The organism is Paenibacillus sp. UNC217MF (assembly GCF_000686865.1).
GTDB classification, from domain to species: domain Bacteria; phylum Bacillota; class Bacilli; order Paenibacillales; family Paenibacillaceae; genus Paenibacillus_B; species Paenibacillus_B suaedae.
In genome coordinates this window covers 434,536-492,206 of the sequence record NZ_KK366029.1, presented here as the reverse complement: position 1 = coordinate 492,206, position 57,671 = coordinate 434,536, and the positions used below count along the sequence as shown (strand labels likewise).

Here is a 57,671-nt window from a genome sequence, read left to right as displayed (position 1 = left end):
AAAAGAACCTATAGAGAGCGTGATTTGGTAAAGCTGCAGCAAATTCTTTTTTATAAAAGCTTAGGCTTTAACCTAAAAGAAATTCAAGAACAATGCCTTGCGTATGAAGATAAAGGAGATCTAAAGCGGATACTGCAGCGCCAAAGCAGCCTTCTATTCACAAAAGAAATGGAATTCCGCTCAGACCGGTCTTTCATAGATGCGATGGTATCGTGCATGGAGAACAGTGACTCGATCAATGTGGAAACGATCATGAAGCTGACTTTGAATAAACGGAAACATCTTCTCTTGGACTATATCGACATGAATCTTCCTACGGAAGCCAAGGCAATATTCGAACTGAATATTATAAATGATCAAGCCGCGATCCAGGTATATTGGCAGTGGAAGGGACTGACTTTGGAAGCTTACATGCTCATGATTAATGGCATTCATCCCGTCAGCGACGCCGGCTACTCCCTTGGAAAGAGGTGGGATTCCTTTGTTCGGTATGCTACGAAGGAGAAGCAAGAAATGCGGGAGGCATACCGGATAAGCTATGAGGAGAAGGAACACTGGCCAGAGGAAGATAGGTTCCTAACCGAATACTGCGAACACTTTATTGAAGAAGCTCATCGACATTTCTTAGGGAGCGGAGAGAGAAAGAATGAAGAGGAGAAATGACCGTTCAAAAATCGGACGATATGTTTCAGAAATGGGGAAGGCGAACTTTGAAGCAGCTTATTGGGAAGCGATGAAGCTGCTCCCTGAGCCGCAGGAAACGTTGGATATCGAGACCTCCTTTGGAAGCGTAAGAAGCTATTTGTTCACAAAGCCAGAAAATCAGGGGAAGGAGCCCCTCCTGCTGCTGCCAGGGCGCTCGGCATCTACGCCGATGTGGGCACCGAATCTTCACGGCCTCATGAAGGAAAGGCCTGTCTATACACTCGATCTGCTTGGAGAGCCGGGAATGAGCAGGCAGAGTAAACCGATTCGCAGCTCCGTAGATCAAGCCAACTGGCTTATTGAAGCATTGACTGGCTTAGGAGTACGGGCTATACACCTCGTAGGCGTATCGATAGGAGGCTGGTCAGCGATGAATCTCGCAAGGCATGCCCCTTCGCAATTGGCCTCCATCAGTCTATTAGATCCAGTCTTTGTATTCGCTCCCCTATCGCTGAAGATGATTGCAGCTTCCATTCCGGCAGCGGTTCCAATCGTACCCAGGTTTATACGTCAGAAAATGTTGAGCTACATCTCTGGAGGAGCCAAAGCGGATGAGAGTCAACCAATTGCCAAACTAATCGAGCTCGGCATGCGAAATTATAAGATCAGCCTGCCTGCGCCGGTTTTGTTCAGCAAGGAGCAATTACGGACAATCGATGTGCCTATTCTAGCACTCATGGCCAAGAACAGCGCGATGCATGATTCAGAGAAGGCGGTGCGGCAAACTTCTTCTTATGCCCCTCATATTCAAATCGAATGCTGGCCCAATGCATCCCATGCAATCAACGGGGAGTTCCCGGAAGAAGTAAATAATCGCATATTGGCTTTTATTAATCAGCTATGAGGGCCTGAGGTACATGGACCTCTGCAAATCGCGCAAACACAAAGAAACCGTTCCTTCACCCAATGACTGATCGTGCATCCATTTAGCCAAGAACGGTTTCTTTTTATTTTTCCAGGGGAACGCTCCCTAGGTTCTCTATTTCAATGCTTGTACCGCAAGTGCAAGCGCGCCTGTAATACCCGCACGATCTTGCAATGCTGGAGGCACGATGTAATCCTCGTTCACTTCCAAGATGGCAGGATGTTGAACATATCCGTTCAACAATGTCTTCACTTGCTCGCGAATGCGCGGGAACAAGTGCAATTGCTTGGAAACGCCGCCACCAAGAATGATTTTCTCCGGAGAAATCGTCAAAATGTAGTTCATGAGCGCTTGTGCCAAATAGAAGGTCTGAAGCTCCCAAGCCTTATGGTCTTCGCCTAACTCGTACGCTTTCACACCCCAGCGCGCTTCGATTGCCGGACCTGCAGCAAGACCCTCAAGGCAATCCTTGTGGTATGGGCACTTGCCCTCATACGTATCTTCTGGATGGCGCTTCACCATAATATGTCCCATCTCTGGATGAAGCAGACCGTGAACCAGCTTGCCTTCCACGACAGCACCAGCCCCAATGCCTGTACCTACCGTGATGTACAAGCAGCTGTTCAATCCTTTAGCCGCGCCGAATGTCGCTTCACCGAGTGCCGCTCCATTTACATCCGTGTCGAAGCCGACAGGGACATTAAGATGGCGCTTCAAATGTCCGACTACATCATATCCGCTCCAATGCGGCTTAGGTGTCTTTGCAATATGTCCGTATGTGGGACTGTTCGGATTCAAATCAACCGGTCCAAAAGAACCGAAGCCAATACTACTAATCCCTTTATCTTTAAAGAACGCAACCGTACGATCCATTGTTTCTTCCGGTGTCGTCGTCGGGAACGATTCAATTTGCTGAATTTGTCCATCTTCGGTACCGACAGCAACGACAAACTTCGTGCCTCCACCTTCAATAGCGCCTAACAATTTCATGTTTCTCCCTCACCTTCTCAAGCCTGACTTTATCTGTCTCGTTCAGAGGAGATCCCCCATATGCCAACTTATGATCGCGCTTACGCAAATCGAAAACGCAAATCGAAAGACAACGTTTTCATCATATTGATTATATCATTAGGTCATTCATGTTCCAATAATATGACGCACATCATCTAAGATTCGGACACACCTCCTGAACTTTATACCCTTTTTCATCTCTATAAGGAGCTGATGCACCAGAAATAATGTTAGACTTTAACCCGATAGTGCGCTAAAATATGGACAAATTATTGCTAATCATTGGAACCGAGGGGGTAATTCACATGACCGTATCAACAGAGCAAGGCATGTTCGGGCAGTTCGGAGGAAGCTATGTACCGCCCCAATTGCAAGGAGTATTGGAGCGTCTCGCAGAATCTTTCTACAAATACAAGGACGATCCGGAATTTATCCAAGAATACAATATGTACGCACGCGAATACGTAGGTCGTGATAATCCGCTCACCTATGCGAAGCATCTGACAGAGAAGCTCGGCGGCGCCAAGATTTATTTGAAGCGCGAGGATTTGAATCACACCGGTTCCCATAAAATCAACAACGTACTCGGGCAGATTCTGCTTGCTAAGCGCATGGGCGCACAACGCATCATCGCGGAAACAGGGGCAGGCCAGCACGGTGTTGCGACAGCAACGGTATGTGCCATGTTCGGCATGGAGTGCATCATTTACATGGGAGCAGAAGATATTCGCCGTCAGGCATTGAATGTATTCCGGATGGAATTGCTTGGAGCCAAGGTCGTGTCGGTCTCGAAGGGGCAAGGACGTCTGAAGGATGCGGTGGACGTAGCACTGGATGATCTGGTGGAAAACTATGCGTCTACGTTCTATCTGTTAGGTTCTGCCGTCGGTCCACACCCATTCCCGTCTATCGTGAAGCATTTCCAATCGATTATTAGCGAAGAATCGAAGCGTCAAATTGTGGAAAAAGAAGGCCGTCTCCCTGATGCCGTTATCGCCTGTGTTGGTGGCGGCAGTAATGCAATCGGCGCTTTCGCCCATTATATTGAGGAGCGATCTGTACGTCTAATCGGTGTTGAGCCGGATCAAGCGCCATCCTTAACTAAGGGAGTTCCTGGTGTACTGCACGGCTTCAAATGTCTTGTTCTCTTGGACGAGGAAGGTAATCCTGCTCCAACCTACTCCATCGCAGCAGGCTTGGATTACCCGGGTATCGGACCGGAGCACAGCCACTTGAAAGAGTCCGGCCGCGCGGAATATGTGACGGTAACGAATGAAGAAGTGCTTGAAGCCTTCCAAGTGCTGTCGAAGACAGAAGGCATTATTCCTGCACTTGAGAGCGCACACGCGATTGCTCATACCTTGAAGCTCGCTCCAATGCTTGGAGAAGAGCAGATCATCATCGTCAACATCTCCGGTCGTGGGGATAAGGACGTCGAGCAAGTATTCCAGATGCTGAATAAATAAAAATAAGGTAAGACACCTATCCTGGAACAAACAGCCATAGTCCGTTCGCTACGGCTATGGCTGTTTATTGCTTTATTTGTCCTTGCGGGCAAGATCCAGCTTCGCTTGCGCCTGCTGCTCCAGATCCGCAATCGCCTGTTCCAATGTCATCTTATCTCCGGCCACCGCATGCAGCGCTTCATTCAGCAGCGGCTCATACACCTGATAGAAGCTGTCTGGAATGTTCTTCTTCCACTGCTCGTTCGTATGATGCTTCGATGGCTTCAGCATATAAATGGATTCAGCGCCTCTTTCCAAGCTTCTTGGGATATATCCCGTCCGCGCTGGTAAATCACTTCTTCCTGAACGGGATATGACCTTCGCAATCCCTGTGCCGTTCATGAACTTGACGAGCTCCCAAGCATCATGTTTATTTGCCGAATCGGCGGCAATGGCGAATATTTGCGTGGCAGAGATTCTGTCGGACTCATCTGCGTGCGCCGGATTGATAGGGACGGTTACCATGCCCCAATTTATCTTGGAAGAAGACCCGCCAATGTGTGCTGCAAAGGACGAATCATTGAGAATCATCGGGGATTCCCCATTAACGAATTTGTTCATGGCTAAAATATAACGCGATCCCGGATCGCCGCTCTGCTCCGGCGAACGAACGGATACCGCCTTTTTCCGGATCGCATCAACCGTTAACTGAAATGCTTGCTTCCAGCCTTCGGACTGCAGCAGCACCTTCTTGCCTTCCGTATCGAACAGCTGCAAATCCATCGTATCCGCGACTTCCCGCAATACATCAGAAGCTTGATTATTGATCAATCCATAGGAAGCATCTTCATCCGTCCTGCCGTTATGAAATCTTGCAGACAATTCAAAAAGATCCTTCCACTGCATTTTGTTCACCGGCAGATCAATACGTTTCTCCTGGAACATATCCGCATTGTAGTATAAATACCGAGCCCAGATCGTGGGAGCAAGCCCAAGTAGAGAACCGTTACCCTTCTCGCGCAGCATGTCGATCAAACCGGGCGCAAAACCGTCCAAGTCAAATTGATCCTGTTTGATCACCGATTCCAAATCATACAGCTTGCCCATGCTGGATAAATGCTCGTACTCATCCAGATTGAGAACAAGGACGTCCGGCTTCTGCTGCTCCATCATGCGCTGCAGCTTTTCCTGTGGGCTTACTTTGTCCGATGCGTCTTCTCCTTCATTCCCCGACTTGATGATCTCGATTTCAATGTCCGGGTACTGACTGGTAAATAACTGGCCGTACTTGTTATGGAAGTCCTCCACATAGGGATAATACACCTTCAGCTTCCCGTTGCCTTCACCGCCAAGCCCATCTGGTACGGACTTACTCCCGAAGCATCCGCTTATGACCAGGACGATGCTGAGCAGAATCAGTACAGCCGCCTTTCGTTTTCCGGTTCGCCTCATTTCTCCACTTCACTTCTCCTTTACACGCCTATTCAACGATCTCTTTTATTTCACTTTGTCTTGGCGCACCTTCTGAAGCGCTGCCTGCGCCTTCTGCTGTAGTTCTGTCAAGGCCTCATCCACGGTTTTCTCTTTGTCAATGATGGCCTTCAATGCTTCCTCCTGCAAAGGAGCATATGCACTGTAGAATTCATTAGGAACCCGCTTTATCGCCGACTCGTATTTCATATTTTTTATTTGCAAGGCATAGAAAGCTTCTGTACTCTTGCCCTGAATCGACTTGACGAATCCGGTTCGCGTCGGCAGCTTATAGTAGATGGCAGAGCTTGCCTTCGCCATCTCCGGTCCGTTGACGTACTTTACAAATTCCCAGGCGGCCCGCTTATTGCTCGAATGCTCGTTAATGGCAAAATACTCATAGAGCCTTGCACTAGTCGTTTCATTTGGGTGGGAGGGATCAATAGGGACAGGAACCATGCCCCAATCCATCTTGCTTGCCTTCTTGTTCTGCGGATCGCTAAACTCGCTAATAAAGCCTGAGCTGCCGAAGGTCATGGCCGCGTTGCCTTGCAGGAAGAGATTGTTGGACGAAGGAAGAAACATCGCATCCGATTTCTGAACCTGCAGTGCGCGGGTACGTATTGCATCCGTCACCATCTGATAGGCCTGCTTCCAACTCTCGGATTCGAGCAGAATATGCTCCCCCTTGGCATCGAATTCCTGCAGGCCCCATGTGTCCGCTATTCGTTTCAGCATCCCAACCGCGTTCTCATAGCCAGCATATAGCCCCGGCATTCCCGCATCTTCGAAGCGCGCAGCCAGATCAAACAGTTCTTTCCAGGTCATGCCGCCTTTGGGCAGATCTATCGCATTCGCTTTGAATAAATCGGCATTATAGTAGAGTACATCCGTATAGAAAAACGGCGGCAGGCCAAATAGCGCGCCTCCTCCCTGCTCTCTCACCATATCGATCAAGCCTGGCATGAACCCTTCCAGATCGAATTGCTCCTGCTTGATGATCGAATCTAGATTATATAATTTGCCGTCCAATGCGTACTCTTCATAGCTTGGAGCTGATAGAGTCAACACATCTGGCTGCTGTTCATCGATCAGCTTCGTTAATAGCGTCCCATAATCAACACCTTTTTGGATTTGCATCTGCTGGTATAATCCCTTGGTCTCGACCACTTCGATGTCGATATTCGGAAATTTGAGCGTAAATACATTTCCGTATTCTCGAAAAAAATCGCCCTCATTAGAGTAAAGCACCTTTAATTTGCCGCGGCCATCCTTACCAAGCTCCTCCAGCACAGGCTTCGTTCCGAAGCATCCACTCACCAGAGCCATAATGCTTACCAGAATCGTGCCTTGCTTCAACCACGAACCCCATCGCATCTCGCCTATCATTCTCCTTTGCTTCCGTATCCAAAGCCGCAGGCAACCCTAACCTGCAGCTTCTGTCGGCCTTATTCCCTATCATTTCTTGATCATCGTTTTCGCGAGCTCGATCAGCTCTTCCTTCGCCAATGGATTACCGGGATTCGTGGCAATGGTGAATCTTACCCCTTTCTCCGTCCATGACACCGAATTTCTAACGAATTGAGGATACTTCTTCTTTGTTTCTGCATCATATTCGTCAGCAGATTTGTACTCGAACCCTTTGTCTTTAGCATTCTTATCTGTCTCTAGCGTGTAGAGTTCCATGAACAACTTATCATTTCCTTTGGCGTACTCCAGCTTGATCTCTCCCACCTCTGGCGCTTCTACCTTTTTGGAATACACCACTTTGCCTTTAGCTTCTGCCTTCACTTGTGCCTCCAATATCTTACGACCGATTGAATTCTGGATTTCTCCTTTGACAAAGGTATATCCCTCCGGCATGCCCTCTGGCTCCTGTATGATAGGCCCTTTTAATGTAGAACTATATTTTTCGTAGTCTTCATATTTGGTGAATGTCGGGAAATTTGTATAGTATAGAAACTCACTTCCGCCATTCAGCTTCTTATCGCTGACATACACGAGATAAATATCCCCAGGATTTTTTTTGATCTGTACTATCCTTGCCTTCTCCGCTTCGATCATTTTCTTTTTCTCTGTATCAGTCGGAGCTTTGGCTGCTGCCGTCTTGAGCGTAATGCTGTTGAATGATTGCGACGATGCTGCCTGTACAGCAGCACTCATGGAACCTAGCAGCAGAATGCTGCAAAGTGTAGCGATTGTTACTTTCTTTGTGTTTTTCATGGGTAATGCTCCTCTCTAATTCAAACGATATTGGATGTTAGTCAGGCCACACTATAGTGTTTTGGGATCCCTTAGGCGCAAGCCTCTATCCTAATTAACACAACCGCCCTCATTTAGGTTCACTAATTTGGAAGGAATGAAAAAAATGCTGCCTCACGTCATATCATGACGTGGACAGCATCGTTCATCCTATTGCAGTTTAATTTTCAAATTCCGATCCCAATGTCGAATATCGAAACTAAACAAGCAAAGCTCCGTTTCGGTTCCCTTAAATCCGCGATAGATGTTCATGAATTTGTTGGAGTTCCTCCAATCTACCCAGTTATTCTCCCATTGGTAAAATAGGACTTTCCCGTATATCCTCTCATTCCCCTGTTTTATGTATGTCTGAGAAGCGCCGCTGTACTCTAGATTCTCGCTCTCGTTCTCGACATACAGGTCACCGTCTTTCATATAGTAGGTCACTTTTACCGGATAACCCTCTACGTTCACAATCGTTTCTTTCTTTTGCTCTGTAATGTGAGTCAACTTGATCGGCTTGTTGTAGTCTCTTATCTCCTCAAACTCATGTTCCAGAAGCAATTCTATCGGCACGTCTACGGTCAGCCGCAAATCAAGGGGTGTCGAGAATGTATACACTTTCCTGTAAGCACCTAACGGAGAATTGGCATAATCCCATGTTTCTTCTCCTTCCAGCTTATGACCGTTCACCAGCAACGAAACCGAGTTGTACGGAAGTCCGCTAAATCCGTTCTTATTATCCACTTCTAATTTCATGGCTGTCGGTCTGATGATCAGCTTGCGGAGGATCGATCCCCCTTGTGCCGAGCGGATCGGAATGTTCATTTCCCGGGTCACTGATGCCTGCAGCGCCTTCTCCTTGTTCAAGGTGAACATGCCGATATCCCATTCTCCCTCAATATAGCTTCCCTTCACGCCATACACAAATTCGAATGAGTTGCTGCCCTGCAGTAGTTCACCCAGGTTATAGCCTTCTTGCGCGCCCCATTCCGGATGCCCTTCAATCTCAATATATTCAGTCATCTTATAGCCCGTTCGATCTACCTTCTTCCCACCCTTTTTTACTACGATTTGAGGGCCAACGATGTTAAAATTCGAATCATTCGTATACGACACGGAGTATTTGAGCAGTACTTGCTCTTTCCTGCCTTTCACGAACTGCACCTTCAATTCCTTGATCCCGCCGCCGTGAATCGGAAAGGTCTGTACTTCTGTCTTGCTCGGATCCAGAGCAATCGGAACGTGAACGTAGTCATATGCCTGCAGCCCGCGCACAGACAATTGCATATCCGTCTCATTGCCGGGCACCGTCCAAGGCGTTTCGAAAAAGCCGTTGTAGGTCTGGGTTTCTTCATCCCATGCATGCGAATAGTAGCCTTTTCCCCAGTGCATTTGCATCTTCTGCACATCATCCAGGTGTGCAATGAAGTTTCCTTTACTGTCTTTGAAATCGAATTGATCGAATATCCACTTTCGTTCCTGCCTATCCCCTGTATTCAGGCTGTATAACAGCGTGGTACCATTATCGTCGGATACCGCCGTATCAATGGCGAATGTGACGCTGCTATTCGTAACCTTCTTATTTATCGGCTGCCCGAATCCATGTTGGATCGCTGATTCCACACCTTGATGATTATTAAAATCCCACTTCTCGGTAATATAGGCGAGCACCGGAGTAGCCAACAACACAAACACAGCCACTGACAACACGGCCAACCGGCGTCCGTGGAACAACGGCCTCATCTGTAACGAAGCGGCAGAGATCCTTCGATCGCCCTGCTCGTTCCTAGCCGCCTCGATCCACATCCACATCGCCTCGAAGTCCGGGTAGGAATGGTTGCCTTCATCGCCCAACTGCTGGAAAAGTTTTGTTATTCCGTTTATTCTTTTTTCCAGATCCCCCACCTTCCTTTCCTCCCAAGTTCTTCTGTTTTAAATGCTCTTCTGGCCCCTTCAAGTCGTCGTCCAGCGGAGACAAGAACCTCGAGCAAGTATTCCATATGCTGAATAAACAAGATTAAGATATCTAACCTAAGCAAACAAACAGCCATAGCCGGGGGGAAACGACTATGGCTGTTTCTGTTTTATTTGTCTTTGCGGGCAAAATTCCAGCTTCACTTGCGCCTTCTTCACTGCTCGTCCGTATAATGCTTTGCCGGATTCAGCATAGTATCATTTTTTAATCATCGTTTTCGCAAGCTCCATTAAATCTTCCTCCGTCAATGGATTCTCGGGATTCACAGAGAGGAAAAATATCTTTCCGTTCTCCGACCAGGTAACTTGATTTCGATCCGTATGCTGGCTATCTGCGGCGGATTCGTATGTGTATCCTTTAGCTTCCTTTTCTTCGGTATGAACCGTTTGCATTTGGAGAATGATATTATCTTTTCCTTTTTTGTACTCCAGTTTGATCTCTCCCGCTTCCGTCCATTCCATCTTTTTGGAATATACTACTTTGCCTTTGGCTTCAGCCTTCACTTGTGCCTCGAATTTTTTGCTGAACGGACTTTGGATTACTCCTTTAACAAAGGTATATCCTTCTGGCATCCCTTCTGGCTCCTGCACGATTGCTCCCTTCAATTTAGAAGTCCATTTCTCGTAGTCTTCGTATTTCTGAAATGTTGGGAATTCCACATAGTATAAAAACTCACTATCGCCATTCAGCTTCTTATCGCTGACATACACGAGATAAACATCACCAGGATTTTTTTTGAGCTTTACTATCCTTGCCTTCTCCGCTTCGATCATTTGCTTTTTCTCTGCATCAGTCGGAGCTTTGCCAGCCGCCGTTTTGAGCGCAATGCTATTGCTTGATTGCGATGATGCTGCCTGTACAGCAGCGCTCATGGAACCTAGCAGCAGAATGCTGCAAAGGGTAGCGATTGTTACTTTCTTTGTGTTTTTCATGGGTAATGCTCCTCTCCAGAACTATTTTTTAATCATCGTTTTCGCAAGCTTGATCATCTCTTCCTTCGTCAAAGGATTCTCGGGATTTGTGGAAATCGTGCAGCTTACTCCTTTTTCTGTCCATGACAGTGAATTATTGATGTCTGGAAGGATTTCATTCTTTGGCTGTTTAGCATTTTCTTTGGCCTTCTCGTCAGCGGACTCATACTGGAATCCTTCTTTAGCTTTCTTTTCCACTCCGTTTTCTATCTTTCTCAGACTCAGCACCAATTTGTTTTTGCCATTGGCATATTCCAGCCTGATCATTCCCGCTTCATCCCATTCTATCTTTTTGGAATACACCACTTTGCCTTTGGCTTCAGCCTTCACTTGCGCATTGAACTGTGTATACGGATTTTGGATTACTCCATTTACGAATTTATATCCTTCTGGCATCCCTTCTGGCTCCTGAATAACTGCTCCCTTCAATTTAGCTGTCCAGTTCTTGTAGTCTTCATATTTTGTGAATTTGGGGAACTCCGAAGAATATAAAAACTCACTTCCGCCATTCAGTTTTTTATCACTGACATATAGAACATAGAAATCCCCCGGATTTTTTTTGATTTGAAATATCTTTTTCTTCTCCGCTTCGAACATTTTCTTTTTTTCTGCATCAGTCGGCGCTTTGGCTGCTGCCGTCTTGAGCGTGATGCTATTGATTGATTGCGACGATGCTGCCTGTACAGCAGCGCTCATGGAACCTAGCAGCAGAATGCTGCAAAGTGTAGCGATTGTTACTTTCATCTTATTTTTCATAGGTTATTCTCCCCTCTTATTCAAGCGATATTGGTTGTTATTCAGGCCGCACGATAGCGTTTTATGGGATCCCCTAAGCGCAAGCCTCTATGCTAATTAACACAGCCGCTCTCATTTAGGTTCACTAATTTGGAAGGAATGCAAAAAAATGCTGCCCTCACGTCATATCCTGACGAGGACAGCATCGTTCATCCTATTGCAGCTTTATTTTCATATTCCGATCCCAATGTCGAATGAAGAACTCGAAAAAGTAAATCTCTGTTTCATGTCCCTTAAATCCGCGATAGACGTTTACGTACTTGTTGGATTTCTCCCAATCGAGCCAGTTCTCCTCCCATTTGAAAAACAGGGCTTCCCCGAATTTTCGCTCGTCTCCCTGTTTCATATACGTCTGAGAAACGCCGCTGAACTTTAGATCCTCGCTCTCGTTCTCGACATACAGGTCACCGTTTTTGGTATAGTAGGTTACTTTGACCGGATAACCCTCTACGTTCACAAGCGTTTCTTTCTTTTCATCTGAAATAGCTGTCAACTTGATTGGCTTCTTATAGTCCTTTATCTTCTCGATCTCACGTTCCAACAACAATTCTACCGGCGTGTCCGCGGTCAAACGTAAGTCGGGCCTTGCCGGAAACGTGAAGGCTTGCCGATATCCATAGAGCGAAGTATTGGCATATTCCAGTATCATCTCCCAGCCTTCAAGCTTACGTCCGTTCACGAGCAACGAAACTTCTCGGTATGGAATGTACTCGAATACTTTCTTATTCTCTACCTCCAATTTTATCGCTGTCGGTCTGATAATCAGCTTGCGGAGGATCGAATCTCCTTGCGACGTGTGGAGCGGAATATTTAATTCCCGGGTCACTGATGCCTGCAGCGCCTTCTCCTTGTTCAAGGTGAACATGTCGATATCCCATTCTCCCTCGATATGGCTTCCCTTCACGCCATACACAAATTCGAATGAATTGCCGCCCTGAAGCAGTTCGTCCGAGCTATAGCCTTCTTGTACACCCCATTCTAGATGCCCCTCAATCTGGATCATTCTATTCGCCCTATCACCTGATCGAATTACCATTCCCCCTTCCTTTTTCACCACAATTTGAGGGCCAACGATGTTGAAATTCGAATCATCCGTGTAAGAAACAGAATATTTGAGGAGTGCTTGCCCTTGTCCGTCTTTCACGAACTGTACCTTCAATTCCTCAATCCCACCATCATGAATCGGAAAAGTCTGCACCTCTGCCTTGCGCGGATCCAAATCGATTGGTACACGAACGTAGTCGAACGCCTGCAGCCCGCGCGCTGACAATTGCACATTCGCTTCCTTGCCGGGAACCGTCCAGGACGTATCGAAGAAGCCGTTGTAGGTTCGGCTTTCTTCATTCCAATTATGCCAATAGAGGCCATTATCCCATTTCATCTTCATCATCTGTACAAGATCCATACGCGCTATGGAATTTCCTTTATCGTCTTTGAATTCAAATTGGTCGAACATCCATTTGCGCTCCTGCTTATCCCCTGTATTCAAGCTGTATAACAGCGTGGTTCCATTATCGTCGGACACCGCTGTATCGATAGTGAATGTGACGCCGCTATTCGTAATCTTCTTATTGATCGGCTGCCCGTATCCCTGTTGGATCGCTGATTCCACACCTTTAAGATTTTTAAAATCCCACTTCCCGGTAATATAAGCGAGCACTGGAGTAGCCAATAGCACAAACACAGCCACTGACAGCACAGCCAACCTGCGCCCGCGGAATACCGGTTTCGTCTGTAACGGGGCCGCATAAGTTCCTTGTTCGTCCTGCTCATTTCTGGTCGCCTCGATCCGTATCCACATCGCCTCGAAGTCCGGGTAGGAATGGCTGCCATCATCGCCCAGCTGCTGAGAAAGATTCGTTACTTCGTTTGTTTTTTTCTCCAAGTTCCTCACCTTCCTTTCTTCCCAAGCTGCTGTTCCGCTTGGGTGATTTCTCATCCGGCAGCTTCAAGTCGTCGTCCAGTTCGTCCAATATGACCCTCATCATCTTCAATCCCCGGTTCAACCGAGATTTCACGGTTCCCACCGGAATATCCAGAATCTCCGCGATGTCGGCAAGCGGCAGATCGTTCGTATACCTCAGGGTGATGACGATGCGGATTTTGTCAGGCAGCTTCGCGAGGCGCCGCTTCCACTCGTCCTCCGATTCCTTTTGTTCGACTACAGTTAGGACTGAAGGCTCCACCTGCTCCCGTTGGAACAAGAGCAGCATCTTCTCCTTCATCCATCTCGACTTACTCCTGCGCAAGTGATTCAGGCAATGATTGACCGTAATTCGCATGAGCCACGTCTTGAGAAACTCCACCTGCTCCCATCCCGACGTGAGCGCCTTCATAAACACCTCCTGGCAGACGTCTTCCGCATCCGAGGCATTGCGCAGCATATAGTAGCAGGTCCTGTATACATCTCTGTTGTATCGTTCGAAAAATTCCCTGTCCGTCAACAGGTTCTCCACCTTTCCTACACATCGCTAGTTGCTGCTCCCCTTGAACATGCACTACTAGATTAACAACTATCTTCTATAAAAGGTTCATTTATTGGATAAATGGGGTAAAAAATTTAGTACCTAATGAAACCTCGGTACATTGCCGATATAAGAAGGGAGTATGTCTGAGGAGGGTATAAACTTTGCCGCGAATCGTCAGGCAGCTGAATCGATGGCTGCTGTTTCTTATATTGCTAGCTTTATGTGCATTTCCCTTTCAAAATTTTATTCTCTCTAAGCTCAAGGAAGGTTCCCTATCCTTCTCCTTCGGGCCGCCTTCGGATGACATTGTTCTGTTGCTGTACAGCAACACTGCAAGGGTAGGCCGCTATCTGGTGCCGCTTGCAGAGTCCGAGCCGAAGGCTGCTCCTTATCAAGAGAAGGGAGAGACACTTGTACCTGCCCGCTTCTTGGCGGACAAGCTTGACGCAGAGCTGGCTGTCGATAAGAGTGGCCGAACTCTTACGTTATCAAGAGACGACGCGAAGATTACGTATTCGCTCGAGGCAGGCAAGGTTAGTATCGCGACCCCATCCGGCAGCAAATCCGCAGTCTCTGTCAACACATTGCCCGTCCAGAAGGACGGAGTTACCTACGTCCCGCTTCGACCGGCTAGTAAAGCGTTTGGTCGGCATATTTACAGCAGCGACGGCGTTATCGCGCTGACCACGACACCGAAGGCGCCTAAACAAGAGAAGTGGAACGAGTGGAGAGAGGAATTGTCCTCCTATCTAGCCTACGATGCCTTCGGCTCGTATGCGGTCAAGATGGGAACAAGCTATACCGCACTGTTCCACCGCTGGGAAGACGCCGTTAACTACGCGAAGCAGGTTCCTGGACGCAGAGTCACCTACCGCGGTCAGCATGTGATGTGGGATCCGAAGAAGCCTGCGCCGAAGTCGATCCGCTTGAATGGAGCACCGCTTATTTTGCAGCTCCCTGAGCTGCCGCGCGGCTGTGAAGTGACTGCGCTTGCTATGCTCTTGCAATCCGCAGGTCAGAAGGTAGACAAGATGGAGCTTGCGAAGAATATCCGTAAAGATACAACGCCTTATGAGAAGAAGAATGGCGGCATTTATTTCGGCAATCCGCATCGCGGATTCGTCGGTGATATGTACACGTTCGCCAATCCTGGTCTCGGGGTGTATCATGAGCCGATAGCAGAGGTCGCGGAGAAGTATTTACCGGGACGAATCATTGATATGACCGGTACTTCCTTTGATCATCTGTTATGGACGGTTGGACAAGGAACGCCAGTATGGGTAATCCATACGACACTGTACGATTCTGTTCCCGCTAACGCTTGGGTCACTTGGAATACTGCTGATGGGCCAATCCAAGTGACCTACTATGAGCACTCCTTGCTCGTGATCGGCTATGACGAGCAATATGTATACGTGCATGATCCGCTTGGTCGCCGCGATCGTATCACGCGCGCCGCCTTCAAGCGCGGATGGGAGCAAATGGGCAGCCAAGCTATCACCTATACGAAGGCAGCGCCAACTGCACAAGCAACCTAGGCGCACCGTTAGCACAAAAGGAACTGTCCTCCCTGCATCCAGTTATGCAGAGAGTCAGTTCCTTTTTTTTCTGGCCGTATTCAAACTTTGCCCCAATGATTCTTAGATAAAAGATAAACTCTCCCTAATCATAGTTGCGCAAAATGAGATAGAGAATAATCCCTACTGGACCAAGCAGGAAGACAACAAGCGCCCATAAACAACCAATATGCTTCCCCTTGCGCGCTGATGCCTCGCCCCATATCCAGAACAGGCACACCCAGCTTAACACCCATATCAGAAAGCCAATCAACCGCATCCCCCCGCTCCAACTAAGAAACCTGGCCGTAATAGCTCATGTCGGCTGTACCTAAACACCACCTTTTTGATATGTACGCAGGGAGCTCTACAATTAGGATTTCTTTTTCTACAGCCTGACTACCCCTATGAACACAGAAAGCTGACCCACAAAGCGAATTCTGCTTCGCGGGTCAGCTTTTCTAACCTTTTTTTCTCTTGTCTAATTTAAATTTATATCGTTATTAGTATCAATATCCAGGCGGTAGAACTTCGAATAACGATTCATTTGCCCTTCAATCGTCAGACTGCCTTCTCTTTTGAGGATATACCAGTTTTGACCGTTATATCGCTCAACCGAATACCCGTTCAGATCAATGCCGAACAGCCTTTTCACGTCAGGTGCCGCTGCGTCAAGCACCTGCTTATTCGAGAATTTGTCGAAGAGGGCCTCGGTTGCATTCGTTCCCGTTTCTAAAATGTCGGAATCATAAACGGACAGTATGCGTCCAGTGTTATAGCCAACCTGAATGGACAAATCACGCTCCTGATCCTCTAAATCGTAATAATCCTTCGCAATTCCGATACGGCTGTCATAGCGATACGTACGGCTTGCAAGCGCCATCGGGGTTTCTTTCCCTCTAACGGTGAGGGAAGCTTTCTTAGCCGACTCAAGCGCCTTAGCACTTACTTGATCCATCGGAATGTCATAAGACATGCTAAGGACTCGCTCTCCCTCCATCTCGATGTCGATATCTTTTCCTGTAATCCAGGTATGCACATCCCGATCGACCCTTGTCTTTGCCCGAGTAATGTCCTGAATACGGGCAGCCAGCTGATTTTCGTCCAGTCCTGTTTGTGCTTCAACAATCCGCTTCATCTTATCTGGCAGCTCAGCGTAGTTCATAGAGATGTTCACATCGAAAGTTCCCCGCTTCACATCAAGAGCGGCATAGCTCTTGTTATCCTTACTATAGACGGTAACATCATGATAAGTTGATCCACGGTATTCCTCGACTCCATGCAGATCAATGTCACGACCAGCAACTTCTCGTACTGCCTGCTTGATGCGCTCTAACAAGGGAGAATCGAGGTCGTTCACCGTCTTGCCATGCTTCGCCTCCGTCAAGCTGCCTACTTGATCGTGTTCTCCTGCGAGCGGCGGGATTGTAAACTCAATCTTCTGATTAACCTCAACCGGCTCATTGTATCTTCGTAGCGATATTTCATATTCGTCCAGCTTCGGGGCCATAATCGCAATATCATAAACATCTTGCTTGACCTTCTCCTGCCCCCACTTATCCTTATCCTCAAAAATCGTTCCCAATACCCAATTGAACGTAATATTTCTTTCATATTTTTCGTTTAATTGCTTGCCAGTCATTGGGATAGCTCTCGTCTCTGGTGTATCCAGCTTCAAGTCATATTGCTTCCAAGTCTCGTTCGATCCTGATCCCTGAAGCTTCAAGTAGTAAGGCTCATACGTCAAGAATGTGCTCTGAAACGGGTTATTTCCCGCTTGATCTGGCTGAACCTTGAGATGGAGGACTCCCTTATTGTCATACTCCGTGCCTAATATCGTTATATCCTTGCCCTGATATTGGATCTTTTTCGGATATTTATCATCCATGCGAAGACGGAACGTATGATTGGGCCGGGCTTGAGTCACATACAATCTCTTCAGTTCCAGGGTCATGCGCTTCGGCTTATTCTCGAAATAAATAGACGGGACGAACTCCCACTGGTTGCGACTGACCCCATTCACCAAATCATTAAATCCTGAAGACTGTCGAATCGGATATACTTTACCGGTCTCGTCTTTCAGAATAAGATTTTCTCGGACAATCTCATCCCAATCGTACCCTGGATGCAGATCTGCCTTTCCTTCATCTTGAATTCGAGTTCGAGTCTCCAGCAGCATACGGGTTGGTGAGATCGTAATATCCTTAAGAGCAAACTGCTGTACAATCGAGTTTGCCTGCTCTGCCGTCCGCTCCAGATTGACCACACGAGTTGGTTTTATATTATTGATACCGAGCGGAACCTGAATATCCTCTGATTCGGAATAAATGTTTTTGTATTCGTCATTGCGTTTAATTTTTGTGAGCCGGATCGTTATTTTCCGATCCTTATCTTCTCGTTTCAGCTGTTCGACGTATTCTGGCAGCAAAGGAATGTCATATGTCCAAGTAACAATACCATCCGCTTTTGCTTTAGCCTGTTTACGCGACTCATCCTCGGATTCAATATGATAGGAAGTCGTATGATTGCTTCCATCCGAGAATCGGTGTTCGTCAAATTCAGGCAGCGTAGCCGTATAATCCTCGAACTCGTCATACAATCGGCGGGAACGCTGCGCCTCGGCAATATCCTCGCCCTTGATTGTAACCGTAACGAACAGACGATCATCTTCCAAATATAAATTATCGACGCTTACTTCCCGCTCTCCCCACTTTGTACGGTAGGTTTGTACCGGAATGTAGCCATGCTCCTTGGCATTGCGGATACCCATAAAGCTGCCCGCCCCCTCCAGCCACTTGACTGCGGCCTCCAGTCCGGGGATTTGCTTCGCATACGCGGCAAAGGAAGGCACAAACATGATCGAGCCAGAGAACAGCAAAACGCCGGCCGCAACCGTTCCTATGCTGCGCTGTACAATCTTCGTCCGATGGCGGCGGCGATCCATATTTTCGATCCGCTCCGCAATCCGTTGAGACAGATTAGGTGGAATAGGCACTTCGGGCAATTTTGCGAACATTGCTTCGATCTCCTCATCCCTAAATTCCATCAGCATCTAGCCTCCTTCATTTCTGGCATCATTTGCTTTTTAAACAACTTAATTGTGTTATATATTTTCGTTTTAACCGTGCCTAGCGGCATATCTGTCATCTCTGCAATTTCTTCTAGTGTGTATCCTTGGACATACTTCAATTGGATGAGCATCCGCGTCATTGGCGGCTGCTGCTCCATAAGAGCCTGAAAATCCAGCATTTCGTCCGTCGGCGGACGCTTTGCGACTCCCATAACCTCTTCGTCCTCTATGTAGACTATCGATTTATTTTTACGCAAATAGGTTTTGCACTGATTGATGACAATCCGAGTGAACCAAGTGTTGAATTTTTCGGGGTCTTTCAATTTCTGTATATGAATAAGGGCCTTCTCCACAGCATCGCATACTGCGTCCATACTGGCGGCCTCATCGTGTAGATAACTATATGCGATTCGGTACGATCGGTCTTGAATTTGCTGTACCGCTAGTGCAAAGCTATGTGTATCGCCCTGCTGCGCGCGGACAATCAGCATCTTCTGATCCATAGTTCCTCCCCCTTCGGTCACCACTATGATGCATGGAGGCCCTAAATAGTTTTGGAAACGGAAAATATGATATTACGTCGTTCCTTTGGATTCCGAGACTGCTTCCAATTCGACTTCCTTGCCTGTTAGTTGTTTTTTATTTGATCTCATGATTATCGTTCCTCCTACTTTTGAAGTCAATTTCGATAATAAGATGCACAACCATTTAAAATAGTTTTTTTATACAGAAATGAAAAAAATAGATAAAAAAACATGCACTCGCGAAAAGCAAGTGCATGTAGAGTAACTGTTCATTGACCCGAAACTTCAAGAGAGTAGAACTCTCCCTTTTCATTAATATTTCCAGAAACCTCCGGCTTCCCATCTTTCTTAAATGTAAAGCGATTGGCCATCTCACCTTTTCCGCGAGTTACGCTGTAGCCTGTCAAATCAATTCCGAACACTTTTTTAGCCAGCGGCTTAACGGCAGCCAGTACATCCTCATTTTTAAATTTGCTGAATTTTTTATCGGTAATGTCAAGCAAGGAGCCTGCCGACTTCCCAGATTGATTGAATTTTGTTGCTTTTCCGGTTTCACCGTTTACATCAATGATAATCCGTTTTTCCTTGCTTTTATACGCCGTGAATTGCCAACTCGATTTATCCTTTGCTTTGTTCAATGTCCCTTCCTTGATCGAGAAGGATTTTGCATCCAGTGCTTGCAACACTTGCTCTGCTCCTTTTTTGACCTTCGCAGGCGCCTTCGAATAGTCATAGGTGAGGTTAATGCTCATTACCTTATCGTTATCAAGCGATACCCAAATATTATTTCCCGTAAATGACGTGAATAAAGTCTCAGTATCCTTCTCGAATGTGCGCTGCACTTTATTAAAAGATACATTCCAAGAAGAATCCAATTCCTTAACCGCCGTGATAGCCGCTGTTCGAAGGGACTCATTTCCTTGATCCGCCTTTGCAAACCAAGTTGCCCTCTGAACTTCACCAGTCTTTTGGTTCACTTGTGCTTGATTCCCATCCTTCCCCATAAAGAAATATAAATTATTCGGGCTTTCAGTAATTCGCTCCCATGTCATTTTCAAATCCGAGTTACCCGATAATTCCTGATACACGGCATCCAGATTTCCAAGGATCTCCTTGTCGATCTGTTCCGGCTTCAGGATTCCGTTCTCCTGTTTAACCTCTTGCTTGGATTGGGCTGCCTCCATACTTATCGGCGACGCAATGATGAGCATGCTGGATACGGATAATACGGCAATCATCTTCTTGTACGACATCATTTCAACAACTTCCTCCCTCAAAATGAATTTCGATAGTAAGATGACTCACTTCAGTCAATGGTTTTGGTACACAAAAAAATCCCGGACTATGTCCGGGATTCTCCATCGCGCTTAGCGCGCTTCATATATTGGTCATAACGGTCGTCTACTTCCTCAGCGATAGAGCGATACCGATTCGTCTCTTCCACGATTGGATCCAGCGTCGTCTGAATACGGATTTCGGTCCGCGGCGTTATCCGCCGTCGCACAGCCTCACTTGGCTCTTCGGACTCCATCTCCCCAGCCGTCAGACGCTCATGCAGCTCCGCTTCCAGTCGTTCTTGTGAATCCTTGTCCCGTTCAGCCACAGGAACACCTCCCTCAAACATATGCTTCCACTAGTATGAGCTTGAATGCTATTCTCTACCCTTGAGCTTTCGCATCTCTTAGCGCTTCAATGAAGGAGCCATGGATATGTCCGTTCGAAGCAACGACATCACGCACGCCCAAATGATAGGGCTTGCCATACGTATCTGTCACCTTGCCACCAGATTCCGTGATCAGCAAGCTTCCTGCCGCCAAATCCCAAGCATTCAGGTTGAGTTCCCAGAACCCTGTCAAGCGGCCTGCCGCTACATAGGCCATATGGAGAGCAGCCGAACCTGCGGTACGGATGTTGCGAACCTGCGGCGCAAGTGCAGTAATTCCCGCCAGATTCGCAGGCAGCGCACGCTCGCGCTCCGTGGGGAATCCGCTTGCAATCAAGCTGGCTCCAAGCTGCTGCTCAGGCGCCACCTGCATTCGGCTTCCGTGCACATAGGCCCCCTTTCCCTTCTCTGCGACGAATAGTTCGTCTCTCATCGGATCGTACACAATCCCAACAATGACTTCTCCCTTATGCGCCAAAGCAATTGAAACGGAGTAGAATGGGAACCCGTGAACATAGTTCGTGGTACCATCAAGCGGATCGATGATCCATACATATTCCTCCTGCAGTGCATTCTCCAACGCCCGCTTGGCTGCATCCTTGCCAGGATCTACTGATTCTTCACCGAAAACGGCATGCTGTGGAAAATGAGTCAACAGCAGACGACGGATCATCTGCTCGGCTCCTTTGTCAATTTCGGTAACGAGATCGTGCATAGATGATTTTATATTGAGCGATATGTACTGCCCTAATTTACTCTTGATCCATTCACCTGTCTTAGCCGCACAGTTGACCGCTACCGCTGTATAACTTTTACTGGTGACCACGTGTGGAGTTTTATCTGAAGTATTCAAGGCTTCACGCTACTTTCTATTAAAAATTGCTTCCTTTTCTTCCAATATACGTAGTAATCAGTTATAAGTTTCGTTCGAATATCCTAGCCTATGTAAAATGTTCATGAGCCTGCAAATCCACTCACAATCATGCGAATTGCCAGTACGAACAGGGTAATTCGGAGGACAAGCAACAGCCCTTTGCCAGACATTCGATTCGCAATTGCAGCCCCTAATCTTCCGCCGATCCAAGCGCTTGGAGCCAATACCGCTACCAGCATCCAATCGACCGATCCATTCCAGGCATGAACCGTAGTTCCGAGAATGGAGGATAGAAAAATGACAAACATGGATGTGGCTGAAGCGACATGCGGCGGATAGCGAAATAACAGCACCATAAGCGGAACGAACAACGAGCCTCCCCCAATCCCGAACAGCCCTGAGATGAAGCCGACTGCAAATCCAATAAACAGCATCGGCACAACGCTGTATCCATATTCGGTCTCTTGACCAGAGAGATCTACATACGTACGTGTGCCTCGCCATGTGATATTCACCGGCTTCAGCCGTTCCTTCACGATCATCAGAATTGCCATCCCGAGCATGAAGAACCCGAACACCAAGTTAAATACATTGTCCTTGAAATACTCCGTTAATGCCGCACCCAGCATAGAAGCAGGCCCGCTCGTTATAAAATAAATCGCACCGCTTCGCCAATCCACCCGCTTCACCTTCATATAGGCAAGTGTGGAGGAAAGCGCTGTAAAAATAAGCACCGCTAATGAAGTTCCCACCGCTGTCTGGGAGGATATCGCTTCTCCTAGCAAATGCGGCCCGAAAAAAATCAGCCCCGGTACGATGATAATACCGCCGCCCAGTCCGACAAGACTGCCGAACGTTGCTGCAATTAGGCCAATAAGAACAAGAAATACAATGGTTGCTGCCATTTGGATGCTCCTACTTTCTCCTCACATAGTAAGCCCCTATTACTGAGCGGTATGAGATTGCCCGCCACCCGGATAAATAAAAATCCGCCCGCAGGCAGCTACCAATTCAGGCGGCTGCCAGGCAAGGCGGATATGGAAGTCGAGTGTTACACGCCGACAATGTGGAAGCCGCTGTCCACGTAGATCACTTCACCTGTAATGCCGCGTGAGAAGTGGCTCATGAGGAACATTGCAGTATCGCCAACTTCCGCCGTGTCTGTCGTGCGGCGCAGTGGAGCCTTCTCTTCAACCTGCTTCAAGATCGAGTTGAAGTCGCTGATGCCCTTCGCAGCAAGCGTACGGATCGGACCTGCGGAGATCGCATTGACGCGAATGTTGAACTGTCCCAGATCTGCCGCCAAGTAGCGAACAGAAGCCTCAAGCGCAGCTTTCGCTACACCCATGACATTGTAGTTCTTCATCGCGCGTTCTGCGCCGAGGTATGTCATCGTCATAATGCTTCCGCCTTCTGTCATGAGCGGATGCAAGCGCTGTGCTACAGCTACGAGAGAGTATGCGCTAATGTCTTGCGCAAGCGCAAAGCCTGCACGGGACGTATCTGCATACAGTCCTGTCAATTCTTCTGTTTTCGCAAATGCGATACTGTGCACAAGACCATGCAGTGTACCGAATTCTTCACGAAGTCTATCTGCCAATTGATCAATCTCTTCATCTACTGTAACGTTGCACGGAAGAATGATGGCGTTTGGAATCGTCTCTGCCAACTTGCGTACACGCGCTTCTACACGTTCGCTCTCGTATGTAAATGCCAGTCTTGCGCCTTGTGCGGCGAGTGATTGCGCGATGGCCCATGCGATGCTGCGATCGTTCGCGACACCCATAACCACGATATTTTTACCTGCTAATAATTGAGACATTGCTAAATTTCCTCCTCTCGCCATTTCGCATCATCAAATTTGGTTTCATGAACTATGCATGTCCCTTTTGGCTGTTGCGGAAAAGCTCTTTTTTCAACGTATCCTATTTTTGCTTGATTTTCAAGTAGCAAGTGGATCTCATCGCTAAGAGCTACGGATCAATTCGCACGCTCGCTTGGTCGAGAATCGTAACCCCTTCCGCCGTATAAGGGACAAGATCCCGCATCAATTGAAATAATGCCCCGTCCTTCTGCTTCGCTTCCAGCATGACATCGATGCGCTCCGTATAGGGAGCAATCGCCCTGAGGAAGGCGAGCAGGGGCTTCACTTCCACATAATCGGCATGGCCACGTATATCGGAAGCGCTCTTCGGACTGGATACATGGATTTTAGGTGGGAGGGGATCGTCCGGCGCTGCGTCCGCCTGCCCAAATGGCGTCTGCCATGTCTTCAATATGCGCGGCCACAGCTCATCCAACGATTCCTCTTCATGATTTACCCACTGATGGTGAATATCCAGTACCATCGGAACACCAAGCTGCTCGCTTATATGAAGTGTCTCTACCGCATTGAAGGTTTTGTCGTCGTTCTCCAGTGTCATGCGCTTCTGTACCTCTTCAGACAATGTCTTGAAGTTCTCTATGAATCGCTCTCCCGCGATCTTCTTATTTCCGTATGCCCCGCCGACATGAATGTTGTTCTTCGCACGAGCATCCACTCCCATGGCCTTGAACATCCGAACATGATGCTCCAGATCCTTTACAGACTTGATGAGCACATCTTCGCGCGGCGTACTCAGGACGGTAAAGTGATCGGGATGGAATGACACGCGCATATGATGCTCGTTAACATATTGTCCAATTGCCTGAAATGCCTCCTGCAAGGCCGGGAATGGATCCCAGTCGCTTAGTTCGGGATGTGTAGCCAGCGGGATTAGCTTCGAAGAGAAGCGGTACAATTGAATGTCATGCGCACGATTATGCTTCAAGAGCCGCAATGTATTATGCAAATTTTCTTCCGCTATGCGTTCCGCCTTGCGCAACGCCGCGGCGCGATCTTCCAGTTTACAAAATGATGTGAATGTCATCGTGCGCGACGGCGAAGCATTCGCCACCGTGACGGACATCGCCACGTATCCGAATCGAACCAGCATACTTCGGACTCCTCTCCACTTCTATCGCCGTATAGGCCCTACTTCTACCCTGCCTGATAGGCATTCTCTCCTTCTAGCATAACCTTACTAACCTACACTTAATCGAACTAGGCTAAGAGATATTCGTAGTTGCGGATGTACCGAGTGCCGTCTCTCCTCATCACTAAATTTGCGCCAACACTCCTAACCTTCTTAACAATGCAAAAACCCCTGACCGATTGGTACAGGGGCTTGCTTTATGAAGTTACCGTTACCTATTACATGGTGTTATATCACCCGGAATGTCGCCAGCGCAAGGGAACCGAGCTTGCCATCTGCATCCGTTACTCGTCCTGTGCACGTAATTGAACGGCGCGTTTCATGCACGATTTCCGCCGTAACTCGAATTTCTCCGGTATGCAGCGGCGCAACGAAGTTGACGTTCAAGTTGGACGTAACGGTATGTTCATCAGGACGAGCCAGCATCGTAGCCAATCCCATAGCGTTATCCAATAGGGAGGACAGTACCCCTCCATGAACGATGCCAATGACGTTCAAATGATGGGGTTCAGCATCAAGTTTCAGAACGACATGCCCCGGCTCTGCCGTAATCGTCTCGCAGCCAAGGTAATCCCAGAAGGTTCCCTTCGCTTGCGCATACAATTGATCAAGTCGCTCACTGGCAATAGCTACTGGGGATGCGGCCTGTTCTGCCATAAAAATCTCCGCCTCCGATCGCTTTCGTATTCAACCTTATGCCTGCTAGTGGTTCTACTGCTTTTCGCTTAATTGCTTATTCGCCTTTTTTGCTTCTTTACTTTTTCACCAGTAATTCTTCCTCTTCCAGAAGCATGCGGCGCAGCACCTTGCCTGCAATCGTCTTCGGCAGCTCACTGCGAAATTCGTATTGGCGCGGTACCTTGAAGGAGGCCATCCGCTCGCGGCACCAGACATTTAACTCCTCTTGGGTCACATGGGTACCTGTGCGAGTCACAATATATGCCTTGACTGTCTCTCCTCGGTAGGAGTCGGGCACACCGACGACGACGGCTTCCTTCACGCAAGGATGCTCGTACAGCACTTCCTCCACTTCCCGCGGATAAATATTGAACCCGCCGGCAATGATCAAATCTTTTTTTCGATCAATAATGGAGAAAAAGCCATCCTCATCCTGCCTGCCCAGATCCCCTGTATACAGCCAGCCATCCCGAAGCGCTGTTACGGTCTCCTCCGGCTTGTTCCAATACCCCTTCATTACTTGTGGTCCGCGGACAACTAGTTCCCCTACCTCGCCCTGTGGCAGCTCTTCTCCCGTGTAGGAATCAACAATCTTCGCCTCCGTATCGGGGAATGGAATGCCAATAGAGCCGTTTTTGCGCTTGCCCCAGAGCAGGTTCGCATGCGTAATCGGCGATGCTTCCGTCAAGCCGTACCCTTCGATAAGCACGCAGCCTGTTATCGCCTCGAACTTCTCCTGCACCTCAAGCGGCAGCGAAGCTGCACCGCTAATGCACGTGTGGATGGAAGATAGGTCATAACGATCCGTGTCAGGATGATTAATGAGCGAAATGTACATCGTCGGTGCCCCTGGGAACACGGTCGGGCGCAGCTTATGAATAATGCGCAGCATCTCAGTGGGCTCGAATTTCGGCACAAGCACGTTCATCCCCCGGCATAACGTACACAGATTCATCAAAATGGTCATTCCAAACACATGGAAAAATGGAAGCGCTCCCAAGAAGATTTCTTCTCCGCGCTTTACCTTATAGAACCATGCAGCCGATTGCATCGTATTGGCAACCAAGTTCTGATGAGTCAGCATCACCCCTTTTGGGGTGCTTGTCGTCCCTCCCGTATACTGCAGCAATGCCAGATCATGTTCTCCATCCACCTCGGCGCACATAAATCTTGGCGGTACGCTTTTGAGCAGCGGTACGAAGGCATGAACATGATCGTTATAGGTGATCCCTGCCGCCTGAACATTTTTCTTCATTTTAAAGGCAAACAGCACGTTTTTCGGAAAGGGCAAGTAATCCTTAATTGAGGTTATGATCGCGTGCCGAAGCGGTGTGCGTGCCTGAGCGGCACGCACACGCGGATATAATACATCAAGAGTTATGATCGCAGCCGCACCGGAATCGGCTAGCTGGATCGCCAGCTCCCGCTCCTTATAAAGCGGATTCGTCAGTACAGCTATGCAACCAGCCATTAACGTACCGTAATACGCAATAACGGTCTGTGGACAGTTGGGCAGCATAATTGCCACTCGTTCTTGCCTGCCAATCCCAAGCCGCACAAGCGCGTTTGCGAATCGGCAGCATTCTTCAAGCAGCCGCTCATAGCTCAGCTGCTTCCCCATGAATTCGAGCGCAGGCCGTGTCGGATATTCCTGGGCTGCATCAATGAGGAATTGGGCGACATTTTGTCGCGGGTAATCATACGTCGGGTCAATTTCCTGCGGGTAATGACGGAGCCATGGCTTCTCCAATGGCATGCCTAACCATCCCTTCCTCGCGGGGAGCTCCCGCGTATTACGAGACCACGTATTTTTCCGCTTGAATCACGCGTTCCGCTATCTCACGCTTGATGCCAACGCCGTCAATCGGCGTGCTCTTCGCCAGCTTCTTCAGAATGGACAGCTGCGTGCGCAAGACATCGCCTGACTCCATTGCCGCCAGCGTTTCCTTGGCTGTTCGTTCAATATCAGCGAATGCCTCATGCATGTATACGGTTGTCATCTGCATCGCAAGTTTTGCTTTCGCTTCGCCGGACTTCGCCATCAGCTTGCGAGTGCGCAGCAGCGTGCTTTCCATTGCATATACAGCAATCATTAAATCAGCAAGGTTGCTCAAGATTTCCTGATGCTGCTCAAGCGATGTACCGTATTTCTGAGCCGCCAATCCACCAAGCATAAGGAATATCTTCTTGGCCATCTGAACGAGATGTTCCTCCTGCTCCATCGCTCCACCTGATTCCGGCCTGGATACGATAGACATCAGATCGGCTTGGAGCGCCTTCGCCTTCTGCAGGAGCGGCAATTCTCCCTTGGCGGCCCTCTTAAGCAGCGTTCCTGGGATAAGCAATCTATTGATTTCATTCGTTCCTTCGAAAATGCGGTTAATGCGGGAGTCACGGTAGATGCGCTCAATTTTATACTCCTGCGTAAAGCCGTAGCCGCCGTGAATTTGTACGCCTTCATCGGCTACAAAATCAAGCACCTCTGAAGCGAACACTTTATTAATGGAGCATTCAAGCGCATATTCAGCAATTGCCTTGGCCATTAACTGCCCCGAATCCGGCTGCTTGTAATCGATGTCCTTCAGCACATTGTCCACCAAGCCAGAAGTCCGATACACCATCGACTCCGTTACATAAGTACGGATGTTCATATCCGCCAGCTTATTGCCGATCAGAGAGAATTCTGTAAGCGCCTTGCCGAACTGTTTGCGTTCGCCAGCATATTTCACGCTCAGCTCGATCGCTTCCTTCGCTGCTCCGAGACATCCCGCGCCCAGCTTGAAACGGCCGATGTTCAAAATATTGAACGCAATGACATGTCCGCGGCCTACCTCTCCAAGCACATTCTCCACTGGAACCTTGACGTCCTCGAAGAAGAGCGGACAAGTGGAAGAACTCTTGATGCCCATCTTCTTCTCTTCCGGCCCAACCGTGAAGCCTTCCATTCCCTTCTCAACAATGAATGCCGTGAAGTCCTTGCCGTCTACCTTCGCATATACGATAAAAATATCCGCGAAGCCTGCATTTGTAATAAAAATTTTAGAGCCATTCAGCACGTAATGACTACCATCCTCAGACAGCTTCGCTGTCGACTTCGCACTAAGCGCGTCTGATCCGGATGACGGCTCCGTCAAGCAATAAGCAGCGATTTTAGCGCCTGTCGCCAGGTCAGGCAAGTACTTGGCCTTCTGCTCCGGTGAGCCGAAGAACACGATCGGCAGTGTTCCGATACCCACATGCGCGCCAACCGAGAGCGCAAAGCCAGATGCTTTGGTCAGCGTTTCGCCGATCAGCGTAGAGCTAACCTTGTCGAGCTCAAGACCACCGTATTCCTCTGGAATATCTGCGCCAAGCAGCCCGATTTCCCCGGCCTTGCGCATCAGCTTAACCGTCAAATCGTAATTCAATTTTTCCAATTCTTCGTCGTGCGGCAGCACTTCTCCTTCTACGAAATCACGAGTTGTATCCACCATCATGCGCTGTTCTTCGGTGAAGTCCTCCGGAGTAACAATCGCATCGGGAGTGATGTCATCAATGACAAAGCTTCCGCCTTTGATTTTCAGTTCCAACATGGTCATGGTAATCTTCTTCCTTTCGAAGTGGATTAAGAATGGATAAATGGCTTTGAATCATTTGATCAATCTGAGCAACAATGCAAGGCAATAAGTCTACGCACAGCGTTTAAGCAAACACTTCGAACACTCCGGCAGCTCCCATTCCACCACCAATGCACATGGATACGACACCATAGCCGCCACCACGGCGGCGAAGCTCATGCAAGAGTGTTGCCGTCAGCTTCGAGCCGGTGCAGCCAAGCGGATGGCCGAGCGCAATCGCGCCGCCATTCACATTCACCTTGCTCTCATCCAGCCCTAAGTGGCGAATGATATGCAGGCATTGCGAGGCGAATGCTTCATTCAGCTCAAACAGATCGACCTGATCCTGCGTAATACCGGCCTTGCACAGCGCCTTCGGAATCGCTTCTACAGGTCCGACGCCCATAATGTCAGGCGCGACGCCAGCCAACGCGAAGCTGCGGAAGGCCGCAAGCGGCTTCAATCCAAGCTCCTTCGCTCTATCGGCGCTCATCAGTACACAGGCTGCCGCGCCGTCATTCATCGGCGAGCTATTGCCTGCCGTGACGCTGCCGCCCACGGAGAACGAAGGCTTCAGCTTCGCAAGCACTTCTTCTGTCGTGTCCGGCCGAACGCATTCATCCATATCGAAGGTCAGTTCTTTTTCCCAAGGCCGTCCATTGCTGTCGACCCCTCTCTGTACCGTTGAGACAGGTACAATCTCGTCACGGAATTTGCCTTCGGCGATGGCTGCCGCAGCCTTGCGATGACTGTTAGCAGCGAATTGATCCTGATCCTCACGGCTAATGCCGAATCGCTTCGCAACATTTTCCGCAGTGTATCCCATGCCCATGTATACTTCCGGCATTTCTGAGATCAGCTTCGGATGCGGTGCAAGCTTGAAGCCGGTCATTGGCACCGCGCTCATGCTCTCTACTCCGCCGGCAACAATCGTGTCCGCAGAGCCGGCCATAATCCGTTCTGCAGCAAATGCGATCGATTGCAGGCCAGAAGCACAAAACCGGTTAACCGTAACCGCAGGCACCTCCTGCGGATAACCTGCATACAACGACAAGATTCGTGCCATGTTCAAGCCTTGCTCGCCTTCCGGCATTGCGCAGCCGAGTATGACGTCCTCAATATCCGATTTGTTCAAGCCTGGTGCGCGTCGAACAACTTCCTCCAGTACCGTTCTCCCCAGATCCTCAGCTCTCGTCTGCGCGAGACTCCCCTTCTTCGCCCGGCCAACCGGCGTACGCGCTATAGATACAATGACAGCTTCTTTCATTGCGATCTCCCCTCATTCCTAATTTGGAAGGATATTAATTGCGCAGCGGCTTGCCCTTGGAGAGCATGTGCTGCATGCGCGCCTGCGTCTTCGGTTCGCCGCACAGGCTTAAGAAAGCTTCACGTTCCAGATCGAGCATGTATTGCTCGCTCACCAAGCTGTTCGCCGGTACGTTGCCGCCCGCAAGCACATGCGCCAGCTTATTGGCGATCAACCGGTCATGATCCGAGATATAGCCGCCGAGGTGCATCGTATAGGCTGCCAGCTGCAGTACGGATTTGCCAGGTTCACCAACGACGCGGATGCGCTCCTCTTCTCTCGGCGCATATCCGACCCGATCCATTTCCAGCACGGCCATCTTCGCCTCATGTATACGGCGATCCGGGTTGATAACGACGGAGTCGTTAGACCCCATATAGCCGAGCCGCTTCGTGTCATGTCCACTTGTCGATACCTTCGCCATAGCAATTGTTTCGAAATAGCTGTTGATGTACGATTGCAGGTCTGGATTCGTTTGGCCGACGATTTGGCTTGAGCGCAAGGCCATCTCTTTACAGCCGCCGCCCGCTGGAATCAAGCCAACGCCCGTTTCGACCAATCCGAAGTACGTTTCCGCAGAGAAAATGATTTTGTCTGCCGGCAGGCACGCTTCTACCCCACCACCAAGCGTCATTTGATGCGGCGCAGCTACAACAGGCTTCTCCAGTCTCTTCAGCGTCAGCATCGTAGTCTGGAACTGGCGGATGATAAGATCAATTTCATCCCATTCCTCTTCCTGAGCCTCCATTAGAAGCAGCATGACATTGGCGCCCACGCAGAAATGACGCCCTTCATTTGCCACAACGAGTCCGCGGTAATTACGGCGAACTTCCTCCACGCTTTTCTGAATCATGGTCAAAATATCCGCACCGATGGCATTGTTCGGCGAATGGAATTCCAGACAAGCTACGCCGTCCCCGATGTCAATCAAGCTAGCACCCGGGTTAGATAGCACGACCTTGTTCTGCTGCTTGAGCAGCTTGAGCGAAATATGCTCCGCTGCCGACTCCAGCTCAGTCCACTCCCCGCCATGAACGTAAAATTGTTGTGCCTCCCGCTTCTCATAGAAGTGAGTATGTCCTTCAGCAATCCACGCGCGTACCCAATCTGGCAGCACGTCGCCCTCTGCCTCCATACGTTTGGCAGCCGACACCAAGCCGATCGCGTCCCATACTTCGAACGGCCCGAGTTCCCAATTGAAGCCCCATTTCATCGCATTGTCGATATCGACAATCGAATCGGCGATTTCGCCCAGCTTGTGCCCCGAATAGAGCAGCACCGGCTTCAGCGTATTCCATGCCAGTTCGGAATAACGATCCTTTGTACCGAGCAGCGCCTTGATTTTATTCGCTGCGCCCTTGGCAGACTTTGACGCTTCCAAGGAGGCGGAAGAAATTTTGCGTACCGGCTCGTAGTCCATCGTGTCAAAGCGCAGCGCCTGTATGACCTTCCCAGAGTCGGTCTTTACCTTCTTATAGAAGCCCTGGCCCTGTTTCTCACCTATCCAGCCTAAGTCAACCATCCGGGTAAGAACATCCGGCGCGCTGAATACATCTTTCTCTACTGTCGCTGCTGTCTGGTCATGCACATTCGCTGCTACATGCACGAACGTGTCCAGTCCAACCAGATCAAGTGTACGGAACGTTGCGCTCTTCGGGCGACCAAGCGCAGGTCCAGTGACAGCATCTACTTCCTCGACCGTGTACCCAAGCTCCATCATATTTCGCAATGTAATAAGCAGTCCGAATGTACCGATTCGGTTGGCGATAAAGTTCGGCGTGTCCTTGGCTACAACGACGCCTTTGCCGAGGCGACGTTCACAGAACTCATGCATGTAGGACACAATTTCCGGATCTGTCGTCTCTCCCGGAATAATTTCAAGCAGCTTCATATAACGTGGAGGATTGAAAAAATGAGTGCCTAAAAAGTGCTTTTTAAATGACTCTCCGCACGAAGCAACCATGTCGTTGATGGATATGCCCGACGTATTCGATGTTACGATCGTTCCCGGCTTCCATACCCCTTCGATTCGCTTCAGCAGGTCGCGCTTCACATCCAGTCTCTCGACGACGACCTCAATAATCCAATCCACGTCTGCAAGCTTCGACAGATCATCTTCGAGATTGCCCGGTGTAATTCTGCCCGCGAACTCTTCACTATAAAGCGGTGCCGGCTTCGTCTTCTTCAGGCGCGCAATCGCATCCGAAGCTAAACGATTGCGTACTGCTGGATGCTCCAGTGTGAGTCCTTTCTTGGATTCAGCTTCTGTAAGCTGGTTCGGCACAAGGTCGAGCAGCAGGCAGCGAATGCCTGCACCCGCCAAGTGGGCGGCAATAGCCGCACCCATTACGCCAGAGCCGATAACGGCGGCGCATTGAATCGGTTGAACCATATGCGAGTTCCCTCCCAATTTGTAATGGTCTGTGTCACATGATGAGAACAACAAGAACGACTTCAAGACTTTAATAGATATGAAATTGTTGGCTGATGACGATACTCTGAGATGTTCCCTGCTTCAGAAGTGCTGGGTGCACTTCGTAAGATGTTCCTGCTTCAGGACTTGTAAGTGTGTAGTTCGTGAGGTGTGTATTGCTTGAAATGTGTACTTCTGAGATGTGCAATGCTCCGCTGCGGTTCAGATCGCTGCTTGATGTTAAGCTGCTCTTGAGGGTACATATCTGAACTTTGCTTGTTGCTGTGGTTGCAGATTCTATAGAAGATTGATATATGGAGTAGTTCATTGATGGCGAGAGAATGAGGTTATTGACCATTGTTCAAAAAATACAATCATTTCTTGTGGTTATACTGAAGGCTGTCTTATGAAACCGTCATCGGCTGCTTGTCATCCAATTTAACCGCCCCGAACACAGCTAATTCCAAAATTTCAGCGATGTCGCGCGTCTGAACGGATTCCTCGGCTTCAAGCAGTTTCGTGCCGTCCTCCATCATCGTGAGGCAGTACGGGCATGCCGATGAAATTACGGTCGGCTTTGTGGCCAGTGCTTGCTCAGTGCGCGCCAGATTGACACGCTTGCCTGCAGTCTCTTCCATCCACATCATGCCGCCGCCAGCTCCGCAGCACATGCCATTCTCACGGCTTCGCTCTATTTCAAGCAGGGTTACGCCGCGTATCGCGCGCAGGATATTGCGCGGTTGTTCATAAACGCCATTATAGCGTCCAAGATAACAGGAGTCGTGGTACGTAATTCGTTCCTCCACCTCATACTGTGGAACAAGACTTCCCGCACGAATCAGTTCATCAAGCAGCTCGCTGTGATGGAGTACTTCGGCTTCCAGCCCAAACTCGGGATACTCATTCTTTAACGTGTTGTACGTATGGGGACAAGCCGTAACAATTTTGCGTACATTATATTTTTGGAAAGTGACGATGTTCTCCTCGCATAGCTGCTGGAACAAAAATTCATTGCCCATGCGCCGCGGAGTATCGCCCGAATTCTTCTCTTCATTGCCGAGTATGGCAAAGTTCACGCCGGCTTCATTCATCAGGCGCACAAGCGCCCGGGTCACCTTCCGGCTGCGATTATCATAAGAGCCCATGGAGCCGACGAACAGCAGGATATCAAACTCCGGATTCTCCTTCACGGTTGGTACATGGAGCACACCTTCAGGATCAACTTCCTTCACCCATTTCACACGATCACTGCGGCTAATGCCCCACGGATTGCTCTGACGCTCAATGTTCTGCAGCGCCCGCTGCCCATCATGCGGCATGCTCCCTTGCGTCAGCACCAGATAACGGCGCATATCGACGATTTTGTCGACATGTTCATTGCCGACCGGACATTGATCCTCACAGTTGCGGCAGGTCGTGCATGCCCATATTTCAGCCTCGGACATCACATCGCCGATAAGCTCAAGTTGCTCTGGGGGGTGTTGTGCAATTTGCCAAGTGGCTGCCTGCGCCTGCATCGTCGAAGCAATGTCGGTTATCCCCTGTCCATGCCACTTTCCAAGCTCGGCCCCCTCTGGATTCATGCTGTGAGTACCCGTTGATTTGAATGCAAAGGCAGGAGTCCATGGTGAACGAGAGGTAATAGCCGCTCCTTTCTCTGTCAGGTGATCGCGCAGCTTGACGATCATATGCATGGGCGACAGCCATTTCCCTGTACTGGCAGCCGGACATACATTCGTACAGCGCCCGCATTCGACGCATGCGTACAGATCCACTAGCTGCTTCTGTGTAAAATCCTCCACTTTGCCCACACCGAACGATTCGGCTTCCTCATCTTCCAAGTCAAGCTTGCTCAACCGCCCGACAGGCTCTGTGCGCCGAAGCAGCAGGTTGACGGGAGCCGACAGTAGATGGAAATGCTTGCTCTGCGGCACATAGACAAGAAACGCAAGCAAAATCAACAAGTGCGCCCACCAGAATGCGATATAGAGCGCCTCAGCCACCCCGTGGGATATGCCGGTAAAAATACCTGCTATAAGGGAAGAAATCGGCGCGTATCCCGATGCCCCTTCTCCTTCAGCTAACCGATGGAATCCCATCGTCAATAAGACAGACAACATCAAAGCGTAAATAAAGAAGACGACAATCGATGGCTTCCAGCCCCGCTTCAGCCTTCCTAGTTTCTCCCCGTATCTGCGATAGGCAGCATACCCCATGGCAATGAGTATCAACGTCACGGTTGCTTCCTGCAGCAGCTCGAATGCCTCGTACCCGGGAATGGGCAGCGGTTTGCCCGACAATCCTTTATAAATAATATCCAGTGCGCCAACTTGTAAAATGATGAAACCATAGAAGATGACAATATGCATCAGGCCGCTTTTCTTATCCTTCAGCAGTTTCGTCTGCCCGAACACTTGGGCGGCAAATGCATGCAAATTGTGCTTCACCCGTCCGCTCCAATTTACCGGCTGTCCGAGTTTGACATACAAGAACCGGTGATAGACCGCTTTGGCAAACCAATAAACGCCGAGTCCCGTAACGGCCAAAAATAGGACAAGCTGCACAATCGCTCCCGGCATCGGAACCATCCCCTTTCTCAGTATTGCAAATGAATGAATTACCTACAGGAAGCGTTTTCATCCCCTTGTCACCATGTGCCTTTCTACTGCCTTAACCCAGATCTATATCCAATGATTGACAATGATCTCAGTTCTAATTTATGATAGCAGCAGAAACTGAATGAGCATTCATTCATTTGTATTCCATATTCTAGCACCGAGGTGATTCCATGACAAGTCAGAAAAAAGAAAAATATTCCCAAATTCTCGAAGCAGCGGTCAAAGTCTTTGCAGAACACGGGTTTCACCGCTCGCAAGTTTCCAAAATTGCAAAAACTGCCGGAGTTGCTGACGGCACGATCTATCTATACTTCAAACGAAAGGAGGATATCCTGATTTCCTTATTTCAGGAGAAGCTTGGAGAGCTTATCGCTAAGTTTCATGCAAGCCTCGAAGAAACGACCGGGGCCAAGGAAGCATTGCGTAATGTATGCAAAATCCATTTTGCCGAGTTTGAGAGCAATCCGGATTTGGCGTTCGTCACGCAAATCGAGCTGAGACAAAGCTCCCTTGAGCTTCGCAAGGAAATCGGAAAAATTATAAAACCCTATATTGTACTGATTGAACGAATCTTATTGCAGGGCATTGAAGAAAAGGTATTCCGTGACGATATTGACGTCAAGCTTACCCGTCTACTCATATTCGGTTCTATGGATGAAGTCGTGACGTCGTGGCTCATTTCCGGGCAGAAGTATTCTCTGGTCGGACAGCTGGATGGCACGATCACTTTTTTCCTAAAGGGACTCGAGCCTTAGCTCTCCCCTTCTAATTTCCCGATTACACCCTGTTCTTAAGGTCAGGTTCTTATTTATTCTTGTTCTACCAAGACCCATCTTGGATATATGATCATGTCTCATCTTGGATTCACTATCACGTTATCGCCATATAGGAAATGGATACCGACGTTGTAATCCCCCTTCTCAGAGCTGTACTCCTACCCAATCTCCTGCATGGCAGTCCACTTGTTCTGCAAGTCCGCTTTAGATATTTTGAAACTAAATAAAGCGAAAGGGGCAATGAACGATGAATATCATCGTATTAGTCAAGCAGACATTCGATACGGAGGAAAAGATCATCACCGAAGGAGGCAAAATTGCAGAAGACGGAGTCAAATTCGTCCTTAATCCTTATGATGAGTATGCAGTTGAGCAAGCGATTCGCATTCGCGACGACCAAGGCGGCAAGGTTATCGTCGTCTCCGCAGGACCCGAGCGTACATCTGAGACGCTGCGAACAGCACTTGCCATGGGCGCTGACGAAGCCGTGCTGCTCAACGATGAGCGAATCGGCAGCGATGAGCATGCCGTTGCGCATGCCTTGCACGCATTTGTCGGAACAGAATCTTACGATCTTATTCTTGGCGGCAACTTCTCGGTCGACAACGGTTCCGGCCAAGTGGCCGTTAGACTTGCGAAGCTGCTTGGCATTCCGCATGTATCGTCGATTACGAAGCTTGAAATCGCGGATGGCCGTGCCGTCTGCTCCCGGGATGCCGAAGGAGACACAGAAGTAGTAGAGGTGCCTCTTCCAGCCCTATTCACCGCCCAGCAAGGTCTGAATGAACCGCGCTATCCTTCTCTGCAAGGCATTATGAAGGCGAAGAAGAAGCCTTTCCGTGAGCTTACGCTCGACGACTTCGGTGTATCGGTTGAAGCACGTACAGCTCAAGCGGAGCTATTCCTGCCTCCGCAGCGCCAAGCCGGCAAGCTGCTCGCCGGGGAACCAGCCGCTCAAGTCCAAGAGTTGTTCCGACTGCTGCGGACGAAAGCTAAGGTCGTATAGTTCTGCATCGAATGCAACGAATCCGGTAAGTTCATATTCCAAGGAGGCGTATTGATATGTCCAGAACGATTCTTGTCGTAGCCGAAGCGAAGGGTGGAAGTCTTCGCCAGGTGTCCTATGAAGCGATTGGGGCAGCCCGCACAGCCGCAGGCAATGGAGGCATTGTAGCCGCTGTGATCATCGGTGCGGATGCAACCCGCTATTCCAGCGACTTGGCGGCCTACGGCGTCGATCATATTTATACTGTGGAGCATACTGCACTCATTCATTATCATCCGGAGGCTTATTTTGCCGCGCTGCAAGCCGTTGTGCAAGCAGCCAACCCGGATGGCGTATTTTTCGGCCATACTGCTTGGGGCAAAGACTTGGCACCGCAGTTGGCTGCTTCCCTGCATAGCGGCCAAATTTCCGATATCATCGCAATTGAAGTGGACAGCAGCGGCGAGGTATTATTCACGCGCCCGATCTATGCAGGCAAGGCCATGGAGAAGAAGAAGTTCCTTGCTGCACCATGGATCGTAACCATACGCCCGAACAACATTCAGCCTCCGGCAGCAGAAGCTGGCCGAACAGTGCCTGTAACGGCTATTGCTTACCCTGAACCGCCGCTATCCGCTGTTATTCGCGAGGTCGTGCAAAATACGGTTGGCAAAATGGATTTGAGTGAAGCGAAAATCATTATATCTGGAGGACGAGGCGTCCGCAGCGCCGAGGGATTCAAACCGCTTGAGGAGCTCGCCTCTCTACTTGGCGGTGCTGTTGGCGCTTCCCGCGGTGCCTGCGATGCGGGTTATTGCGACTACGCCCTGCAAATCGGACAAACGGGCAAGGTCGTCACGCCGGAGCTGTATATCGCCTGCGGCATTAGCGGCGCCATTCAGCATCTGGCGGGAATGAGCCAATCGCGCGTCATTATCGCGATCAACAAAGATCCGGAAGCGCCAATCTTCCAGATTGCCGATTACGGCATCGTGGGCGACCTGTTCGAAATCGTGCCGCTCCTGACTGAGCAATTGAAACAGGCGCTGCAAGCATAGCATAAAAACGGTAAGGCAGGGCATTCCGGTTGCTTAAGACGATCGGGGTGCTCTTTTTTTCGCAAAACACCCAATTCACCCCCGGGCTCCCAGTTTCGTAGGATTGTTCAGTTATTTCAACATTAACTGCCTATAGGAACCGTCTACAAACGTCCATCACTGTATGCGAAGACGCAGCCAAATACAAAGAAGCCCCCATACCTCTCGGCATGTAGGGCTTCTACTGAACAATTATTTGCGATTTGGATCTCCGAAAAACATTTCATGCGCTAATGCAGTCTGAATACGTGATTCATCCTCATTCAGCTTGCGTATTAACTCCATCTCCACCTCGGTTACTTCATCCCCTTGGAAATTGATTTCCGCGATCGAAGCAACAATCTTTACGATAGCTACGGCCACATTATCTGGTGTATAGGCAATCACCTTCTGCCCTGTCGGAAACACTCGAAAGCCCTGCTTCGTCATTTTGCCCCGTCCATATTCCAGCAGCTCATACAGCTCCTGCTCCGTCTTAAATTTGCATACCGAATTAAACTCAGTCTGAAATCCCATGTTATCCGCTCCTTTGCCTGTAAAAAGTGTACCTATATTGAATCACGGCAAGGTGGAGACTGGCAACCGCCTTCTGACTGTCAACATGATAGGCAATCACGCTCTCGGTAGAAATGATGTCACAAATGAGCGAGTTGATATTGTTATATTTATACACCTTCATTTCTGATTTTTTCCTTAAATTATATTCAGAATCTATTAAGTTGAATCTTAATTATCCAATGTTAGCATGGAAATATATCTCATATATTCATAAATAGGAGGAAATGAAATGAATATCAAAAAAGCAATTCTAGCATCCCTGATCGTATCTAGTATGCTGGTCACCGTAGTCGGCCCGGTTCCTGTCGAAGCCGCGGCTGCACAAGAGCAGAAGCAGCCGGAGAAGATGAAGGTTCAGATTGACAAGAAGATGGCCGACAAGCTGAAAAAAGCAATAAAGGAATTGGCCGGAAAAGAAATCAAGCTGCAGGATGCTGTCGAGACTTACAAGGGTTTTGTTGGAAGTGTAATCGTTCGATCTGTGGATGGGAAATACTCGATTAGCTTCAATCCGAAAACAGGGGTTATAGGGGATGGATCTGCAAATATCTCGATCGATGAAGTCAGTAAAGAGGATCGGAATAAAGTCCTTCAAAGATTAAAAGAGTTGTATCCAAACAAAACCTATGTGCTGAGTAATGAAGTGGAAATGCGTCGACGATATGACGACAAACAGGGTAAATTTGTAGATACGAACTATTTTTTCACAGAGGAAGACTTCTATATCTCGCTCTATAAACCAGGTGCCGGGTCTGATGCAAAAGATCAACTGAATGGGTACTCGATTACAGTTGATGCCAAAGAACTTGATCCAAAATGGACAAAAGCAGCAGCAGAATTAGTGAAAACAGCGTTCAATCATGAATTGAAAGAAGTGACGGAAGCAACACTCCGTGATGGTAATTTTGACTATGAAAAGGTGCTGGCCATACCGATGTGGGTATTGCAAGGAGACGGTGTTTACATTCAAATTGATACAAAGTCGGGAAAGGCGATAGAAGTCATTCACAAATCGCGTCTAAAGGAAAAGGTAACGACCGACAAGGAGATTACGGCAAAAGATGCAAAAGAAGTGATTGCTCCACTGGCCCAAAAGGTGCTGGGTGTCGATATTAGCGGATGTGAAGTGGAATGGGATAACAGACTGAAAGAGTACCGCTTCCACAATGACTATATGGATAAAAAGGACAGAAAGGTAGTCGCAACGAAGCTGAGAGCTGCATTGGATGCTGACAAAAACGCAGTGTATCTGGTGGGTGGAACAAGCGCGATACACGGTTCGAATGAGACGATGGAGAAGTAGACGTTACAACCTTTTTACCTTACACCGTACGAGACGGTACGAGCCTGTGGATGCACATCCACAGCCTCGTTCGTTTACGGTATTACAAGAGTCGCCTGCAATTCGCGCTGCATCTGGTCAAGCGCATCACGAACCGTAGTTTTTTCATCAAGCATATCAGCCATATAGGTTTGAGAAAACTGACAAAATAATAGAGATGATGTCACAAATGAGTGGATTGATATTGTTATATACTGTATGCGATAGTAGGCGATACAACAGTGGTACACAATGAGAATATGAAACATAGGAGGATTTTGTATGAATTTGAAGAAAGTCATTCTAGCATCCCTGATCGTTTCTAGTATGTTAGCCACATTGGCCGGCCCAATTCCTGCCGGAGCGGAGGCAGCGCAAGAGAATCAGCAAGAGCAGCAATCCGATAATAAGAAGGTACCCATCGATAAGAAGTTGGCTCCCAAGCTGCAAAAAGCGGTAAACCAATATGCGGGGAAAGAGATTAAGCTTAAGGATACCGGTGAACATATCAATGAGAGTTTGGTCACGGTTCAATCTGCAGATGGAAATTATGGTGTTGGCTTTGATCTCGAAAGTGGAAAAATATGGTTTGTATCCAACAAAACGACAATCGACAAAGTCGACAAAAAATTTCAAAACGAAGCTTTAAAAGAGTTAAAGAACGCCTATTCAAAGAAGAAATACGTATTTAACAAAGACGTTACACAATCACGATCCTACGATAATAGCAAGGGCAAATTTGGAGATTATATGTTTTATGAGTTTTCCGGGAAGGATTTTAAAGTTTCAGTAAATGCTAATATTTCAGAAGGTTATGCCATGTCCGTTGTGACAATCGATATTGACAAAAAAGAACTTGATCCGAAATTGCTGAAATCGGCAACGGAAGCGATCAAAACGGCGTTCGATCATCAATTCGACGTGACGAAGGCGCAGATTGAGCATTATACGTGGGTGCTTGAGGACGACAAAGTGACGGTTTACATGGAGAAAGGGAAAGCAATCAGCCTGATCAATAAACAAGGCAATCAGGTCACGACGAACAAAGAGATGACCGAAAAAGAAGCCAAAGAAGCGGTCGCCCCGCTCGCGAAGAAATTATTCAATATCGACATTACGGGATATGAAGTAAAATGGGACAGCTTATTTAAAGATTACCGCTTCATCGAAAAAAATGATGTTACGGCGGTGAGAGCGGCATTGGATGCCGAGAAAAACGTCGTGTATATAAAGTCCGGGAGCAGAGCGGCCGGAGGGTATTAAAAACATAAATAGATGCATAGGAGGATGATGTTTATGAAAAAGGCTATCATCGCAACATTGGTCGTATCCGGCATGCTAGCCTCATTGGGAGGACCGATTCCTGTCGAAGCTGCGGCTGCACAAGAGCAGAAGCAACCGGAGAAGGTGAAGGTTCAGATCGACAAGAAGATGGCTGACAAGCTGAAAAAAGCAATGAAGCAATTGGCGGGCAAAGAGGTCAAGATGCAGGATGTTGGCGAGAGCTACTCCGGTTCGGTTGGGAGTGCAACAGTCCGATCTGTGGATGACAAATATTCAATTGACTTTAATCCGAAAACAGGTGGAATATGGTGGGGTTTTACAAAAATCTCAATCGATGAAGTCAGTAAAGAGGATCAGAATAAAGTCCTTCAAAGATTAAAAGAGCTGTATCCAAACAAAACCTATGTGCTGACTAATGAAGTGGAAATGCAACGACGATATGATGACAAGCAGGCTAAATTTGTAGATACGCTCTATGTTTTCACAGAGGAAGACTTTTATATCTCGCTCTATAAACCAGGTGCTGGGGCTAAAGCAAAAGATCAACTCAATGGGTTCTCGATTAAAGTTGATGCCAAAGAACTTGATCCAAAATGGACAAAAGCAGCAGCAGAAATCGTGAAAACAGCCTTCAATCACGAATTGAAAGAAGTGACGGAGGCAACACTCAGACATGGTAATTATGACTATGAAAAAGTGCTGGCCATACCGAAGTGGGTATTGCAAGGTGACGGTATTTACGTTGAAATAGACACAAAGTCAGGAAAGGCGATAGAAGTCATTCATAAATCGCGTCTAAAGGAAAAAGTAACGACAGACAAAGAGATTACGGCCAAAGTCGCAAAAGAAGTGATTGCTCCGCTGGCTCAAAAGGTGCTGGGTGTCGATATTAGCGGATGTGAAGTGGAGTGGGATAACGGACGGAAAGAGTACCGCTTCCACAATGACTACACGGACAAAAAGGACGGAAAGGTAGTCACAACGAAGCTGAGAGCTGCATTGGATGCTGACAAAAACGCAGTGTATCTGGTGGGTGGAACAAGCGCGATACACGGTTCGATGGAGACGATAGTGAAGTAGACGTTACAGCTTTTCCACCTTACGCAGCAACGAGCCTGTGGATGCACATCCACAGGCTCGTTACGTTTTCGATAATATGAAGGTTCTATCCCCCCCTCATGGAACTTCTCGCAAGAGAAGGGGTTGATTGCGCCGGAGGATATCTTCCCGAAGGCCGACGTTTGTTGAACCGCGAAGCAGCTCTCTCTTTACTTCACTCGGTCATACCACACGCGCAAGTGATGAACCGCTGCTCCTGCGAAGGAGGAATGGCTTGCACCGAGCTCCTTCACATCACGCAGTTGCTCCTCGAAATAATCAAGCGGCTTGCCGTGGAAGGACAAGTAGCCTCCTTCATTGGTCTTGCCCAGTTCAAGACCAATGACAATCGGCTTGCCAAGCTTGTCCGCCTGCGAGAGCAGATTCTTGGACGATTCATAGATCGAATCCGAGTTGTCCCGATATGCCATAATCGTCAAGGAGTCGAATTGCTCCAGCATCCAGCTGCTTACCTTGCCGTTCCCAGTCGGCATATCCAGGCGCGGCAGCCAGAAGGGAACATCCGCAGCCATGTACAGGCCTGCCTCCCGCCCTTCCTCCAGCCAGATCTTCATGTTGTCAACCCAGCTGTGGACGAGGCTTGCTTCATCCTGCTTCCATTCTGGCAATAAATAAGGCTCTACATCCAGATGAACACCAGCAAATCGCTCGCCTTCTGCGGCCTGCTGATTATAATCACTCACCCACCGAATGAATGACTTCCCTTCCTCCTCATGCCGTTCCTTCGCCCATTCCGGCGCACCGTTCAAGGCATGAACGTCAATCCCGGCTTCGTGCGCCTTCCGAATAAATTCACGGTAGGTGGCCTGCTCTACTCTGTCACTTATCTGCAAATAGACGAGATTCACGCCATTCGTCCGGCAGAACGAGACGATATCCTCCCCCGAATCGCGAATCCATTCCGTATCCCACAACCATGTTGCCTTTGTCCGATCCGTATCCGCAGATCGAAGCGAGAATAGGACTGCGACACAGCAGCATAGCAGTAGCGTAATTAACACCCCCCGTGAACCTCGAGAGAATCGTAGAAATCTCCCTATCCTACTATCCCGAGGACGCATGGGATTCGTACCCGATTTAGACAAGAACCGCCTCTTCTACTTCTACATCTCGTACGCTTTCTTGTTCGGTATAACCGAGCTTGTGAATGTTCGGGCGATGAATGCCCTTGAATGCATTGCGCGTATCCAATATCGGGATATTCAAATCCGCGAGCTGTTCGTAATCGAACGATTGATGGTTCGTAATCAGCACCATGCAGTCATATGTCTGGAACGCCGGCAAATCATAATCGATCGTATGCACCGTCTTGCCAGCTTTGTTCTTGAAGTGTGTCGCATGCGGATCAAAATAATCGATCTGAGCACCGCTCGCCTTAAACAGCTCATAGATTTCAAGACCCGGGGATTCTCGCAAATCGTCGATGTTTGGCTTGTAGGCCATACCCAGAATCAATATTTTCGAGTTTTTAATCGACTTAGAGCTTTGATTCAAAATTCGTGATGTCTTCTCCATGACATGGTATGGCATATTGGCATTGGTAGCTTGTGCGATATCGATAAACTTGCTATAGAAACGATACCCCTTCGCTTTCCAAGACAGGTACATGGGGTCAAGCGGAATGCAGTGGCCGCCGATACCTGGTCCCGGATAGAAAGGCATGAATCCGAACGGCTTCGTCGCTGCAGCATCGATGACCTCCCAGATGTCGATGCACATCCGGTCGCACATCATCGCCATCTCATTAATGAAGGCGATGTTGACACTGCGGAACGTATTTTCCAACAGCTTCGACATTTCTGCTACCTTCGTCGAAGTGACGGGAACGACGCTCTCTACGATATTGTCGTACAGTGCTGCTCCCAGCTTGAGGCAAGTTGGTGTCGTCCCGCCAATGACCTTCGGTGTGTTGAATGTATTGAACTTCGGATTGGACGGATCCACGCGCTCCGGTGAGAAGCAGAGGAAGAAATCCTCTCCTGCTTGGTAACCCAAGGAGGCTTCAATTTCATGTTGAATCAGCTCTTCTGTCGTGCCTGGATACGTTGTACTCTCGAGCGTAATCAACAGGCCTTTCCGCATATATTTCTTAATTTGTTCCACAACACGCGTAATGTAGGATGTATCTGGATCTTGATTCTCGCTAAGTGGAGTCGGCACGCAAATGCTGACCGCATTAAGCAATTGAATATGACTGAAGTCAGTCGTCACGAACAACCGGCCTGTGTTCATGCACTGCGTCAACGTCTCATCGCTGATATCCTTAATATAGGAATGTCCGTTATGGATACTCTCGATCTTGCGTGAATCAACATCAATTCCGACGACCTGAAAGCCCTGCTTGCACATCTCAATGGCAAGCGGCAGACCGACATAGCCTAACCCGATGACTCCGATTACAGAAGTTTTGTGTTCGATTGCATGTTCTAAATTGGCAGCATACATGTTCACAGTTGTTCACCCTTCCATCCACTAGATAATTGTGTATAGTTATGACAAACAGCGACTAAGCCGTTCATCAAGTTCTACCGGCGAGAATGGCTTCGTAATATAGTCGCTAACGCCCTGCTCGAAGCAGTAATCAATCGTCTTTCCTACCCGTTGCTCGGACAGAATCACGATTTTCGGCTGCTTCTCCAAATTCATCTTCTGAATTTGCGAAATGAACGGCAGACCATTAATCCCATATAAATTCAGCTCCGTTAAGATTAAATCGAATTGACCTGCATGAATAACATCGAGCGCTGTCAAGGCATCTTCAGCCTCGTGCACCTCATACCCCTGCGAAGTTAGCCAAATGTTCAGGAACTCTCTTACGCTAGCATCGTGATCCACGACTAGAATGCGCTTCGCTCCTTCGAGCTGAAGGTGATCATGGAGAACCCGAATATGGGAGGAATCTGCAGCCGGCCAGTCGTTCCAACGACCGAGAATAATATCCTCTGCCTCCTGTGAATCTGCCACTGCGGCAACCGCACATACGATTGGCGTCCCTGCCAACCGCTCTTCTACCACGCTCTTCAGCATGAGTGCGTAATAGTGCGTCTGATCCAGAGTAACGCGCGGCAGCATAACCGCAATTACATTCTGATCTGTGGCATTCATCAGCTCAAATGGAATTTGCTCTCTATCCAGCGTTGACCTGAGCTCAGCCTCCCACGTACGTCCAAGCGGCTTCGCATGGATAAAGATAATGCCTACGCTATGTCCGGGATAACTCATCACCAGATGATTCACCGTTTGCTTGAAAGTCGGTACAAATTCGAACTCTGCATTTCGTTCCATTACTTGAAGCATGTGCAGTCTCCACCTTCCCTGCGCCGTTTAGGCGGTTTTCGTTTGTTCTCCTTCTTCACTCCAACTCTGACGCGTCATGGCTCCCCATGAATTGTTGTTCTGGAAAAATTGAATATGCCCTTGAATGCGCCATAGGCTGCCAAGCTGCCGATAACCGAAGAACATCAGCACACTGAATGCAAGCATTCGCACGAGATCGCTAATGCGCGGATAGCGCTTGAACGCAATCTCCTCCAGCAGAAGCGAGCCTACAGCTAGCAATAAACCCGATAAGAAGTTAATGAGCATAAATACCAGCACAATTTCCCAATGTGTCATGTCATACAGCGCATAACCGATTAAGGACATCAATCCCGTTACTTTGAAATAAGGATTAAGTGCTTCGAATATAATCGTATACGGCAGTGACAACAGACCGAACACCTTGTACTTCGGACGGAACGTCATATCGTAGTTCTCGATCATATTCTTCAAGTTCCCTCGCCCCCAACGCTTACGCTGGTTGGACAGAATATGGTACGTATCCGGCGCCTGCGTCCAGCATACTGCCTCCGGACAGAAGGCAATTTTGTAAGGCAGTTTATTTTCCAGCATATAGCGATGAAGTTTAATAATGATGTTCATGTCCTCGCCTGGATAGCCATCGCGATATCCACCGACCTTAATGACATAGTCCTTGCGGAACAACCCGAATGCCCCCGACACAATAATCAGTCCATTAATCGCACTCCAGCCGATTCGACCGCCGAGGAACGCCTTTAAGTACTCCAGCGTTTGGAACATCGGCCACCATTTCTTCGGCAAGCGCACTTCCTTCACCGTTCCATTCTCAATCGAACAACCGTTAGCGATGCGTACATTGCCTCCGATCGCCACATATCGCTCTGGATCGGACATATACATGGTTGTCATTTGAATTAAGGAATCCTTCTCCAGTAGCGAATCCGCATCAATGGACGAGATAAGCGGGTAATGCGAGAAATTAATGCCTGCATTTAAGGAATCCGCCTTCCCCCCGTTCGCCTTATCAATGACATAGAGGAATGGATATTCTGGATTATGATAGACAGCATTGATCTTGGTACAATTCACGGCATACCGAATGGACAAGTTATCCATGCGATATAGGGCGAACTCCTCGATCAACACGTTCAAAGTCTCATCCTTGGAGCCGTCATTGATGACGATAACCTCATAGGTTGGATAATTCAGCGTCATTAATGACTTTACATTTTCGATAATCGTCAGCTCTTCATTGTAGGATGGTACCAACAGCGAGACCGGCGGGACATGCTCTGAACCCGCTATCGTCCCGCTTAGTGCGTAACGTTTTCGGCGAACGATCGAGAAAATGCTTTTGAACGAGAAGAGCATGATGCCGAAGTAAATACTATTGACGACGATCACATAGTACATGGCGAATAAGCCGTACATGAGAAGCAGGTCTCTAAGCAGAATAATCGCCTCCTACGCTTCGAAATATCGGTGCTGTCGCAGCCTTGCCGAAATACTGCTCATATAAGAGCCGCTTCGTTGCTTGGCTAGACACGTGTTTCCGCCGATTCGTATTGTAATGCTCGCGCAGAAGCTCCTCTTGAATACGGTCTTTGGCCATATCCGACTTGTAAGGATCATCTCTCTCAAGCGCTGCTTCACACAGCGCACGAAAGCCCTCATCCCCCATCGTAGCCAAGCTCTTCGAGCTGTAATACCGAACCCACCAATTAGAATCCGTCAATGCTTCCTTCAAGATGACAATGCTGGCAGTATGGTTGTACGTGCTGAGCGACTCTGCAACAGCCGCCCGCACTTCCCACTCAGGATCCTTGAACCAACTGCACAATGTCTCCTTCGTCAGCACATTGCCGGTGCGCACCAGCAGCTTAATCGCTAAGGAGCGTATATCCTTGTCTTTGTTGTCAGCAAGCTTGAACAACGCAGGCGTAAGTTCTGCACCAGCATGCCCGCGCAGCGCCAGCAGAGCTGTCTTCACCAGACGATTATTGCTATCCGCTAAGCATCCAACAAGAAGTGGTGTCACGTCTAACGTTGATTCCTCCAATATCTCTGCAGCAAACAGCTCATTGTGCTGCTCACGGCTCGCCAGCTCATCCAGCATTACCCCCAGAGATGCCGTATCGTCCGCGCATTTCGCAACAGCTCGGGCAATAACTCGAATCAGCTCTGCCGACTTCTCCTGCTTAAGCAGTTCCAGCAGCTGCGGAACCGCCCTGGACGATCTCATTCCTCCCAAGCGGAAAGCCGCTTGCATCTGCTTCGCGTAGAACATGCTGTTCAGATTCTTCATATCCAATTGAACGAGCCCCATATCTTCGCACAGCTTCGTCAGCTTGTCCCGCTGAGTCCCACGGAATTTCTCGATCCATTCGATCAGCTTGTCTTGGATAACCCTAGCCTCCAATTGTGCAACTGCCCCCTTCGGCGGCTGGAAGGAACCCTCGTCACCGATATGACGCTGCAAATAGATAAAATAAGGTTTATATTTCTTCATGATCGCGTCCCGTTGCTGCATCAGCCGTATATTTCGGGCTTTCATGATGAGCAGTATCAATACGCCGAAGCCAATCAGGCCCAGACAGACGTAGATGAAAGACACAGCAAGGTCTAACTTTGTATACATGTAACGTGTGCCTCCTTTGTTCCATGAGAAGTGGCAGTTCTTCAAGCCCCTATCAATGTTGCTTTCAGCAAGGAACTTGCCGAACCGCTTTCGGAAGTCGCATGCCACCTATGGGTGGCCGCATGTGTCATGGAAGACGATGGAACACTTCCTTCATGTCGTAATAGCTTTGCTTCAAGCGTTCTGTATAGCCAACTTTATCCCACTTTTTCCATGTGTATACTTGGATATTGTGTAAAGAGTAGTTCTTCCATGCACGAGTTTGTGCACCTGTCGATGAATTCCCTCCTCGTTCCACAACCCAAGGCAAGAATCGTATCCCTTCTGTTGCAATCGTCGGCAGATCTCGCTTTCGTTCCACGTCGCCATATGAAATGACTTGCTTCGTACTCGGGTCTGCGAAACCAAGCAGCATCCACGGAATTCGAATTTCGACGGTGTCGCCCTTCGCCTCCCAAGCTGCAAGCGAGTTGTATGACTTGCTGTTCGGGTCGCTCGTCCCTCGATGCAGCTTGCCTACAACAATATCTTGAAATGGATGCGCCGATCTTGTATCCGGGGGTTCCATCTTCAGACTAACTGCCAGCTTCCATGGATTGAACAATCCTGAATTATCCTTCATTTCCTGAGGCTTCGGTTCAACCATCCAATAACCGGATGGGCCATACAGCCTGTTGTTGAAGTCATAATTCGAAGCGATGCGAACCTCACTGTCCTTGCCGATGACCGTAAGTGTCTCCAGCCCTTCGTCCAGCTTAATACCCGGAAGCTCCTTCATGGTGCGATTGCCGCCCGTTTGCGTATTCGCCCCGATGTATAGCGTCTGCTTGTCAGGATCGAACGGCTTATCCAGCTTAAGCATTGTATAGACATAGCCCTCGTCATGGGTGATCCACATCTCACGAACCCCCGGCAAATCTGACTTCAGCAGCATTTTCTCTTCGTCTGGAATAGCATCCCAATCCTTGGAATCCCCATCGATAACAATGGCATCCGCCTTGCTCGGGTACATGCCCAATAGCCCAAACATTTTCTCGTTCGTTAACACATTGAGCCAATACGGCCTGCGGTCAGCAGGAACTTCAATCTTCATCGTATTCCACGTCTTTTTGAACCACTCATCCTGCCACATGAACAGAATTGCTCCTGCATAATGCTCATCGTAAATGTCCTGTGTGAGCGATGCATCGATACGCCCTTGCTCACGCTCATTATGACCGCCTTGATTGCGTCCCCCCATACCCAGATGAGAGATGCCAATCGAAGATGGCACGCCATATTCCGTGATCATGACCGGCATATCCTTGAACTCAGCCTTCAGCTTTCGCAGATACACCTTGTACGTATTGAACTGCCCTTGCTTGTCGCGAATCGTCTGCAGCGAAGTATCCAAGTGGAAGAAGTCTGGGTAGTACGGATAGACGTGATAAGCAGCGAAATATCCCGCGCTCCAAGCCTTCGGCTGAATTTTCCTTGCGTCGACGCTCACCATATCTTCTTGGAATAGTGGCTCTCCCGGGTGCTTCAGCACATCTGTGGTTACCCAGTTCGTGAACGTCATCGGGTGATGCCACCCATATTCGTTCTCCACCGCGGCAGCGTGATCAAGCATTTCGGCGAGCCAGCTCTCAAATGGGCTTGCTTGCCCAGTCGCGTTGAAAAAGGAACCTGTGTATGCCGATACCTTGCTATGCTTCTTGTTTGTCTTATCAACCATCACTGGATCCCATTCCGTCCCGATATGCCAAGCCATCAAGTAATCACTGGCGTTCGTCCTATACTTCCCTCTCGCTGTACCGGATTGATCTGGTAGCGTAATATCGCCGTATACCGCTCGTACAACCTTCTCAATTTCGTGCTTGAACTTCTCTTTGATCTCGGGCAAGTAAGCATCTTGCGACTCGATCAACTCTTCCTCAGGCGACCATATGCCTTGAATAAAATAGAGCGGCCGCTCCGCTTTATCGCGGTTAAACTTCACAAGCGCTTCGTAAAACACCGGATTGTGCACGGTGTATACCCGGATCACATTCGCGCCCATATCATGTATCTGCTGGAACCAACGCAGATAATCTTCTTCTTGTATCGGGAACTCCCCTGGGAAGTATCCAGGCAGTGTAGCGCCCAGATTGACTCCTTTAACAAAGATTGGCTCGAAGCCATCTTCTTTGTACTCTAGGATGCGGTCGCCCTCCGTCTTGAACTTCAGCTTGATGCCATCCTCACCAGCGTAGGCGACAGGCTTGGAAGACAGCAACTCCGGCATCCAATACAATCCGCCTGCAAATATAATTATGACCGGCATCAGTATGCCTATAACGAGATTTCGCTTTTTCCTACGGTTCATAGATATGTGACCTGTTCACCCTTTCTGTGAGTGTTGTCCGCAACCTCTTTTACTATCTAACCAAGTTTTTTTCTGGAATAACATGGTTAGATAGTCGCGTTTTGAAAACTAGGACCCTCATTTTCTGCTGGTTATTGCAGCGCTGAAGCAAAGAAAAAGCCTGCTGCAAAGCGATTTGATCACTCCCTTTCGGATTACGCGAACGATTAGGTTGGAGAAATTGTAAATCGATATCATTTGTCATCATTTGACGCAAATACGTCGAAAAAGTTGCGTTTTTGTAACCATTTTACCAATAAAATGTATATTTATCGGACTATGGTCACCCCTCGTCTGAGCGTTTTGTACCATAGTTTTACAGAACATAAAAAAACAGGAGGATCCCCCTCCTGTTTGGTTATTCAGGTTTGTGACGGCTGTACCATTGCCATACATGTGCGACGTCGCGGTCGTCGAAACATGTCGCAGTATAGGAATGTCCGCTCATAATCGTAACATGTAGGGAGCGAATATTTCGCTGACGCTGAAAGTAACTGTCTTTCGTTGAAAGCGAGACAATATGCGGTCTCAACATATAGCAGGACTTTCTAGCGATCGCGCGGCTTCGTATCATTAGCTGCTTGTTCTGGATACCAATTCCCGCGTCCTTAAGTCGCAGTGTCCCCATCCCGAGCAATATCGGCATTAAGAGCCACAGCCAATGGGCCATATTCCCCTGCCACCAATAGAGCAGTCCGTAAGTGGTAAGGAAGAGCAGCAGTTCCATACGAACATAGTACCACCAGGCCCGACCAGGCGGACGATGCTGCACAGCATCGTCCGCCAATTCAACTTGCGGTACAAAATGGGCTAACAAATGCGGAAGATCCCGAACCCGAATAAGCGGATGCAGCAGCAAGGATTCTTTCTTATCTGCTGACAGCACTCCGACCTCCACCTGTGCGTACCCGAGCAGCTGACGAAGCATGCCCTCCTTCACAATGATTTCCTGCACTCGGCCTGGTTTGAAGGCGTTCACTTTCTTCTCGAATAGTCCGTAGGAAATGACAATCTCGTCCCCCTGCACCACCGCTGTAAATCGATAGTACTTCACGACGAACAACAGCGTTGAGATGAGCCATGCAAGTATAAGACCACCGACTCCGAGCACGACATAAGTCAGATGGCTTGGGATCGCGGACATCATCTGCTCCATTAGTCTTTGCATCAGCCCATCTGGCAGAATCAGCTTCAGCAGGTCATCTGCGAAGTTCGTAATCGCCAAATAGAAGGCAAGCAGCATGCCTAAATGGATCGTTGTCGCCGAGGATAGGAATAATGTTCCTACCTTCAGCCTTATGTCCCGTGCGGACAAGCCCGCCTCCTCTGACGGTTTGTCCTGATCCTTCTGATCCGCGCCTGCTGTCGCATGGACATTGTTACTAGGCAGCATATGATTAGCGCCTGCCGTCTTAGGTATATCGCCGCTCTCTAGGCCGATCTGCGGAGTACTCTGCTTGCGCTGCGTTAAAATAGTGCGCAATTCCTCCGCATGTGCAAGCGACAATGTAGGCAGCACGCCATCTCCATCCGCATCTCCACCAGGCGTCTCAATCTTCAACTGAGCTGTCCGGCTTACACGCTGCAGGAAGGACTGCTCCAAGCGTACCGAGTGAATGCGCCGATAGAAGATTGTTTTTTCTTCCCGAATCCAAATCCCTTTATTGATGACGAGCTTGTCTTCCTCGAAGCGGAAGGTGAACCTTCTCCAATCCAACACCGCATCTACGATTGCATAGACAACAATGGCGGCAAAAAGAATCTGCATCCACGAGTGATCCTTAGCCTTCCATGCGTAGAGAATGAGGAAAGGCCATATGGCCTTGGCTACCTGTAGAATCGAAAATCCCATGTGCAGTGGATGAAGGCGCATCTCCTTATTCTTCATGGTCATCCACCTTCGCCAGCTCTGCAATTTTGGCCTTTAGCCGCTCCGCTTCTTCCTCTTGGACTGCCAGAATCCGATGAGTCGTCGCCGCAGTTACGACTGACAATTGCGAGAGCCCATACTTGCGCAGCAGCGGCCCGCGTTCTGTCTCTACATGCTGTACGCGATTCATAGGCACAATCGTATGTTTCAAATAAATAACTCCTGATTGAATGTGCAGTTCTTCCTCAAATACTTCGAATGCAAAATAACGATAAGTCAGTACCGGTTCAATCCATACGAACCAAATGAAAGACAACGCCCATAATCCTGATGCAATCCAAGCGGGGTACTGTACCCAACCTTGTACAGAAGCGATAATAACATAGGCAATAATGACTGCGGCCATAATGCCATGTGCAATGACGCCTGCAATGCGAGATGCTTTCCTATAGTCAGGATGCAACTTTTGCCCCAGCTTACTCTCCATTCTACATCCCCCTCCCACCATCGGGACTTATTTACTCATGCCCTCTGCAATCTTGATTAGTTCTTCTTGCGTAACATCTGGGTTCGACGGAATCATCGTGTAACGGAATCCATCCTCGTCCCACGTAAGCGAGTGTATTTCGTCCCAATACCATCCTGATTTTCCTCGCACCGTTACTGCCGTGCCCAAATCTCTTTGTGCGTCAGCAGGGGTTCTGAACAGACTGACACTTACATAAGATATACCGTTTTTGTCATACTCCAAAGAGATTTCCGTACGCTTCATCTCTTCCTCTAACTGCGCCAGCTCTATCTTCTTCAACGAAAAATCCTTATCCGTTATTTGTAGAAATGGAGCTCCTGCCGCTTTCTTCGCTTCCTCCAGTGATACCTGCTTCGCCGGGTTCAGCTCATTGATGTCACGCACCGGAATATCTTTCGGTATGCTCAACTGGAACGTATCTGCCGTGAACTTCGGCGCCATATCCAGCTTCGTATATTCGAAAGTGGATTTGACCGCACCGCTATCGATTTTGCTCTTTATCACCATCCAAGTAGATTGATCGACCCATAACTCCATTTGCTTCAGCAGGGCATTCTTCTTTTTGGATGAAGCCTTAATATGAACCGTTTGATGTTCGCCGACTTTTTCGTCTCCCATCGATTCAATACGATACGATTTGTTCAAATGTTCCAGCATATTTTTCAACTGCTCCCGCTGCGTCATCGGCCGCATCCCGTCACCTACGTCCATTTTGAACGCTTGCCGATTATGCTCATCCCATACCGTAATCAGCTTGCCGTCACTCACAGATATGGCTCGCTCATTGTCCTTAATTACTTCTTCCCGCTTCTTCTTCGTCTCTGCATCCGACCATTCCTTCAGGATATAACGCTCAGTTTCTTTGCCGTTCTCATAAGAAACCGTAACACCTTCCGCGTAGTAGGAGACTTCCTTCTTACCCGCTTCCAGCGCTTGACTCACGAGTTGTTCCCCGCTCAATTTCACCGAACTGGTACAGCCTGTAAAGATCAAGCTGCTTGCTAGTAATAGACTGCCTGCAAATCGGAACATCATCTTCATTCATCCTCTCTGTCTGATCCTTGTTCGTAACTAAATCGACAGGCCAATAATGTGCCATGCGCCGCAGCCGACCATACGCCGATGCTCCCGCCATGCCGCTCCGCGATCATATTTGCGATACTAAGTCCTAGTCCTGATGCTCCGCCAGTACGAGACTTCGTCCTCGACTGGTCAGCCTGGTAAAAGGGTTGGAACAGCTTCTCGATATGCTGTGTCTCTATCTCTTCGCCTTCATTCTGAACGAGCAGCACTAGCGCATTCCCTCTCCAAACCTGAACACGGTCAACAAACGCCGGGAACAACCATTCCGGCAGCGGCTGATTCTCTGAAAAAGCCCCCAGCCAAATCGTTTTCCCATACGGCGTATACCGGATTGCATTCCCCATCAAATTATCCACGAGTCTCATCATCTGCTTCGCATGGAATGGATAGACGCCGGCCACCTCATTTCGAATGTCGAGATGAATGCCTCGCTGCGCACAAACCGCATCATATCCCGAGAACAGCATATCGAACAGTTCTTCCCCGTCCACGAGGACTTGCTCCTGCCCATCCCCGTTCTCCGTAGAACGAAGTGCTGTGTAGGTCGCCAGATCGTCCAGCATCTGCTGCATGTAGCCGATTTTATCAAGCATAATGCCGAAGTATTCCTTCTTCTCATCCGCTGTTACTTGCTTATCTTGCTGCAACGATTCCGCATATGCTCGAATGGAGGTAAGCGGCGTCTTCAGGTCATGGGACAACGATGCGACCATGTAATCCCGCTCCTGCTGCTCCGCAGCAATTTGCGCTCTGGCCTGCCCAACCTGCTCTCTCATGTCGTAAAAATGGGCAATCAGGGTTCCCATCTCGTCCTTGGAGCTGCGGCTAATATCAGGAACAAGCTCATTGCGTGCAAATGCAGTCATCTGCCGCATCAACTGCTTCATTGGAAGATTCAACTTCCGCTGAATAACAAAGAGCGCCGCGCCATATAGGGCAATAAAAAACAGCACGGCACAACCAATGACGATATACGTCCTATATTGGAAGGCGTTAAGCCATTTTTCGCGCACCATCGTGACTTCATAGAACCCAATAAGTGTTCCTTTCTCGAACACGGGCTTTTTCAACGTATACGTATCATGGCTTTGCTCCAGCTTGTACAGGTTCTCGTACAATTGCTCTGGATTGACACGATACATGGATGGAAGCAGCTTGTTCTCCATCGATGTAAATACTTGAACGCCATCTGCCCGATATAGCGTGATCTTGAGCGAGTGGTCAGCGACTCGACTGACCGCCTGGAACTTGTCCTGCGGCTGGATGCGATACAGCGAAGGCGCTGCTATAACCTGCTCCACTTCACTTAGGCGCTCCATCACATCCATATATTCGGCTAATCCTTCCCGTTCATCATAGGACTGCAGCAGCCCGAACAAAGCAGCGAATGCCACGAGCGGCAGGATCATAACGACAAGACAAGTGATCATCAGCCAATGTGTAATCTTCATCTGCGCTGCTCACCAATGAACCGATAGCCCGTTCCCCACACCGTCTGTATATAAGTGGGATTGCGTACGTCATCTCCAAGCTTCATGCGCAGACTCTTAATATGAACAGACACTGTGTTGTTGCCTTCCGCATCGGCCTGCTGCCATACATGCTCATATAGCTCCTTCTTCGTAAACGCACGCTGCGGGTGATGAGCAAGAAGTACGAGAAGTGCCCATTCCTTGGCTGTTAGGGTGATGGACTGATCTCCCATGCTTGCAAGTTGGTGCTTCTCATCAATAGCGAGCCCACCCTCGAAGGACAAGCTGTCCGTTGAGGCTTCTGCCCCATCCGTATAACGCTTGAATCTTCGCAGATGCGAATCGATTCTAGCCGTAAGCTCGGACAAGCTGAACGGCTTCGTCACGTAATCATCCGCCCCGAGCTTCAAGCCCTGTACCTTGACCTCATCCTCCAGCCGCGCACTTACTATCAGAAGCGGAACGTTGCTCGACAGCCGGATATTTTTACACAAGGTGAACCCATCCATCTCCGGCAGCATCAAGTCTACGATAACCATGTCATAGGTACCAATGCGGAAGTCCTCCCACCCCTCCAGTCCTGTGGAAGACCAGGTGACCTCGTATCCTTCCCGACGCAAATGATCTCTAACAATTCTCGCGATTTCTCTATCATCTTCGACAAGTAATATGTTCGCATTCATGTGTACCTCGCTCCTTGCCCACATTATAATTGTTCCTAAGCTGCATCCTTCGGATTTCATACTTTCTTTATAAAATCGACCGCAATTGGATAGACCATATGCATTCTCGTTATTACCATAAAAAATGGGCCTGCCCTGCAAGTAGTCGCTCTACTCACAAGACAGCCCATTCTATTTCTTCCTATTTAATTAGGTGAAACAAGTTCCGTATTCGTAACCTGTAATATCTCAAGCAGCACCTTCTGCTTATACATTTTCAAAATAAAGCTGCTGCTTCATTTTGTAGCGTTCCATCGCTAATTGAATCAAACGATCCAGCAGCGCTCCGTACGCAACCCCTGTTTCCTTCCACATGAGCGGATACATGCTAAAAGGCGTAAAGCCGGGCATCGTATTCACTTCATTGATGAATACCTGCATATCCGAACGCCGTACGAAGAAGTCGACGCGAGACAAGCCTGAGCCGTCAATCGCTCGGAATGCAAGTACCGCCATCTCTCGCAGGCGATCCAGAAGCTCCTCGTCCAGCGGAGCAGGAATAACGATTTGCGATTTGCCATCGATATATTTTGCTTTGTAATCATAGAACTCACCGGAAGACACAATTTCGCCTGGCACGGATGCTTCTGCTTCGTCATTGCCAAGCACGCTGACTTCTACTTCGCGAGCGTCTACGAACTCTTCTACAATTACCTTGCGGTCATAGCGAAGCGCAACCTCGATTGCCTGCTTCAACTCGGCATCATTGCGCGCCTTCGAAATGCCTACCGACGAACCCAAGTTAGCTGGCTTAATGAAGCATGGGTAGCCAAGTTCTGATTCAATATTGGCCATCACATCGGCTTGATGATGCTCCCATTCGCTGCGAATGAAGTGAACATATTTGCATTGCGGCAAGCCGGCATGCGCAAATACCTGCTTCATGACAGCCTTATCCATACCTACGGATGATGCCAATACACCTGCGCCGACATAAGGCACATTCGCCATTTCGAACAAGCCTTGGATCGTTCCGTCTTCCCCGTTCGTTCCATGAATAAGCGGGAACATAACATCGATGCCGTTCCCCGCATTTCCGGTGCTGTCGACCCGAGCGAACAGCATTTCCATTGCGTCCTTCGTGTAACCGGCAGCGCCTTCTAATGTCAGCTCTGATTTATCGCTAAATGGTTGATGACGCAATTCTCCTACGCGCCATTCCCCTGTCTTTGTAATATAGAATGGAATAATATCATACTTCTCGTAATCCATTGCTCCCATCACGGCAAATGCCGTCGATAATGATACTTCGTGTTCTCCTGATTTGCCG

47 protein-coding genes (2 of these 47 only partly in view) are annotated in these 57,671 nt (G+C 48.7%); 10 read left to right on the top strand and 37 right to left on the bottom strand.

Going from position 1 to position 57,671, the window contains the following annotated elements; translation table 11 throughout:
* A protein-coding gene (locus BP95_RS32165; protein ID WP_021252259.1) for a MerR family transcriptional regulator crosses the window boundary here: on the top strand, positions 1-663 show its 3' portion. It extends 120 nt beyond the left edge of the window; 663 of the gene's 783 nt are visible here — the last part of the coding sequence; its start codon lies off the left edge, out of view; it ends in the stop codon at positions 661-663.
* The gene (locus BP95_RS0126505) at positions 647-1,549 is read left to right on the top strand and encodes an alpha/beta fold hydrolase (protein WP_021252260.1); all 903 of its coding nucleotides are present in this window, start codon (positions 647-649) and stop codon (positions 1,547-1,549) included. Before BP95_RS32165 ends, BP95_RS0126505 begins: the two co-directional genes overlap by 17 nt.
* Before the next feature lie 135 nt (positions 1,550-1,684).
* Here BP95_RS0126505 and BP95_RS0126500 read toward each other — a convergent pair whose 3' ends face one another.
* Positions 1,685-2,560, bottom strand: a complete 876-nt coding sequence (locus BP95_RS0126500; protein ID WP_021252261.1) for an ROK family protein — start codon at positions 2,558-2,560, stop codon at positions 1,685-1,687.
* 326 nt (positions 2,561-2,886) lie between these two features.
* Between BP95_RS0126500 and trpB the strand changes: the two genes are divergently transcribed.
* A complete protein-coding gene (trpB, locus tag BP95_RS0126495) occupies positions 2,887-4,047 on the top strand; it encodes a tryptophan synthase subunit beta (protein WP_028533648.1) in 1,161 nt (386 codons plus the stop codon).
* 72 nt (positions 4,048-4,119) lie between these two features.
* Here trpB and BP95_RS0126490 read toward each other — a convergent pair whose 3' ends face one another.
* From BP95_RS0126490 to BP95_RS33650, 8 genes are all read right to left on the bottom strand, one after another.
* Complete coding sequence (locus BP95_RS0126490) at positions 4,120-5,478, bottom strand: ABC transporter substrate-binding protein (RefSeq protein WP_028533647.1); 1,359 nt, start codon at positions 5,476-5,478, stop codon at positions 4,120-4,122.
* Positions 5,479-5,523: 45 nt separating this feature from the next.
* Positions 5,524-6,873 (bottom strand): ABC transporter substrate-binding protein, encoded by a 1,350-nt coding sequence (locus BP95_RS0126485; RefSeq protein ID WP_028533646.1) that lies wholly within the window; start codon positions 6,871-6,873, stop codon positions 5,524-5,526.
* Between the two features lie 81 nt (positions 6,874-6,954).
* Positions 6,955-7,719 (bottom strand): hypothetical protein, encoded by a 765-nt coding sequence (locus tag BP95_RS0126480; protein WP_028533645.1) that lies wholly within the window; start codon positions 7,717-7,719, stop codon positions 6,955-6,957.
* A gap of 189 nt (positions 7,720-7,908) precedes the next feature.
* Positions 7,909-9,645, bottom strand: a complete 1,737-nt coding sequence (locus BP95_RS0126475; protein ID WP_231515204.1) for a DUF4179 domain-containing protein — start codon at positions 9,643-9,645, stop codon at positions 7,909-7,911.
* A 267-nt stretch (positions 9,646-9,912) separates the two neighbouring features.
* Positions 9,913-10,647 carry a hypothetical protein gene (locus tag BP95_RS0126470; RefSeq protein WP_028533643.1) on the bottom strand — a complete coding sequence of 245 codons (735 nt, stop codon included), beginning with the start codon at positions 10,645-10,647 and terminating at the stop codon, positions 9,913-9,915.
* A gap of 21 nt (positions 10,648-10,668) precedes the next feature.
* Entirely contained in the window at positions 10,669-11,442 is a 774-nt protein-coding gene (locus tag BP95_RS0126465; RefSeq protein WP_028533642.1) for a hypothetical protein, read from the bottom strand.
* 193 nt (positions 11,443-11,635) lie between these two features.
* Complete coding sequence (locus BP95_RS0126460; protein WP_231515203.1) at positions 11,636-13,375, bottom strand: DUF4179 domain-containing protein; 1,740 nt, start codon at positions 13,373-13,375, stop codon at positions 11,636-11,638.
* Positions 13,314-13,865 carry an RNA polymerase sigma factor gene (locus BP95_RS33650; protein ID WP_175460776.1) on the bottom strand — a complete coding sequence of 184 codons (552 nt, stop codon included), beginning with the start codon at positions 13,863-13,865 and terminating at the stop codon, positions 13,314-13,316. The genes BP95_RS0126460 and BP95_RS33650 overlap by 62 nt, the downstream gene beginning before the upstream one ends.
* 245 nt (positions 13,866-14,110) lie before the next feature.
* Here BP95_RS33650 and BP95_RS0126450 point away from each other — a divergent pair, with 245 nt between their 5' ends.
* Positions 14,111-15,487 carry a C39 family peptidase gene (locus BP95_RS0126450; protein ID WP_021252272.1) on the top strand — a complete coding sequence of 459 codons (1,377 nt, stop codon included), beginning with the start codon at positions 14,111-14,113 and terminating at the stop codon, positions 15,485-15,487.
* A gap of 124 nt (positions 15,488-15,611) precedes the next feature.
* Here BP95_RS0126450 and BP95_RS33365 read toward each other — a convergent pair whose 3' ends face one another.
* The 15 genes from BP95_RS33365 to BP95_RS0126375 all read right to left on the bottom strand — a co-directional run bounded on the left by BP95_RS33365 (position 15,612) and on the right by BP95_RS0126375 (position 35,222).
* Positions 15,612-15,785, bottom strand: coding sequence for a hypothetical protein (locus BP95_RS33365; RefSeq protein WP_155987356.1), 174 nt, complete (start codon positions 15,783-15,785; stop codon positions 15,612-15,614).
* A gap of 201 nt (positions 15,786-15,986) precedes the next feature.
* Positions 15,987-18,551, bottom strand: a complete 2,565-nt coding sequence (locus BP95_RS0126440) for a DUF4179 domain-containing protein (protein ID WP_021252274.1) — start codon at positions 18,549-18,551, stop codon at positions 15,987-15,989.
* Positions 18,551-19,078 carry an RNA polymerase sigma factor gene (locus tag BP95_RS0126435; protein WP_005543265.1) on the bottom strand — a complete coding sequence of 176 codons (528 nt, stop codon included), beginning with the start codon at positions 19,076-19,078 and terminating at the stop codon, positions 18,551-18,553. The genes BP95_RS0126440 and BP95_RS0126435 overlap by 1 nt, the downstream gene beginning before the upstream one ends.
* A 290-nt stretch (positions 19,079-19,368) precedes the next feature.
* Complete coding sequence (locus BP95_RS0126430; protein WP_021252275.1) at positions 19,369-20,355, bottom strand: PQQ-binding-like beta-propeller repeat protein; 987 nt, start codon at positions 20,353-20,355, stop codon at positions 19,369-19,371.
* An 86-nt stretch (positions 20,356-20,441) separates the two neighbouring features.
* Complete coding sequence (locus BP95_RS0126425; RefSeq protein WP_036590108.1) at positions 20,442-20,723, bottom strand: hypothetical protein; 282 nt, start codon at positions 20,721-20,723, stop codon at positions 20,442-20,444.
* Between the two features lie 34 nt (positions 20,724-20,757).
* On the bottom strand, positions 20,758-21,615 hold the full coding sequence (locus tag BP95_RS0126420) for an inositol monophosphatase family protein (RefSeq protein WP_028533641.1): 858 nt from the start codon (positions 21,613-21,615) through the stop codon (positions 20,758-20,760).
* 101 nt (positions 21,616-21,716) lie between these two features.
* Positions 21,717-22,541 (bottom strand): sulfite exporter TauE/SafE family protein, encoded by an 825-nt coding sequence (locus BP95_RS0126415; RefSeq protein ID WP_028533640.1) that lies wholly within the window; start codon positions 22,539-22,541, stop codon positions 21,717-21,719.
* 146 nt (positions 22,542-22,687) lie between these two features.
* On the bottom strand, positions 22,688-23,458 hold the full coding sequence (gene fabI / locus BP95_RS0126410; protein ID WP_021252279.1) for an enoyl-ACP reductase FabI: 771 nt from the start codon (positions 23,456-23,458) through the stop codon (positions 22,688-22,690).
* A 151-nt stretch (positions 23,459-23,609) separates the two neighbouring features.
* Positions 23,610-24,611 carry a UV DNA damage repair endonuclease UvsE gene (gene uvsE / locus BP95_RS0126405; RefSeq protein WP_021252280.1) on the bottom strand — a complete coding sequence of 334 codons (1,002 nt, stop codon included), beginning with the start codon at positions 24,609-24,611 and terminating at the stop codon, positions 23,610-23,612.
* 267 nt (positions 24,612-24,878) lie between these two features.
* On the bottom strand, positions 24,879-25,307 hold the full coding sequence (locus BP95_RS0126400) for a PaaI family thioesterase (RefSeq protein WP_021252281.1): 429 nt from the start codon (positions 25,305-25,307) through the stop codon (positions 24,879-24,881).
* 97 nt (positions 25,308-25,404) lie between these two features.
* Positions 25,405-27,084 (bottom strand): long-chain-fatty-acid--CoA ligase, encoded by a 1,680-nt coding sequence (locus BP95_RS0126395; protein ID WP_021252282.1) that lies wholly within the window; start codon positions 27,082-27,084, stop codon positions 25,405-25,407.
* 37 nt (positions 27,085-27,121) lie between these two features.
* Positions 27,122-28,906, bottom strand: coding sequence for an acyl-CoA dehydrogenase family protein (locus BP95_RS0126390; RefSeq protein WP_021252283.1), 1,785 nt, complete (start codon positions 28,904-28,906; stop codon positions 27,122-27,124).
* A gap of 103 nt (positions 28,907-29,009) precedes the next feature.
* The gene (locus BP95_RS0126385; RefSeq protein WP_028533638.1) at positions 29,010-30,191 is read right to left on the bottom strand and encodes an acetyl-CoA C-acyltransferase; all 1,182 of its coding nucleotides are present in this window, start codon (positions 30,189-30,191) and stop codon (positions 29,010-29,012) included.
* A gap of 34 nt (positions 30,192-30,225) precedes the next feature.
* Positions 30,226-32,622, bottom strand: a complete 2,397-nt coding sequence (locus BP95_RS0126380) for a 3-hydroxyacyl-CoA dehydrogenase/enoyl-CoA hydratase family protein (RefSeq protein WP_028533637.1) — start codon at positions 32,620-32,622, stop codon at positions 30,226-30,228.
* Between the two features lie 425 nt (positions 32,623-33,047).
* A complete protein-coding gene (locus tag BP95_RS0126375; protein ID WP_028533636.1) occupies positions 33,048-35,222 on the bottom strand; it encodes a heterodisulfide reductase-related iron-sulfur binding cluster in 2,175 nt (724 codons plus the stop codon).
* 209 nt (positions 35,223-35,431) lie between these two features.
* On the opposite strand from BP95_RS0126375, the gene BP95_RS0126370 reads away from it, so the two are divergent.
* From BP95_RS0126370 to BP95_RS0126360, 3 genes are all read left to right on the top strand, one after another.
* Entirely contained in the window at positions 35,432-36,016 is a 585-nt protein-coding gene (locus BP95_RS0126370) for a TetR/AcrR family transcriptional regulator (RefSeq protein WP_028533635.1), read from the top strand.
* 268 nt (positions 36,017-36,284) lie between these two features.
* Positions 36,285-37,043, top strand: coding sequence for an electron transfer flavoprotein subunit beta/FixA family protein (locus tag BP95_RS0126365; protein ID WP_028533634.1), 759 nt, complete (start codon positions 36,285-36,287; stop codon positions 37,041-37,043).
* A 56-nt stretch (positions 37,044-37,099) separates the two neighbouring features.
* Positions 37,100-38,080 carry an electron transfer flavoprotein subunit alpha/FixB family protein gene (locus BP95_RS0126360; RefSeq protein ID WP_021256090.1) on the top strand — a complete coding sequence of 327 codons (981 nt, stop codon included), beginning with the start codon at positions 37,100-37,102 and terminating at the stop codon, positions 38,078-38,080.
* Positions 38,081-38,311: 231 nt separating this feature from the next.
* Here the strand turns inward: BP95_RS0126360 and BP95_RS0126355 are convergent, their stop codons facing one another.
* Positions 38,312-38,635 carry a hypothetical protein gene (locus tag BP95_RS0126355; RefSeq protein WP_021256091.1) on the bottom strand — a complete coding sequence of 108 codons (324 nt, stop codon included), beginning with the start codon at positions 38,633-38,635 and terminating at the stop codon, positions 38,312-38,314.
* 271 nt (positions 38,636-38,906) lie between these two features.
* Between BP95_RS0126355 and BP95_RS0126345 the strand changes: the two genes are divergently transcribed.
* The 3 genes from BP95_RS0126345 (at position 38,907) to BP95_RS0126335 (ending at position 42,362) form a co-directional block, all read left to right on the top strand.
* Positions 38,907-39,980, top strand: coding sequence for a hypothetical protein (locus BP95_RS0126345; protein ID WP_021256092.1), 1,074 nt, complete (start codon positions 38,907-38,909; stop codon positions 39,978-39,980).
* A 300-nt stretch (positions 39,981-40,280) separates the two neighbouring features.
* Positions 40,281-41,261 carry a hypothetical protein gene (locus BP95_RS0126340; RefSeq protein WP_028533633.1) on the top strand — a complete coding sequence of 327 codons (981 nt, stop codon included), beginning with the start codon at positions 40,281-40,283 and terminating at the stop codon, positions 41,259-41,261.
* A gap of 33 nt (positions 41,262-41,294) precedes the next feature.
* Positions 41,295-42,362 (top strand): hypothetical protein, encoded by a 1,068-nt coding sequence (locus BP95_RS0126335; RefSeq protein WP_021256094.1) that lies wholly within the window; start codon positions 41,295-41,297, stop codon positions 42,360-42,362.
* Between the two features lie 188 nt (positions 42,363-42,550).
* Here the strand turns inward: BP95_RS0126335 and BP95_RS0126330 are convergent, their stop codons facing one another.
* The 12 genes from BP95_RS0126330 to BP95_RS0126275 all read right to left on the bottom strand — a co-directional run.
* Positions 42,551-43,402, bottom strand: a complete 852-nt coding sequence (locus BP95_RS0126330) for an SGNH/GDSL hydrolase family protein (protein ID WP_175460763.1) — start codon at positions 43,400-43,402, stop codon at positions 42,551-42,553.
* Between the two features lie 76 nt (positions 43,403-43,478).
* Complete coding sequence (locus BP95_RS0126325; protein WP_028533630.1) at positions 43,479-44,852, bottom strand: nucleotide sugar dehydrogenase; 1,374 nt, start codon at positions 44,850-44,852, stop codon at positions 43,479-43,481.
* 39 nt (positions 44,853-44,891) lie between these two features.
* Entirely contained in the window at positions 44,892-45,698 is an 807-nt protein-coding gene (locus BP95_RS0126320) for a response regulator (protein ID WP_021256097.1), read from the bottom strand.
* A 27-nt stretch (positions 45,699-45,725) separates the two neighbouring features.
* Positions 45,726-47,114: a glycosyltransferase family 2 protein gene (locus BP95_RS0126315; protein ID WP_028533629.1), complete on the bottom strand. Its 1,389-nt coding sequence runs from the start codon at positions 47,112-47,114 to the stop codon at positions 45,726-45,728.
* Between the two features lie 31 nt (positions 47,115-47,145).
* A complete protein-coding gene (locus tag BP95_RS0126310) occupies positions 47,146-48,339 on the bottom strand; it encodes a HEAT repeat domain-containing protein (RefSeq protein ID WP_021256099.1) in 1,194 nt (397 codons plus the stop codon).
* 127 nt (positions 48,340-48,466) lie between these two features.
* Entirely contained in the window at positions 48,467-50,686 is a 2,220-nt protein-coding gene (locus BP95_RS0126305; protein WP_028533628.1) for a hypothetical protein, read from the bottom strand.
* A gap of 397 nt (positions 50,687-51,083) precedes the next feature.
* On the bottom strand, positions 51,084-52,613 hold the full coding sequence (locus BP95_RS0126300; protein WP_021256101.1) for a PH domain-containing protein: 1,530 nt from the start codon (positions 52,611-52,613) through the stop codon (positions 51,084-51,086).
* On the bottom strand, positions 52,603-53,082 hold the full coding sequence (locus tag BP95_RS0126295; RefSeq protein WP_021256102.1) for a PH domain-containing protein: 480 nt from the start codon (positions 53,080-53,082) through the stop codon (positions 52,603-52,605). Before BP95_RS0126295 ends, BP95_RS0126300 begins: the two co-directional genes overlap by 11 nt.
* Before the next feature lie 27 nt (positions 53,083-53,109).
* Positions 53,110-54,159 carry a LolA family protein gene (locus BP95_RS0126290; protein WP_028533626.1) on the bottom strand — a complete coding sequence of 350 codons (1,050 nt, stop codon included), beginning with the start codon at positions 54,157-54,159 and terminating at the stop codon, positions 53,110-53,112.
* A gap of 2 nt (positions 54,160-54,161) precedes the next feature.
* Positions 54,162-55,658 (bottom strand): sensor histidine kinase, encoded by a 1,497-nt coding sequence (locus tag BP95_RS0126285; RefSeq protein ID WP_021256104.1) that lies wholly within the window; start codon positions 55,656-55,658, stop codon positions 54,162-54,164.
* Positions 55,655-56,362, bottom strand: coding sequence for a response regulator transcription factor (locus tag BP95_RS0126280; protein ID WP_021256105.1), 708 nt, complete (start codon positions 56,360-56,362; stop codon positions 55,655-55,657). The genes BP95_RS0126285 and BP95_RS0126280 overlap by 4 nt, the downstream gene beginning before the upstream one ends.
* Positions 56,363-56,608: 246 nt before the next feature.
* Positions 56,609-57,671, bottom strand: the 3' portion of a protein-coding gene (locus BP95_RS0126275; RefSeq protein WP_021256106.1) for a D-alanine--D-alanine ligase. Its footprint extends 41 nt past the window's final position; 1,063 of the gene's 1,104 nt are visible here — the last part of the coding sequence; its start codon lies beyond the right edge, outside the window; it ends in the stop codon at positions 56,609-56,611.

Bases quoted from the DNA above. Each gene is read 5' to 3' on its own strand.
- BP95_RS0126465 (WP_028533642.1), bottom strand. From the start codon at position 11,442: ATGAAAAATAAGATGAAAGTAACAATCGCTACACTTTGCAGCATTCTG.
- BP95_RS0126305 (WP_028533628.1), bottom strand. From the start codon at position 50,686: ATGAACCGTAGGAAAAAGCGAAATCTCGTTATAGGCATACTGATGCCG.
- uvsE (WP_021252280.1), bottom strand. From the start codon at position 24,611: ATGCTGGTTCGATTCGGATACGTGGCGATGTCCGTCACGGTGGCGAAT.
- BP95_RS0126335 (WP_021256094.1), top strand. From the start codon at position 41,295: ATGAAAAAGGCTATCATCGCAACATTGGTCGTATCCGGCATGCTAGCC.
- BP95_RS0126340 (WP_028533633.1), top strand. From the start codon at position 40,281: ATGAATTTGAAGAAAGTCATTCTAGCATCCCTGATCGTTTCTAGTATG.
- BP95_RS0126315 (WP_028533629.1), bottom strand. From the start codon at position 47,114: ATGTACTATGTGATCGTCGTCAATAGTATTTACTTCGGCATCATGCTC.
- BP95_RS0126280 (WP_021256105.1), bottom strand. From the start codon at position 56,362: ATGAATGCGAACATATTACTTGTCGAAGATGATAGAGAAATCGCGAGA.
- BP95_RS0126430 (WP_021252275.1), bottom strand. From the start codon at position 20,355: ATGATGTCGTACAAGAAGATGATTGCCGTATTATCCGTATCCAGCATG.
- BP95_RS0126320 (WP_021256097.1), bottom strand. From the start codon at position 45,698: ATGCTTCAAGTAATGGAACGAAATGCAGAGTTCGAATTTGTACCGACT.
- BP95_RS0126365 (WP_028533634.1), top strand. From the start codon at position 36,285: ATGAATATCATCGTATTAGTCAAGCAGACATTCGATACGGAGGAAAAG.
- BP95_RS0126285 (WP_021256104.1), bottom strand. From the start codon at position 55,658: ATGAAGATTACACATTGGCTGATGATCACTTGTCTTGTCGTTATGATC.
- BP95_RS0126425 (WP_036590108.1), bottom strand. From the start codon at position 20,723: ATGTTTGAGGGAGGTGTTCCTGTGGCTGAACGGGACAAGGATTCACAA.
- BP95_RS0126500 (WP_021252261.1), bottom strand. From the start codon at position 2,560: ATGAAATTGTTAGGCGCTATTGAAGGTGGAGGCACGAAGTTTGTCGTT.
- BP95_RS0126345 (WP_021256092.1), top strand. From the start codon at position 38,907: ATGAATATCAAAAAAGCAATTCTAGCATCCCTGATCGTATCTAGTATG.
- BP95_RS0126400 (WP_021252281.1), bottom strand. From the start codon at position 25,307: ATGGCAGAACAGGCCGCATCCCCAGTAGCTATTGCCAGTGAGCGACTT.
- BP95_RS0126415 (WP_028533640.1), bottom strand. From the start codon at position 22,541: ATGGCAGCAACCATTGTATTTCTTGTTCTTATTGGCCTAATTGCAGCA.
- BP95_RS0126355 (WP_021256091.1), bottom strand. From the start codon at position 38,635: ATGGGATTTCAGACTGAGTTTAATTCGGTATGCAAATTTAAGACGGAG.
- BP95_RS0126435 (WP_005543265.1), bottom strand. From the start codon at position 19,078: ATGGATCAGAAGATGCTGATTGTCCGCGCGCAGCAGGGCGATACACAT.
- BP95_RS0126440 (WP_021252274.1), bottom strand. From the start codon at position 18,551: ATGGAATTTAGGGATGAGGAGATCGAAGCAATGTTCGCAAAATTGCCC.
- BP95_RS0126310 (WP_021256099.1), bottom strand. From the start codon at position 48,339: ATGTATACAAAGTTAGACCTTGCTGTGTCTTTCATCTACGTCTGTCTG.
- fabI (WP_021252279.1), bottom strand. From the start codon at position 23,458: ATGTCTCAATTATTAGCAGGTAAAAATATCGTGGTTATGGGTGTCGCG.
- BP95_RS0126360 (WP_021256090.1), top strand. From the start codon at position 37,100: ATGTCCAGAACGATTCTTGTCGTAGCCGAAGCGAAGGGTGGAAGTCTT.
- BP95_RS0126395 (WP_021252282.1), bottom strand. From the start codon at position 27,084: ATGCCATTGGAGAAGCCATGGCTCCGTCATTACCCGCAGGAAATTGAC.
- BP95_RS0126490 (WP_028533647.1), bottom strand. From the start codon at position 5,478: ATGAGGCGAACCGGAAAACGAAAGGCGGCTGTACTGATTCTGCTCAGC.
- BP95_RS0126485 (WP_028533646.1), bottom strand. From the start codon at position 6,873: ATGCGATGGGGTTCGTGGTTGAAGCAAGGCACGATTCTGGTAAGCATT.
- BP95_RS33650 (WP_175460776.1), bottom strand. From the start codon at position 13,865: ATGCTGCGCAATGCCTCGGATGCGGAAGACGTCTGCCAGGAGGTGTTT.
- BP95_RS0126470 (WP_028533643.1), bottom strand. From the start codon at position 10,647: ATGAAAAACACAAAGAAAGTAACAATCGCTACCCTTTGCAGCATTCTG.
- BP95_RS0126480 (WP_028533645.1), bottom strand. From the start codon at position 7,719: ATGAAAAACACAAAGAAAGTAACAATCGCTACACTTTGCAGCATTCTG.
- BP95_RS0126300 (WP_021256101.1), bottom strand. From the start codon at position 52,613: ATGAAGAATAAGGAGATGCGCCTTCATCCACTGCACATGGGATTTTCG.
- BP95_RS0126380 (WP_028533637.1), bottom strand. From the start codon at position 32,622: ATGGTTCAACCGATTCAATGCGCCGCCGTTATCGGCTCTGGCGTAATG.
- BP95_RS0126295 (WP_021256102.1), bottom strand. From the start codon at position 53,082: ATGGAGAGTAAGCTGGGGCAAAAGTTGCATCCTGACTATAGGAAAGCA.
- BP95_RS0126290 (WP_028533626.1), bottom strand. From the start codon at position 54,159: ATGATGTTCCGATTTGCAGGCAGTCTATTACTAGCAAGCAGCTTGATC.
- BP95_RS0126385 (WP_028533638.1), bottom strand. From the start codon at position 30,191: ATGAAAGAAGCTGTCATTGTATCTATAGCGCGTACGCCGGTTGGCCGG.
- trpB (WP_028533648.1), top strand. From the start codon at position 2,887: ATGACCGTATCAACAGAGCAAGGCATGTTCGGGCAGTTCGGAGGAAGC.
- BP95_RS0126375 (WP_028533636.1), bottom strand. From the start codon at position 35,222: ATGCCGGGAGCGATTGTGCAGCTTGTCCTATTTTTGGCCGTTACGGGA.
- BP95_RS0126390 (WP_021252283.1), bottom strand. From the start codon at position 28,906: ATGACCATGTTGGAACTGAAAATCAAAGGCGGAAGCTTTGTCATTGAT.
- BP95_RS0126505 (WP_021252260.1), top strand. From the start codon at position 647: ATGAAGAGGAGAAATGACCGTTCAAAAATCGGACGATATGTTTCAGAA.
- BP95_RS0126370 (WP_028533635.1), top strand. From the start codon at position 35,432: ATGACAAGTCAGAAAAAAGAAAAATATTCCCAAATTCTCGAAGCAGCG.
- BP95_RS33365 (WP_155987356.1), bottom strand. From the start codon at position 15,785: ATGCGGTTGATTGGCTTTCTGATATGGGTGTTAAGCTGGGTGTGCCTG.